Source organism: Massilia sp. GCM10023247 (assembly GCF_042653325.1).
GTDB lineage: Bacteria > Pseudomonadota > Gammaproteobacteria > Burkholderiales > Burkholderiaceae_D > Telluria.
This window is the reverse complement of record NZ_JBHSIB010000002.1, coordinates 113,381-168,000: the sequence shown is the minus strand read 5'-3', so window position 1 is coordinate 168,000 and position 54,620 is coordinate 113,381. Positions and strand designations below refer to the sequence as shown.

At 64.8% G+C, this 54,620-nt stretch carries 54 protein-coding genes and 2 tRNA genes (1 of these 56 cut by a window edge); 28 read left to right on the top strand and 28 right to left on the bottom strand.

Annotated features, from left to right (window positions below):
• The first annotated feature begins 101 nt into the window (after window positions 1–101).
• A complete protein-coding gene (gene gdhA, locus ACFPAH_RS00770; protein WP_379739149.1) occupies window positions 102–1,445 on the top strand; it encodes an NADP-specific glutamate dehydrogenase in 1,344 nt (447 codons plus the stop codon).
• Between the two features lie 58 nt (window positions 1,446–1,503).
• Here gdhA and ACFPAH_RS00765 read toward each other — a convergent pair whose 3' ends face one another.
• Both ACFPAH_RS00765 and ACFPAH_RS00760 read right to left on the bottom strand, forming a co-directional pair.
• Window positions 1,504–1,929, bottom strand: coding sequence for a YgiW/YdeI family stress tolerance OB fold protein (locus ACFPAH_RS00765; RefSeq protein ID WP_379739146.1), 426 nt, complete (start codon window positions 1,927–1,929; stop codon window positions 1,504–1,506).
• A 46-nt stretch (window positions 1,930–1,975) separates the two neighbouring features.
• Entirely contained in the window at window positions 1,976–2,185 is a 210-nt protein-coding gene (locus ACFPAH_RS00760) for a DUF2945 domain-containing protein (RefSeq protein WP_379739143.1), read from the bottom strand.
• Between the two features lie 149 nt (window positions 2,186–2,334).
• Between ACFPAH_RS00760 and ACFPAH_RS00755 the strand changes: the two genes are divergently transcribed.
• Entirely contained in the window at window positions 2,335–2,781 is a 447-nt protein-coding gene (locus tag ACFPAH_RS00755) for a nuclear transport factor 2 family protein (RefSeq protein ID WP_379739140.1), read from the top strand.
• Window positions 2,782–2,854: 73 nt separating this feature from the next.
• Here ACFPAH_RS00755 and ACFPAH_RS00750 read toward each other — a convergent pair whose 3' ends face one another.
• Window positions 2,855–3,391, bottom strand: coding sequence for a DUF2058 domain-containing protein (locus ACFPAH_RS00750; RefSeq protein WP_379739138.1), 537 nt, complete (start codon window positions 3,389–3,391; stop codon window positions 2,855–2,857).
• Between the two features lie 118 nt (window positions 3,392–3,509).
• Window positions 3,510–4,478 carry a MerR family transcriptional regulator gene (locus tag ACFPAH_RS00745; RefSeq protein ID WP_379739135.1) on the bottom strand — a complete coding sequence of 323 codons (969 nt, stop codon included), beginning with the start codon at window positions 4,476–4,478 and terminating at the stop codon, window positions 3,510–3,512.
• Between the two features lie 130 nt (window positions 4,479–4,608).
• On the opposite strand from ACFPAH_RS00745, the gene ACFPAH_RS00740 reads away from it, so the two are divergent.
• Together ACFPAH_RS00740 and ACFPAH_RS00735 are read left to right on the top strand one after the other, a co-directional pair.
• A complete protein-coding gene (locus ACFPAH_RS00740) occupies window positions 4,609–5,064 on the top strand; it encodes a fasciclin domain-containing protein (RefSeq protein WP_379739133.1) in 456 nt (151 codons plus the stop codon).
• A 196-nt stretch (window positions 5,065–5,260) separates the two neighbouring features.
• A complete protein-coding gene (locus ACFPAH_RS00735; protein ID WP_379739130.1) occupies window positions 5,261–6,157 on the top strand; it encodes a UV damage endonuclease UvsE in 897 nt (298 codons plus the stop codon).
• A 52-nt stretch (window positions 6,158–6,209) separates the two neighbouring features.
• On the opposite strand, the gene ACFPAH_RS00730 is transcribed toward ACFPAH_RS00735, so the two are convergent.
• On the bottom strand, window positions 6,210–7,070 hold the full coding sequence (locus tag ACFPAH_RS00730; protein ID WP_379739127.1) for a class I SAM-dependent methyltransferase: 861 nt from the start codon (window positions 7,068–7,070) through the stop codon (window positions 6,210–6,212).
• 101 nt (window positions 7,071–7,171) lie between these two features.
• On the opposite strand from ACFPAH_RS00730, the gene ACFPAH_RS00725 reads away from it, so the two are divergent.
• From ACFPAH_RS00725 to ACFPAH_RS00705, 5 genes are all read left to right on the top strand, one after another.
• Window positions 7,172–8,164: an AraC family transcriptional regulator gene (locus ACFPAH_RS00725; protein WP_379739124.1), complete on the top strand. Its 993-nt coding sequence runs from the start codon at window positions 7,172–7,174 to the stop codon at window positions 8,162–8,164.
• 62 nt (window positions 8,165–8,226) lie between these two features.
• A tRNA-Phe gene (locus ACFPAH_RS00720) sits at window positions 8,227–8,302 on the top strand.
• A 263-nt stretch (window positions 8,303–8,565) separates the two neighbouring features.
• The gene (locus ACFPAH_RS00715) at window positions 8,566–8,781 is read left to right on the top strand and encodes a PAS domain-containing protein (RefSeq protein ID WP_379739121.1); all 216 of its coding nucleotides are present in this window, start codon (window positions 8,566–8,568) and stop codon (window positions 8,779–8,781) included.
• On the top strand, window positions 8,757–9,911 hold the full coding sequence (locus ACFPAH_RS00710; RefSeq protein ID WP_379739210.1) for a diguanylate cyclase domain-containing protein: 1,155 nt from the start codon (window positions 8,757–8,759) through the stop codon (window positions 9,909–9,911). The genes ACFPAH_RS00715 and ACFPAH_RS00710 overlap by 25 nt, the downstream gene beginning before the upstream one ends.
• A tRNA-Phe gene (locus ACFPAH_RS00705) sits at window positions 9,878–9,952 on the top strand. The genes ACFPAH_RS00710 and ACFPAH_RS00705 overlap by 34 nt, the downstream gene beginning before the upstream one ends.
• A 76-nt stretch (window positions 9,953–10,028) precedes the next feature.
• Here the strand turns inward: ACFPAH_RS00705 and ACFPAH_RS00700 are convergent.
• The 3 genes from ACFPAH_RS00700 to ACFPAH_RS00690 all read right to left on the bottom strand — a co-directional run bounded on the left by ACFPAH_RS00700 (window position 10,029) and on the right by ACFPAH_RS00690 (window position 13,297).
• On the bottom strand, window positions 10,029–11,603 hold the full coding sequence (locus tag ACFPAH_RS00700; protein ID WP_379739118.1) for an AbgT family transporter: 1,575 nt from the start codon (window positions 11,601–11,603) through the stop codon (window positions 10,029–10,031).
• 362 nt (window positions 11,604–11,965) lie between these two features.
• Window positions 11,966–12,541 (bottom strand): hypothetical protein, encoded by a 576-nt coding sequence (locus ACFPAH_RS00695; RefSeq protein WP_379739116.1) that lies wholly within the window; start codon window positions 12,539–12,541, stop codon window positions 11,966–11,968.
• A 294-nt stretch (window positions 12,542–12,835) separates the two neighbouring features.
• A complete protein-coding gene (locus ACFPAH_RS00690) occupies window positions 12,836–13,297 on the bottom strand; it encodes a hypothetical protein (RefSeq protein ID WP_379739113.1) in 462 nt (153 codons plus the stop codon).
• 369 nt (window positions 13,298–13,666) lie between these two features.
• Between ACFPAH_RS00690 and ACFPAH_RS00685 the strand changes: the two genes are divergently transcribed.
• The gene (locus ACFPAH_RS00685; protein WP_379739110.1) at window positions 13,667–14,857 is read left to right on the top strand and encodes a sensor domain-containing diguanylate cyclase; all 1,191 of its coding nucleotides are present in this window, start codon (window positions 13,667–13,669) and stop codon (window positions 14,855–14,857) included.
• Window positions 14,858–14,861: 4 nt separating this feature from the next.
• On the opposite strand, the gene ACFPAH_RS00680 is transcribed toward ACFPAH_RS00685, so the two are convergent.
• The 6 genes from ACFPAH_RS00680 to ACFPAH_RS00655 form a co-directional block, all read right to left on the bottom strand.
• The gene (locus tag ACFPAH_RS00680) at window positions 14,862–15,575 is read right to left on the bottom strand and encodes an ABC transporter ATP-binding protein (RefSeq protein WP_379739107.1); all 714 of its coding nucleotides are present in this window, start codon (window positions 15,573–15,575) and stop codon (window positions 14,862–14,864) included.
• Entirely contained in the window at window positions 15,568–16,770 is a 1,203-nt protein-coding gene (locus ACFPAH_RS00675; RefSeq protein WP_379739104.1) for an ABC transporter permease, read from the bottom strand. The genes ACFPAH_RS00680 and ACFPAH_RS00675 overlap by 8 nt, the downstream gene beginning before the upstream one ends.
• A 5-nt stretch (window positions 16,771–16,775) precedes the next feature.
• Window positions 16,776–18,005 (bottom strand): efflux RND transporter periplasmic adaptor subunit, encoded by a 1,230-nt coding sequence (locus tag ACFPAH_RS00670; protein WP_379739101.1) that lies wholly within the window; start codon window positions 18,003–18,005, stop codon window positions 16,776–16,778.
• Between the two features lie 93 nt (window positions 18,006–18,098).
• Window positions 18,099–18,992, bottom strand: a complete 894-nt coding sequence (locus ACFPAH_RS00665) for a hypothetical protein (protein ID WP_379739098.1) — start codon at window positions 18,990–18,992, stop codon at window positions 18,099–18,101.
• A 52-nt stretch (window positions 18,993–19,044) separates the two neighbouring features.
• Entirely contained in the window at window positions 19,045–19,632 is a 588-nt protein-coding gene (locus tag ACFPAH_RS00660; protein ID WP_379739095.1) for a TerD family protein, read from the bottom strand.
• Window positions 19,633–19,693: 61 nt separating this feature from the next.
• Complete coding sequence (locus ACFPAH_RS00655; RefSeq protein ID WP_379739093.1) at window positions 19,694–20,842, bottom strand: toxic anion resistance protein; 1,149 nt, start codon at window positions 20,840–20,842, stop codon at window positions 19,694–19,696.
• A 245-nt stretch (window positions 20,843–21,087) separates the two neighbouring features.
• On the opposite strand from ACFPAH_RS00655, the gene ACFPAH_RS00650 reads away from it, so the two are divergent.
• Both ACFPAH_RS00650 and ACFPAH_RS00645 read left to right on the top strand, forming a co-directional pair.
• Complete coding sequence (locus tag ACFPAH_RS00650; protein WP_379739090.1) at window positions 21,088–22,542, top strand: amidohydrolase family protein; 1,455 nt, start codon at window positions 21,088–21,090, stop codon at window positions 22,540–22,542.
• 120 nt (window positions 22,543–22,662) lie between these two features.
• Window positions 22,663–23,913, top strand: a complete 1,251-nt coding sequence (locus ACFPAH_RS00645; RefSeq protein ID WP_379739087.1) for a DUF819 domain-containing protein — start codon at window positions 22,663–22,665, stop codon at window positions 23,911–23,913.
• Between the two features lie 140 nt (window positions 23,914–24,053).
• On the opposite strand, the gene ACFPAH_RS00640 is transcribed toward ACFPAH_RS00645, so the two are convergent.
• The 6 genes from ACFPAH_RS00640 to ACFPAH_RS00615 all read right to left on the bottom strand — a co-directional run bounded on the left by ACFPAH_RS00640 (window position 24,054) and on the right by ACFPAH_RS00615 (window position 27,962).
• Window positions 24,054–24,569: a TetR/AcrR family transcriptional regulator gene (locus tag ACFPAH_RS00640; RefSeq protein WP_379739084.1), complete on the bottom strand. Its 516-nt coding sequence runs from the start codon at window positions 24,567–24,569 to the stop codon at window positions 24,054–24,056.
• Between the two features lie 38 nt (window positions 24,570–24,607).
• Window positions 24,608–25,144, bottom strand: a complete 537-nt coding sequence (locus ACFPAH_RS00635; protein WP_379739081.1) for a dihydrofolate reductase family protein — start codon at window positions 25,142–25,144, stop codon at window positions 24,608–24,610.
• Between the two features lie 128 nt (window positions 25,145–25,272).
• Window positions 25,273–25,809, bottom strand: coding sequence for a hypothetical protein (locus ACFPAH_RS00630; protein ID WP_379739078.1), 537 nt, complete (start codon window positions 25,807–25,809; stop codon window positions 25,273–25,275).
• A gap of 117 nt (window positions 25,810–25,926) precedes the next feature.
• On the bottom strand, window positions 25,927–26,646 hold the full coding sequence (locus tag ACFPAH_RS00625) for a methyltransferase family protein (protein WP_379739075.1): 720 nt from the start codon (window positions 26,644–26,646) through the stop codon (window positions 25,927–25,929).
• 30 nt (window positions 26,647–26,676) lie between these two features.
• On the bottom strand, window positions 26,677–27,387 hold the full coding sequence (locus ACFPAH_RS00620) for a methyltransferase domain-containing protein (protein WP_379739072.1): 711 nt from the start codon (window positions 27,385–27,387) through the stop codon (window positions 26,677–26,679).
• Between the two features lie 143 nt (window positions 27,388–27,530).
• On the bottom strand, window positions 27,531–27,962 hold the full coding sequence (locus ACFPAH_RS00615; protein ID WP_379739068.1) for an EamA family transporter: 432 nt from the start codon (window positions 27,960–27,962) through the stop codon (window positions 27,531–27,533).
• Between the two features lie 157 nt (window positions 27,963–28,119).
• Between ACFPAH_RS00615 and ACFPAH_RS00610 the strand changes: the two genes are divergently transcribed.
• The 7 genes from ACFPAH_RS00610 (at window position 28,120) to ACFPAH_RS00580 (ending at window position 37,597) form a co-directional block, all read left to right on the top strand.
• The gene (locus ACFPAH_RS00610; protein ID WP_379739065.1) at window positions 28,120–30,117 is read left to right on the top strand and encodes an LTA synthase family protein; all 1,998 of its coding nucleotides are present in this window, start codon (window positions 28,120–28,122) and stop codon (window positions 30,115–30,117) included.
• 71 nt (window positions 30,118–30,188) lie between these two features.
• The gene (locus tag ACFPAH_RS00605) at window positions 30,189–30,872 is read left to right on the top strand and encodes a response regulator transcription factor (RefSeq protein ID WP_379739207.1); all 684 of its coding nucleotides are present in this window, start codon (window positions 30,189–30,191) and stop codon (window positions 30,870–30,872) included.
• A gap of 4 nt (window positions 30,873–30,876) precedes the next feature.
• Window positions 30,877–32,118: a sensor histidine kinase gene (locus ACFPAH_RS00600; protein WP_379739061.1), complete on the top strand. Its 1,242-nt coding sequence runs from the start codon at window positions 30,877–30,879 to the stop codon at window positions 32,116–32,118.
• Window positions 32,119–32,184: 66 nt separating this feature from the next.
• Window positions 32,185–33,825 (top strand): phosphoethanolamine transferase, encoded by a 1,641-nt coding sequence (locus ACFPAH_RS00595; RefSeq protein WP_379739058.1) that lies wholly within the window; start codon window positions 32,185–32,187, stop codon window positions 33,823–33,825.
• 316 nt (window positions 33,826–34,141) lie between these two features.
• Window positions 34,142–35,740, top strand: a complete 1,599-nt coding sequence (ggt, locus tag ACFPAH_RS00590) for a gamma-glutamyltransferase (protein WP_379739055.1) — start codon at window positions 34,142–34,144, stop codon at window positions 35,738–35,740.
• Between the two features lie 33 nt (window positions 35,741–35,773).
• A complete protein-coding gene (locus ACFPAH_RS00585) occupies window positions 35,774–37,408 on the top strand; it encodes an L-lactate permease (protein WP_379739052.1) in 1,635 nt (544 codons plus the stop codon).
• A 12-nt stretch (window positions 37,409–37,420) separates the two neighbouring features.
• Window positions 37,421–37,597, top strand: coding sequence for a hypothetical protein (locus ACFPAH_RS00580; RefSeq protein WP_379739050.1), 177 nt, complete (start codon window positions 37,421–37,423; stop codon window positions 37,595–37,597).
• A 41-nt stretch (window positions 37,598–37,638) separates the two neighbouring features.
• On the opposite strand, the gene ACFPAH_RS00575 is transcribed toward ACFPAH_RS00580, so the two are convergent.
• Both ACFPAH_RS00575 and ACFPAH_RS00570 read right to left on the bottom strand, forming a co-directional pair.
• Window positions 37,639–38,373 (bottom strand): GntR family transcriptional regulator, encoded by a 735-nt coding sequence (locus ACFPAH_RS00575; protein ID WP_379739047.1) that lies wholly within the window; start codon window positions 38,371–38,373, stop codon window positions 37,639–37,641.
• A gap of 127 nt (window positions 38,374–38,500) precedes the next feature.
• Entirely contained in the window at window positions 38,501–39,658 is a 1,158-nt protein-coding gene (locus ACFPAH_RS00570; protein WP_379739044.1) for a branched-chain amino acid ABC transporter substrate-binding protein, read from the bottom strand.
• 164 nt (window positions 39,659–39,822) lie between these two features.
• On the opposite strand from ACFPAH_RS00570, the gene ACFPAH_RS00565 reads away from it, so the two are divergent.
• Complete coding sequence (locus ACFPAH_RS00565; protein ID WP_379739041.1) at window positions 39,823–40,299, top strand: hypothetical protein; 477 nt, start codon at window positions 39,823–39,825, stop codon at window positions 40,297–40,299.
• A 104-nt stretch (window positions 40,300–40,403) separates the two neighbouring features.
• Here ACFPAH_RS00565 and ACFPAH_RS00560 read toward each other — a convergent pair whose 3' ends face one another.
• On the bottom strand, window positions 40,404–41,495 hold the full coding sequence (locus ACFPAH_RS00560; RefSeq protein ID WP_379739038.1) for an alkene reductase: 1,092 nt from the start codon (window positions 41,493–41,495) through the stop codon (window positions 40,404–40,406).
• A 154-nt stretch (window positions 41,496–41,649) separates the two neighbouring features.
• On the opposite strand from ACFPAH_RS00560, the gene ACFPAH_RS00555 reads away from it, so the two are divergent.
• Together ACFPAH_RS00555 and ACFPAH_RS00550 are read left to right on the top strand one after the other, a co-directional pair.
• Complete coding sequence (locus ACFPAH_RS00555) at window positions 41,650–42,615, top strand: LysR family transcriptional regulator (RefSeq protein ID WP_379739035.1); 966 nt, start codon at window positions 41,650–41,652, stop codon at window positions 42,613–42,615.
• Between the two features lie 74 nt (window positions 42,616–42,689).
• Window positions 42,690–43,553 (top strand): CAP domain-containing protein, encoded by an 864-nt coding sequence (locus ACFPAH_RS00550; RefSeq protein ID WP_379739032.1) that lies wholly within the window; start codon window positions 42,690–42,692, stop codon window positions 43,551–43,553.
• Window positions 43,554–43,618: 65 nt separating this feature from the next.
• Here the strand turns inward: ACFPAH_RS00550 and ACFPAH_RS00545 are convergent, their stop codons facing one another.
• Entirely contained in the window at window positions 43,619–45,697 is a 2,079-nt protein-coding gene (locus tag ACFPAH_RS00545) for a M13 family metallopeptidase (protein WP_379739030.1), read from the bottom strand.
• Window positions 45,698–45,953: 256 nt separating this feature from the next.
• Entirely contained in the window at window positions 45,954–46,154 is a 201-nt protein-coding gene (locus ACFPAH_RS00540) for a DUF2905 domain-containing protein (protein WP_379739028.1), read from the bottom strand.
• Between the two features lie 350 nt (window positions 46,155–46,504).
• On the opposite strand from ACFPAH_RS00540, the gene ACFPAH_RS00535 reads away from it, so the two are divergent.
• The 5 genes from ACFPAH_RS00535 (at window position 46,505) to ACFPAH_RS00515 (ending at window position 50,873) form a co-directional block, all read left to right on the top strand.
• Window positions 46,505–47,023, top strand: a complete 519-nt coding sequence (locus ACFPAH_RS00535) for a host attachment protein (protein WP_379739025.1) — start codon at window positions 46,505–46,507, stop codon at window positions 47,021–47,023.
• A 119-nt stretch (window positions 47,024–47,142) separates the two neighbouring features.
• Window positions 47,143–47,721: a lipocalin family protein gene (locus tag ACFPAH_RS00530; RefSeq protein WP_379739022.1), complete on the top strand. Its 579-nt coding sequence runs from the start codon at window positions 47,143–47,145 to the stop codon at window positions 47,719–47,721.
• Window positions 47,722–47,971: 250 nt separating this feature from the next.
• Window positions 47,972–48,898: a bestrophin family protein gene (locus ACFPAH_RS00525; protein ID WP_379739019.1), complete on the top strand. Its 927-nt coding sequence runs from the start codon at window positions 47,972–47,974 to the stop codon at window positions 48,896–48,898.
• 47 nt (window positions 48,899–48,945) lie between these two features.
• Window positions 48,946–50,457 carry an acetyl-CoA hydrolase/transferase family protein gene (locus ACFPAH_RS00520; RefSeq protein ID WP_379739016.1) on the top strand — a complete coding sequence of 504 codons (1,512 nt, stop codon included), beginning with the start codon at window positions 48,946–48,948 and terminating at the stop codon, window positions 50,455–50,457.
• A gap of 77 nt (window positions 50,458–50,534) precedes the next feature.
• Window positions 50,535–50,873, top strand: coding sequence for a zinc ribbon domain-containing protein YjdM (locus ACFPAH_RS00515; protein ID WP_379739013.1), 339 nt, complete (start codon window positions 50,535–50,537; stop codon window positions 50,871–50,873).
• A gap of 85 nt (window positions 50,874–50,958) precedes the next feature.
• Here ACFPAH_RS00515 and ACFPAH_RS00510 read toward each other — a convergent pair whose 3' ends face one another.
• Together ACFPAH_RS00510 and ACFPAH_RS00505 are read right to left on the bottom strand one after the other, a co-directional pair.
• Entirely contained in the window at window positions 50,959–51,657 is a 699-nt protein-coding gene (locus tag ACFPAH_RS00510; protein WP_379739010.1) for a hypothetical protein, read from the bottom strand.
• A gap of 127 nt (window positions 51,658–51,784) precedes the next feature.
• Window positions 51,785–53,062 carry a serine hydrolase domain-containing protein gene (locus ACFPAH_RS00505; protein WP_379739007.1) on the bottom strand — a complete coding sequence of 426 codons (1,278 nt, stop codon included), beginning with the start codon at window positions 53,060–53,062 and terminating at the stop codon, window positions 51,785–51,787.
• Window positions 53,063–53,249: 187 nt separating this feature from the next.
• Here ACFPAH_RS00505 and ACFPAH_RS00500 point away from each other — a divergent pair, with 187 nt between their 5' ends.
• Window positions 53,250–54,236, top strand: a complete 987-nt coding sequence (locus tag ACFPAH_RS00500) for an LLM class flavin-dependent oxidoreductase (RefSeq protein ID WP_379739004.1) — start codon at window positions 53,250–53,252, stop codon at window positions 54,234–54,236.
• Between the two features lie 45 nt (window positions 54,237–54,281).
• Here ACFPAH_RS00500 and ACFPAH_RS00495 read toward each other — a convergent pair whose 3' ends face one another.
• On the bottom strand, window positions 54,282–54,620 hold the 3' portion of the coding sequence (locus ACFPAH_RS00495) for an isochorismatase family protein (protein WP_379739001.1). 252 nt of this gene lie beyond the right edge of the window; the window shows 339 of its 591 coding nt (coding positions 253–591); the start codon falls outside the window, past its right edge; it ends in the stop codon at window positions 54,282–54,284.

The window sequence follows — 54,620 nt, the reverse complement described above, 5'->3', positions numbered from 1 at the left end:
ATGATCTCCCTGCCGGCCGTCGGCAAGGCAGTACCAGTGGTGCGACAGTGCATCAACCCATCGCGTCACGTCACGCGACGCTTTCCGCCCTGAGGACTCACATGAAATACGCTTCCGCGCACCAATTTCTGCAGCACGTCGCCGACCGGAATCCCGGCCAGCCCGAATTCCTGCAGGCAGTTACCGAAGTCATGGAAAGCCTCTGGCCTTTCATCGAGCAGCATCCCAGGTATGCCGAGCAGGGCCTGCTCGACCGCCTGGTCGAACCCGAGCGAGTGGTCATGTTCCGCGTCTCCTGGGTCGACGACCAGGGCCAGGTGCAAGTCAACCGCGGTTACCGTATCCAGCACAGCATGGCGATCGGCCCCTATAAGGGCGGCCTGCGCTTCCACCCCTCCGTCAACCTGTCGGTCCTCAAATTCCTGGCCTTCGAGCAGACCTTCAAGAATGCGCTGACGACGCTGCCCATGGGCGGCGGCAAGGGCGGCTCCGACTTCGATCCGAAAGGGAAAAGCCCGGGCGAGGTCATGCGCTTCTGCCAGGCCTTCATCAGCGAACTGTTCCGTCACGTCGGCTCGGATACCGATGTCCCGGCCGGCGATATCGGCGTCGGCGGGCGCGAAGTCGGCTACATGACCGGCATGATGAAAAAACTCAGCAATCGTGCCGACTGCGTCTTTACGGGCAAGGGCCTGAGTTTCGGCGGTTCGCTGATGCGTCCCGAGGCGACCGGCTACGGCACCGTCTACTTCGCACAAGAAATGCTCAAGACGCGCGGCCGCTCGCTCGACGGCCTGCGCGTGAGCGTGTCCGGTTCCGGCAACGTGGCCCAGTATGCAATCGAAAAAGCCATGGCGCTCGGCGCCAGGGTCATCACGGTATCGGATTCGAGCGGCACCGTGATCGACAACGACGGCTTCACGCCCGAGAAACTGGCGATCCTGATGGAAGTCAAAAACCATCTGTATGGCCGCGTCAACGACTATGCCGCGCGCACCGGCTGCCGCTTCGAAGCCGGCGTGCGCCCGTGGCATGTGCCGGTGGACGTCGCCCTCCCCTGCGCGACCCAGAACGAACTGGAAGCGAACGATGCCGCCACCCTGATCGCGAACGGCGTGCTGTGCGTGGCCGAAGGCGCGAACATGCCGTCGACCATCGAGGCCGCCAAGGCCTTCGAGGCGGCCGGCGTGCTGTACGCGCCGGGCAAGGCCAGCAACGCCGGCGGTGTTGCCACCTCCGGCCTGGAGATGAGCCAGAACGCCGAGCGCATGAGCTGGCCGGGCGAAGAGGTCGATGCCCGCCTGCTGCAGATCATGCAGGGCATCCACGCGGCCTGCCTGAAATACGGCACCCGCGCCGACGGCAGCCTCAGCTACGTGGACGGGGCGAATATCGCCGGCTTCGTCAAGGTGGCCGACGCCATGCTGGCCCAGGGCGTGATCTAAGTACTCGCCCAAGAACGACAACGCCACCTGCGGGTGGCGTTGTTCGTTGCCGGGACGGTCAGCGCTTTGCCGGCGCCGACGCGGTGAGTACCTTGAGCTGCTTCACATCGAGGCTGGGCTCGCCGATCATGTCCTTGTCGAATTCGCCGACCAGTTCGACCATCGTGTTCTGGTCGATGCGCACCCCTTGCGGGAAACGGTCGTCGTCGATCTCGACCGTCATCTTGCCGCTGGCATCCGTAAATTCGTATTCTTCCCCACTCTTGTGGCTGGTCAGCTTGCCCTGCAGGCGCGCGTACTGGTCGTCCTTGCCCTTGGCGAGCAAGTCCTTGGCCGTCATCAGCGGCGCGTTCGCCATGCCGGCATGGCCTTTGGCGGCTGACTTGCTCGACGAGGGGCCCGCATAACCGCTGGGTTGAGCGAGGGCCAGGGCCGGCACGGCAAGCGCGGCGGCGATCACGGACAGGGGGACAATGCGTTTCATAAGCGTTCCTTTTTCGTGGTCAATTGCGGTGGTCGGAAAGTGTTCGTCATAGTTTTTCGAGCGCGGCAGCCTTGTGCGCCGCCTCGGCCCCGGTCTTGTCGCTGACGACCAGGTACTCGGGATGGTCGGGCGAGGCCGCGACGTGATGGCCCTTGATGTCGGTGGGCGCGGTCAGTTTCTTGCGGATGGTTCCCGTGACCGTGCCCTGGGGCGAATGCCATCGCACCTTGTCGCCTGCCTTCAATGCATCCGTCATGATGCGTTTCCTGAAGTTGAAAAAAGTGTGCCCTGTGCCGCGGCCCGGCTTGCATTCCTCCCAGCGCGCACTAGGCTGAATGCACCGACTGCCCGCGGCGGTCGCATCCGCGATTGCCGGTGGACGGCCGCAAGCCGAGGGGAGCAATCATGGACGCGCAGGAAAACAAGCGGCTGGTGATGGAAGGCTACCAGATGTTCCAAAACGGTGACATTCCGCACCTGCTCGAGCGTTATCACGACGATGCGCTCTGGATGGAGCCCGAAGTGGAGAGCCTGCCTTTCTCCGGCAGGCACCAGGGCAAAGCCGAGATCGCGCGCTACTTCCAGGATCTGGATCAGTACGCGCAGGCCTTGCGCTTCGAGCCGAAGGAGTTCATTGCGGAGGGCGACAAGGTGGTCGTCTGCGGAGAAGCGACCTGGAGGTCGAGGAACACGGGGCGCAGTTACGACACCCCCTGGGTGCATGTCTTCACTATGCGTGACGGCAAGATCGCGCGCTTCGAGAATTACCACGATACCGCCGCGGGCGAGCGCGCCTTCAGGCAGGATCAGCCGGGGCAAGGATCGAGCACGGCGGCGCCCCTGCATCATTGAGGCAATACCTGTAGCCGACAGCAAAACGCCACCTTGCGGTGGCGTTTGTCGTCCGATGCCGCAGCGCGGCGGCTTACCACATCAGGTCGTCAGGAATTTTATAGGCTGCATACGGATCGTCTTCCTCGACTGCGGTCTCGGTCTTTTTCACCCGCACCACGAGCGAGGCGTCGCGTTCGGCGATCTTGTCGGCGATGACGCGCGGCACCAATTCGGTGTTCTCGCCCAGGCGCACGATCACCAGGCGCCCCGCCATCAGGTGCTCCTGCACCGCGTTCGAGACGTAGATGCGTTCGATCTTGGTGCCGTGGGTAAAGTGATAGGCGACGTCGCCGTTGCCCTTGCTCTGGCGGTTCTTCTGCACCATCTGCACGATCTGCGCCATGATCGCCTTCTGCTGCGCGGCCGCGTCGCGCTGGGCATTCAGTTCGCGCGCGCGCTCGGCGTTCTTGCGCTGCAATTCGGCCGCGGCCAGCTTGGCCTCGTCGACCGTCTGCGTGCCGGTGCGGCGTTCGATCTTTTGCTGCTTGGTCTTGTCCTGCTGAAGTTGTTTTGCCTTGTTCTTGTTGACCAGGCCGGCCTTCAAAAACTGATCTTGCAACGATGCCATGTCGGCGCTCCAATATTAAGGTCGCCGGCACAGGCCGGCGGAATTACCCGATAGGATAGCAAGGACGCCGGCGCCCGGCCAGCGCGAGGCCGGTTTTATGAGCGCTTAGTTGTAGCTCTTAGTTGCGCTGCCACGGCAGCGGCAATCCCTCGGCAATGGCCAGCGTCTCGAGCGCGCCTTCGAGCACCGTGCGCGCCTGCCCGGCCGCCAGCTCGAGTTGCGCATGCAGGCGCGCATCCTCGGGATTGCGGTGCGCGCACTGGGCGCTGTAGCGCTCGAAGCTGAACAGCATCATCAGGATGTCCGACAGGTGGCGCGGGCATTCGCAGGACAGGCGGTTGCTGGCGGCGGTCATGGCCGCCAGCGCCTCGTCGTCGAAGCGGGGCGGCGCGACTGCGGCCGGCGCTGCCGTGCTGTAGGGCGCGCGCAGCCGCTGCCCCGCCAATGCCGCGCGGCACAGCAGCGCCAGCTCGCCGAGGTCGGCCGGCACGCGGGCGACCAGGCATCCCTGGGCGCGCAGCGCGCGGATGGTGGCACTGGGACAGAAACGATACAACACGACCGTCGCCGCGACGCCGGATGCCGCCCGCGCCGCCGCCAGCAGCGGCAAGGCGCTGTCGTCGAGTTCGGAGAGTTCGGCCACCAGCACCTGCGCGCCGCTGGCGGCGCCGCCTGCGGCCACCTGCTCCAGGCCGGCGTAGCTGGCGCGCACATCGAGTCCGGCCGACCCGCGCTCGGCCGCCACGCGGCGCGCCAGCAGCGCGCCGGCCAGCATCACCGGCACCGGGCCGGCGGCCTCTTGCCCGCCTTCGGTGCCGGCGGCCAGCATGGCCTGCAACTGTTCACGCCCCAGGCTGGCCAGCATGCCGATCGCATGGCCCTGGTCGACCAGCTGCTTCAGCAGCCCGAGCCGGGCAACCTGCTCGGCCGAATACAGGCGCTGGCCGCGTTCTGAGCGCTCGGCGTCCGACAGGCTGTAGCGGCGCTCCCAGATGCGCAGCGTCTCCACCGGCAGGCCGGCCAGGCGGGCGGCTGCGCCACTGCGGTACATGATGCGGTCAGCTTCGTTTGCGATATGCGTATCCATGTGATCGTCCCATTATTGTCCCGTTAATGTTTCATTATACAGCGACAAAGCTTGGACAAGCTTAAACGAACGGCCTACATTGTGCACATGCCAGTTCACCACGGACTGCTGTCAACCCAAGGAGCCTCACATGAAGAAAATCCTGTTTGCCCTGCCGCTCGCCCTGGCGATCGGTTCCGCCCAGGCCGCCGATATCGTCGACACCGCCAAGTCGGCCGGCAGCTTCAACACCCTGGTCGCCGCCGTCCAGGCTGCCGGACTGGTCGATACCCTGAAAGGTCCGGGCCCGTTCACCGTGTTCGCGCCGACCGACGCCGCTTTCGCCAAGATTCCGAAAGCCAAGCTCGACGCGCTGCTGAAAGACAAGGCGGCCCTGACCAAGGTGCTGACCTATCACGTGGTGCCGGGCGCCGTGATGGCCGCCGACGTCAAGCCGGGCAATGTGAAAACCGTCGAGGGCAGCTCGCTGATGGTGGCCATGAAGGGCGGCAAGGTCATGGTGGACAAGGCGCAGGTCGTCAAGACCGACATCGCGGCCGACAACGGCGTGATCCACGTCATCGACTCGGTGATCATGCCGAAATAACGCTTTGCCGGGTCGCATGCATTGTGGGCAAACACAAGGCGGCAACCCCCACGCCACCGTTCGCCTCGCGGCGGGCGGTGGCGTGTCTGTTTGGGCCGGCATGGGTGAAACAGCGTTCGTGCCGCGCGTCAACTGAACCCGGGCATCAAACGCTTGGGCCTATACTTTTTCCACATCCTGTTTCGCGAGGGTCCTTATGCCGCAGCTTGGGCTGGTCTGCATCACCGCTTCCAAAGACATTCGTTACCGCACCATGACGCGCACGCGCCTGCATGCGCAGTCGCCTGACAGCCAGCGCAGCATCCTGGAAGACATTTTTCGGGACAACCTCCAGACCTTCGACGCGGCGATGCGCTATTGCGCGGATGCCGGCATCCGTTTATATCGCCTGCCCTCCTCGATCTTTCCCTTTGCCGACACGCCCGAGGGCCTGGCGGTATTGCGGACACTGGCGCCGGCGCTGGCGCGCTCGGGCCGGCGGGCGCTGGAGGCCGGCATCCGGCTGGTGATGCATCCTGACCAGTTCGTCGTGCTCAGTTCGGATTCGCCCGATGTCGTTGCCAACAGCATCAAGATCCTGCAAATGCACGCCGACATCATGGACTTGCTGGAACAGCCGCGCTCGCCATGGGCGCTGCTCGAAATCCACGGCGGCAAGGCGAACCGGGCCGACGCGCTGGTCGCCTGCATTGCCGGCCTGCCGGAGGCGATCCGCTGCCGCCTCGGGCTGGAAAACGACGAGTATGCCTACAGTGCCGAGGAAATTTATGCGATCTGCATGAGGAGCGGCCTGCCGATGGTGTTCGACGCCCACCACCACATCGTCCACGAAAAGCTCGACAGTTACGACGACCCGAGCGTGGCCGAGATGCTGGGCAAGGCGCGCGCCACCTGGGCCGTGCCGGAACACCAGCTGGTGCACATCTCGAACGGGCGCGCCGGCTTCAACGACCGCCAGCATGCCGACCTGATCGACACCATGCCGGCCGCGTACGCGCACGCGCCCTGGATCGAGATCGAGGCGAAATTGAAGGAGGAAGCGATCCAGGGGCTGCGGCCGTGGCTGGCCTCGCTGCCGGCGACGCCAGCCTGAATCCATCGGGCGGGCTTGTGCGGCGCACCGCCCGCCTCTGCGTGTCGGGGTCTTAGATGCTGCGCTTGACGATCACCGCCTCCAGGTATTCCGACGGCACCACCAGCGATGCCTTGCCGGCCGTATTGAACCGTTCGAGCAGGGTCACGATCTCGTGTTCGAGCGCGGCCTGGCCCTGGATGTCGAGCGCGCCGAAGGCCTTGTACACGGGCCCGTAAAAGTCGCGGAACACCTGCACCCAGTGCGCCGGGGAGGCATAGCGCATCAGGAAGTTGCGGCGCGTGGTGCGGATGTCGGCCGCGGCGTCGCCGAACAGTTCGCCGATATAGGCCTCCGTGCCCCACAGCAGCGGCGACATCACGCCCGCCGGGGGCGGCACGTACTTGCCGATCGTCTTGAACAACTGGCCGATGAAGGAGTCGGGCGTCCAGCTCGCCAGGCCGATGCGTCCGCCGTCGCGCACCACGCGCAGCAGTTCGCTCGACGAGCGGACATGATCGGGCGTAAACATCACGCCGTAGGTCGACAGGGCAACGTCGAAGGCGCCCGCCGGAAACGGCAGGTCTTCGGCATCGGCCACGCGAAATTCCACGTCCAGCCCTTCGGCGGCGGCACGCGCGCGGCCCTTGTCGAGCAGGGCCTGCACATAATCGGTCGAGGTGACGCGGGCGAAGCGGCGCGCCGCCGCCAGCGTCGCATTGCCGTTGCCGGCCGCAACGTCGAGCACGGTTTCGCCGGCGCGGATGTCGGCCGCCTCGGCCAGCTCTTCGCCGACGATCTGCAAGGTGACGCCGATGACGGCGAAGTCGCCGCTGGCCCAGGCCGCCTGCTGGCGCCCCTTGATCGCGGCATAGTCCGGCGCGGCCGAGGCACGCGCCGCCACCGAAGGCGGCGATTGCGTTGATTTGTCCATGGTGGCATCCTCCGTCTTCGCACTTCAAAATTCCAGTATCGTGCGTGCAGATGCCGGCGACTTGACCGCGCGTCGGCCTGGCTTGCCCGCGCGTCCTGACCATGCAGACCGACACCCTGTCCGATGTGCTGCGCTCGGTACGCCTGCGCGGCGCCGTCTTCTACCAGATCGGCCTCCCCGCGGTCTGGGCGGTGGAAGCGCCACCGATGCACGAGCTCGGCCGCATGCTGTTTCCCGACGCCGAACACGTGATGGAATACCACGTGCTGGCCAAGGGCACCGGCTGGGCCACGCTGACCGGCATGGCGCCGGTGCCGCTGCGCGCCGGCGATGTCATCATCCTGCCCCACGGCGACGGCCACGTGCTCTCGAGCGACCCGCAACAGCAGCCGGCGCGGATCGACCCCGAGTGGGTGAAGGCAACCCGCGACGCACCGAAACCGATCCCGGTCGTGTTCCACTCGCAATACGAATTTACCTGGGGCGAGCATGCCGCCCGGGCCGACAACGAACTCGTCTGCGGCTTCCTCAGCTGCGACCGGCATCCGTTCAATCCCCTGCTCGACGCCCTGCCGCGCCTGCTGCACCTGCCCGCATGCGGCGCCGGCGCCCACACCGACATCGGCGCGCTGGCGCTGCGCGCGGACCGCGGCCTGCCGGGCGCCGCCGCCCTGCTCGAGCGCGCCAGCGAAACCATGTTCATCGACGCCCTGCAGCGCTACCTGGAAAGCATGCCGGCCGGCAGCACCGGCTGGCTGGCCGGGCTGCGCGACCCGCAGGTCGGGCGCGCGCTGGGGCTGATCCACCGCGCCCCGGCCCGGCCCTGGACGATCGACGACCTGGCGCGCGCCGCCAGCCTGTCGCGCTCGGTCTTCTGCGCGCGCTTCCTGCGCCTGCTGGGCCTGCCGCCGATGCAATACCTGGCCCGCTGGCGCATGGAAGCGGCCGCCGGCCTGCTGCGCGGCAGCAAGTCTCCGGTGGCCGCGGTCGCATTGGAGGTCGGCTACGAATCGGAAGCCGCGTTCGCGCGCGCCTTCAAGCGCGAGGTCGGCACCTCGCCGGCGCGCTGGCGCCGCATGCAGCACGCCGCCTAGCCCGGCCGCGCACGCAAGAAATTATGGACGAGCCACAACTTCATGCTAAAATTCGCCGCCTTGGCCTGGTAGCTCAGTTGGTAGAGCAGAGGATTGAAAATCCTTGTGTCGGTGGTTCGATTCCGCCCCGGGCCACCAAGAATACCCTTTAAAAAAAACGCCCACTCATGCACGTGGGCGTTTTTTTTATTGGAGTTCGCAGTCCCCGGCTCCCGCCCATTTACGACGCTGACATCGGGCGCAATGCGGCAGCTGTTCAAGTTGCCTGCCAACATGCAGAGCCGCATGTCAGCCTGCCCTGATTCGACGCCGAAGGCCTGGCCGTTTTCCATGTCTCTTCGCACCGGAATCGACTGCATTCCCCCCAGCAAAAGTTTAATGGAATATGGCAAGATGTATCCATGGAACATAATATCTGCGCCCCGGTTGCCAGCGTCACGGACCTGCTGCTCGATGCGGTCTGCATGGTCGATGCTGACGGACGCTTTGTATTCGTCAGTGCCGCCAGCGAGCGCATCTTCGGCTATACCTCCGAGGAAATGATTGGCAAGCTCATGATCGATCTTGTCGCCCCGCCGACCGCGCGCGTACGCTGGCTGCGGCGCAGGACATCATGAATGGCAAATCCCATATCAACTTTGAAAACCGGTACCTGCGCAAGGACGGTAGCATCGTCCACATCATGTGGTCGGCTTGCTGGTCCGCGGCCGACCGGCTGCGCGTGGCGGTCGCGCGCGATGTCACGGCCCTGAAACAGGCCCAGGCCATGCAGGCGGTGCTCTACGCCATTTCCGAAGCAGCCCATGCAAGCGATGACCTGGCAGACCTGTTTCAGCGTAGCCACGCGATCATCGGCGAGCTGCTGCCTGCCTCCGGTTTTGGCGTCGCCTTGCTCGACACGCCGGATCGGCACTTGCAGTTCGCGTATTATCAGGACGACGGCGCGTCGCCCGATGCGTCCTTGCTGCGGCTACTGTGCGAGGAAGCAATGCAGCGCGCGGCGCCGCTGCTGCTCGAGCGTGACACCACCGACGTCCTCCCTGCTCCATTGCAGGCAATGACGCACACCATGGAAGGATGTGCGCTGGCGGTCCCGCTGACGACTTCCCAAGGCATCGCAGGCGCCATCGTGCTGCGCAGCAGAACCGACGTCGCCTGCTACACGCTTCGCGACCGCGAATTGCTGTCGTTCGTCGCGGAGCAGCTCGCCGCCGCCATCCAGCGCAAGCAGATGCATGCACAAATACGCTATATGGCCATGCACGACGAACTTACCCGCCTGCCCAACCGGCGCTTGTTCCATGACCGGCTCGACACCGCCCTGGTCCGCGCCCGGCGCCAGCAAAAGGGCTTGTCCTTGCTGTTCATCGACCTGAACCGGTTCAAACAGGTCAACGACCGATACGGCCACGCATGCGGCGACGTGTTGCTGCAGCAGCTTGCGTGCCGCATCGCCTCCTGCCTGCGCGACACCGATACGCTGGCGCGCCTGGGCGGTGACGAATTCGTTGTCCTGCTGGAAGGTGTCGCCCTGCCCTCGGATGCGGTGCTGGTCATGGAAAAGATCCATCTGGCGATGGCGCTGCCGGTAGACCTTGGCGAAGGCCGCCAACTGCAGGCGTCCGTCAGCATCGGCATCGCGCATTATCCCGAGCATGGCGACAGCCGGCAGGACCTCCTGTCGCATGCGGACCAGGCCATGTATGCCGTCAAGGCGCTCGCACCGGGCAAGCGAACAGAGGATTGAAAATCCTTGTGCCGGTGGTTCGATTCCGCCCCGGGCCACCAAAGTTTCCAAGAAAAACGCCAACCCTCGGGTTGGCGTTTTTCATTTCCACGCCTGTTTCTGCGCCTGCGGCCCCGGTCAGCCTGCCGCCGGGTAGGTGTAGGTCGAGCCGATACCCAGCGGAATATCCAGCGCCCAGAAACCGAGCAGGAACGAGGTCCAGACCACCAGCAAGGTGAGCGAGTACGGAAGCATCAGGGCGATCAGGGTGCCGATGCCGGTTGATTGCACATATTTCCGGCAGAAGACGATGATCAGCGGGAAATAAGGCAGCAAGGGCGTGATGATGTTGGTGGAGGAGTCGCCGACCCGGTACGCGGCCTGGGTGATGTCCGGCGACACGCCCAGTTCCATGAGCATCGGCACCATGACCGCGCCGATCAAGGCCCACTTGGCGGACGCCGACCCGATGAACAGGTTGACCGTGCCCGACAGCAGGACGATGCCCGCCAGCGTCACGCCCATCGGGAATGCCATTTCCTTGAGCCACAATGCGCCCTTGAGCGCGATCAGCGCGCCCAGGTTCGACTGGCCGAAGGCATAGATGAACAGCGCACAGAAGAAGGCCATGACGATGTAGTAACCCATGCCGCTCATGGCCTGGCTCATCCCCTTGACGATGTCGCGGTGGTTTTTTGCGGTGCCTGCAACGTAACCGTAGACCACGCCCGGGATCAGGAAGAAGATGAAGATGAGCGGGACGATCGACTGCATCAATGGCGCCGAGGAGTGCGTCAGTTCGCGTGTATCGGGCGAACGCCATGCCGAGGCTTCCGGCATCGCCGACAAGGCCAGCAGCGCCAGGCTGGCGATCATGGCGACACCGGCCCAGCGCAGTCCCTTGATCTCATTGGGGCGCAAGGCATCCATCGTCGGCAAGCCGGCAGGATCGCCGTCGATCGGCGTTTTTTTCAGGCGCGGCTCGATGACCTTGTCGGTCAGGAACCAGCCGACAAGAATCACAAGAAAGGTCGACGCCGTCGTGAAATAGTAATTGTTCAGTGGGTTGATCACGATCGACGCGGCGGTCGGGTCGGACGAGAGCCGTGCCGCGACCTGGGTCAGGCCGGCCAGGAGCGGATCCAGGCTGGACGGCACGAAGAAGGTGGCGGAAAAGCCGCCCGACACGCCGGCAAAGGCGGCCGCGATCCCGGCCAGCGGATGGCGTCCCGCCGCATAGAAGATCACGGCGCCCAGCGGAATGACCAGTACGTAGCCTGCATCGACGGCAACGTGGCTGAGCACCCCCACGCCGATCAGGACCGGGGTGAGCAGGAAGTTCGGCGTAATCGCCAGGATCTTGCGCAGGCCGGCGTTGATGAAACCCGTATGTTCCGCCACCCCCAGTCCGAGCATCGCCACCAGCACCACGCCCAGCGGCGGGAAGGTCACGAAGATGTTGACCATTTTTGCCATGAATTCCGTCAGGGCAGTCGGCGCCAGCAGGTTCTTGATCTGGATCGCCTGGCCCGTGCGCGGGTCGATCTCGGAAAAGACGAGGCCGGACATGGCCCAGGACAGCGCCCAGACCAGGGCCAGCAGCAGTGCGAACAACATCGCCGGATCGGGCAGCTTGTTGCCGGCGACCTCGATAAAATTCAGGATACGGTTCAATACGCCCGGTTTCTGTGCAGTCACTTGTGTAGTCATCATGCCCCTTGCATGACAGGCGAGCCCTGTCGACAGTTCGATCGATCGCAAGAGCAAGCCAGGCGACGCCAGAGCCCGACGGACCCGCTGTTGCATCCGAGACATATGTTACGCATAAGATGTACTAACGCAAAGCTTTCTTCTGCATAAGTGACCGACAGGGGACGTGGCCTTCCTGCCTGCGCGCTGCAGAGCAAGGCGTCGAGAGCGATGGGGCTAAATAAAGGTCCGGTCGCTCAGTGGCTTCGATTCCGACCGCGCCACCAGCAATTCGGTAGTCAAAGCAAAACGCCCACTCATGCAAGTGGGCGTTGTGGTTTTCGGGGTAGCCTGCGCCGCCCCCTTGCCGGAGCCGCATCGAACCTTCAGGGTCCGGGATGGGTATTGTCGGGCAAGGACGGAATCGCACGCAGGTATTCGTACATGGCAATCAGCTCCAGCTCGGTCTTTTTGCCGTATATCGGCCAGGGCATCACCTGGACGATCGACCCCGGCGGATCCTTGGGATTGTGCCCGGTGCGCATCATCTGGATGAACTCCCTTCGGGTCAGCCCCGCAGGCCTGCCTGCGCTGTCGGGCGTGATGTTGGCCGCCGTAATGTCCGGCCCAAACTGGCGCCCGCCGGACAGGTACTCCTCGGCATTGAGCCGTTCGGGCTCGCCCTTGAACGGGTCGCCGCCCGGCGAATACGTCGGATGACTGTGGCAGTCGACACAGGCGCTCGTGTTGACGACGTAGCTGCCCAAGCCGACCAGCTGGCGATCCTTGCCCTCCAAATTCAACACCACGCCAGGCGGCACCAGGACAAAGCCACGTTTGACGGGATTCTCGCTATTGATGAAATCCCTCAGACTGTCGGCTGCCGAAACCGAAACGGCGACCGATGCAATCAACGCCGCCGCGACCCAGACGCGACGTTCAGTTCTCAACGGTTTATTCATGTTCACCCCTCCGCCAAACTGGACAATTGCCCGGCAGGTGAGACTGCACGGACGATAATCAGTCTAGCCGCGGCGAATGGCATCGCCGGTCCTTTGGACGGGGATTTGAGATTTATCAAACCAGGTCGGCTGCTGTGCTCCCTTGCAACCGAACTCGTGAAAAACCTTCCGGAGCGTGATTTCGTGAACAGCGCTTGACGGCCAGGAATATCCCAAGCAAAACGCCAACCGATGCAGGTTGGCGTTTTCGTTTGAACATCCTTGCAAGCGCCCGGCAAACGCGAGCGTTCACATTCACTCTTTCCTTTCCCTGAATTCGCCCTCGATCACCGTATCGTCGGTGCTGTTACGGGGGTTGCGGCCACCTGTGAATGTGGAGACAGACGATACCATTCGATCGAATAGCGCTCTCCTCAGCCAGGGGAGGGTCAGAACGAAAGCCGTCGTGAAACCCGTAAACGATGCGGATACGTAATCGCCGCGCGACAGAAAGCTCAACAGACAAAGTGCGAGCAAACTCACGATGAGCGGCCGGCGGACCGGCTTGGGCAGCAGGCCAACAATGCGCAGCTTACCGTTGCGTACCCAAGGGAACCGGGCGAACAGGGCGCCAAGGAGAAAGCCTGTCATGACCCGGCCTGCGCCGAGATGATCGGCCAACACCCCGACGACAAGAAAACCTGTGTAGGTCATCGTGCTGGCCAAGACGGCCAGCACCATTAATGCAACAGCGATCGCCAGCTTTGGCTTGCCCACCGCCGCGCTGATTAAAAAACGTAGGATTTGTGTACTCCTGGAAATGGGTATCGGAAGGCTATCGCAAATTTTAACAGCACTCTCCCGTCTCAGGCTTTTCGATCATTCCCCCTGCGCCGTCTGCCGTGTTTGAATCGCCGCCGCCAGATACAGCGCGCCGCGCGTTCCGTATTACGCTGTATTGTTCTCGTCCGGCTCGGGCGTTATTCCAACGGATTTGCGCAATAGCACCGCGTTGAAGATACCCGGTTTTTGCGGTAAGCTCGCCCACTATTATTTAATTTCTTTTAGGATATATTTAATGCGCCGCGCCATTTTCCCACGCCGCTCGAAATACGGCACTGCGGAGCCGTATCGGCGCGAGGAGAAATGCGCGGCCGCAGCGTCCATTCCCGTGCCGTATCCGATCATATGGACGGCATGACTCCTCCTCTGCCTGTCAGCGAATCCGACCTGAGCGTTGCGCGAGCAACGGGTTTTTCGGAGTGTGTGCTTGCGCTGCGCCGCGCGCTGACCACGACCCCGATTGGCTGGATGCTGGCGGTGTGGTTTTGCTGGGGCATCGTCCCGCAAACCTCGATTGTGCCCTGGCTGGGTACGTCTGCTGTCGTGTGGGCGGCCAGCCTGTGGGTGTTGCAGGTCGTAATCGGCAACGGTTCGGGCTTCGAGCGCTATCGCACGCGCGTGCACTGGGTTGCTGGCCTGGATGGATTTGCCTGGGGCCTCATGACGTGGTTCCTGATGGGGCATGACCCTATCCTGGACGCGACGCTGATGGCGTTGATGTGCGGCGTCGTCGCAGTCAATGCCCAAGTATATGCCACCTACACGCTGGCCTATTATCTGCAAATCGGCACCATTCTCGCCGTTTCGGTACTCGGCTTGCTGCTGCACGTTACCGATCATAAAAGTGCGACGGATTATGCGGCCGGTTTGACCGTATTTATTGCGATCATGGCGTATTACACCCGTGAGATTTCCAAGCGCCTGCTCGAAGGCATTCGCTTGCAGCGCGCCAATGCTTCACTCGCCGAGCGACTGCATGTGGCACTGCAAAAGGTCGAACTGGACGCCGCCACCGACGCGTTAACCGGGCAGGGTAACCGCAGGGCGCTGGACGAACTGCTCAAGCAGCAAGTGGCGCTGTACGGTTCCAGTGGAAAATCGCTTTCCATCCTGATGCTGGACGTCGACTTCTTCAAAATGATCAACGATCGATTCGGTCACATGACGGGCGACGATGTCCTGCGTGCCTTCTCCCAACGGGTACGCGAGCACCTGCGCCCGGGCGATGCTTGTGCGCGTTTTGGCGGTGAGGAGTTTGTCGTCGTCCTGCCCGGGACCAGGCTGGAGGAAGCGCGGGAAGTGGCAGAGCGTTTGCGCCAGGGCGTGGCACGGTCTCCCCTTCTGCGGACCCCGATGGTACAGGTGACGGTATCGATTGGGGTTGCCACCCTGGCGCCCAACCAGACCGTGGGCGACCTGCTCGCCACGGCGGACGCGTCGGTGTATGCCGCCAAGAATGCCGGACGCAACCAGGTGCATGCGTCCTGCGGGTAAGCCGCTAGCCGGACGTCTCGTCGCGCTCGATCCTGCCGTCGAGCAGGCCGATCCGGCGATCGCATTGCTCGGACATGCGCGGATCGTGGGTGACCAGCAATACGGCGCAGCCGAACTCCCGATTAAATTTGCGAAACAGCTGGAACACCTCGGCCGCCGAGCGCGTGTCGAGGTTGCCGGTCGGTTCGTCCGCCAGCAGCAAGGCGGGACGGGTGATCAGTGCGCGGGCCACCGCCACGCGCTGCTGCTGGCCGCCGGAGAGCTGGTCGGGCTTGCGCTGCTCGAGGCCCTCGAGGCCGACCTGCGCCAGCAGGCTGCGGCCCCGTTCCACCTGCTCGCTGGTAGGCTTGCCGGTGGCCACCATCAAGGGCATGAGCACGTTTTCCAGTGCGGTGAAGGCCTGGATCAGGTGGTGGAACTGGAACACGAAGCCGACTGCGCTGCCGCGCAGCGCCGTGCGCCGCGCATCGTCCATCCGGCGCGTCGGTTCGCCCAGCAGGAACAGTTCGCCGGCGGTCGGCTGGTCGAGCAGGCCGATCAGGTTGAGCAGCGTGCTCTTGCCCGAGCCTGAGGCCCCGACGAGTGCGGCGAAGTCGCGCCGCCGCAAGCGCAGGTCAATGCCGTGCAGCACCTCGACCTCGGTCGGTTTTCCCACGTTATAACTTTTGCGCAGCCCGTCCAGGCGCAGCACTTCCTCATGGGCGTCGTGCTCAGACATGGCGGATCGCCTCCACCGGGTCGAGCGCAGCGGCGCGGCGCGCCGGCACGGCGGCGGCCAGGATGCCGGTCAGCGTCGCCAGGGCGGTCGCCGCCAGCGGCAGCCACGGCTTGACAGGGATATAGAACAGTTTCGGCCCGAAGGTGTTGAAGGCGGCGACCAGCCCATAGCCGGCCAGCGCGCCCAGGAAGGAGCCGGCCAGTCCCAGCAGCGCGCCCTGTACCAGGAACACGCGCAGCATCTGCTGGCGCCGGGTGCCCATCGCCCGCAGGATGCCGATCTCGCGCGTGCGCTGCACCACGCTGACCGTCAGCACGCTGGCAATCCCCAGCGCCACGCTCAGGGCGACGAAGGCACTGATCATGCGCGTGGACAGGCTCTGCGAACGCAGGGCGTTCATCAGCTGGCCGTTGGTTTCCATCCAGCTCTCCGCTTTCAGGCCGGTGAGGCGGGCGATGCGCGCTGCAATCTCCTGGGCGTCGAAGATGTCGTCCACGGTCAGGTCGATGACGGTCGCGGCGCCGGGCAGGTTGAGCAGGGACTGGGCCTGCTTCATGTCGAGGTACACATAGCGTGCGTCGAGCTCGCGCACGCCCAGTTCGAAGATGCCGGCGACGTTGACCACGCTCTCGCGGCCCTGGCCGCCATCGAGACGCAGCTTGTCGCCGACCCGCATGCCGAGGTCGGAGGCGAGCTGCTTGCCGATCACGGCCTCGCCGGCGCCGATGCGGAAGGCCCCGGCCACGATGTCGTCCTGGATCGGGATGATGCGCTGGTAGCGCGGCGCGTCGATGCCGACCAGCGCGACCGACTCGAGCGCCTCGCCACGCCGCGCAAAGGCCGGCCCGGAGATCAGCGGCGACACGGCCGTGACGCGCGGCAGGGTATCGAGCACGTCGCGCACCTGCTGCCAGTTGTTGATCGAGCGCAGGCGCTGGGCGCGCTTGTTCTCCAGTACCAGCTGCTCGATGCCCGCGGCGGGCGCCAGGATGCGGTTGCGCTCCTCGGGAGGCTGGACCTTGATGTGGGCCTGGGTGCCCAGGGTGCGCTGAATGATGTTGCCTTGCAGCCCAGTGATCAGCGCGGTCAGGAAGACGATCACGGCCACGCCGACGCCGATGCCGACCAGGATCAGCGTGCTTTGCACCTTGCCTTCACGCAGGAACCTGACGGCAATCGTCCATTCGATCCACATCGGCATCAGTCCAGCTTGACAGGCAACTCGTTGCGGGCGGCCGGGTCGACCGCCATGCCGGCGGGCCGCACCCGCACCCGCTCGCCCTCCGCCAGCGCGGCGCCGGCGTCGGCCAGGATCCAGTCGCCCGCGCGCAGGCCGGCCGTCACCTCGACCTGGGTCAGGCCGCGCAGGCCGAGCTCGACCTTGCGCCGCGTGGCGCGGCCGTTCGCCACTACCCACAGCTGGGCGTGCCTGCCGTCGCCGCCGGCCAGGGCGTCGTTAGGGACGACGATGGCGCGCTCGCGCCGGCCCGTTTCCACATTCACCGACACGGTCATGCCTTCGCGCAGGAAGCCGGGTGCCGGACGCACGTTCAGGCGAATGTCGACCGTGCCCCGTTGCGGATCGACGCTGGGAGCGATGAAGCCGACCCTGGCCGGAAAGACCTGGCGCGGATAGGCGTCGGCCACGCACATGGCAGCCTGGCCGAGCGCCAGCACCTCGAGGTTTTTTTCGTCGATGGGCACGACGATCTCGGTGTCGCCGGCGCGCGCGATCTCGAACAGGACGCGGCCGGGCTGGACCAGGTCCCCGGGTTCGGCGTTGCGGGTCAATACCGTGCCGGCGACTTCGGCGCGGATCGTGGTCTTGGCCAGCTGGGCGCGGGCGCTGGCGAGCCGCGCGCGCGCGGCTGCCTCGCCGGGGTTGCCGGCCTCGAGCGACCGGACAGTCAGGCGTGCCCGCTCGACGGCGGTGCGGGCCACCGTCTCGGCCTGGTTGGCCTGCTCCGCCGCTTCGCGAGTGATCATTTGCCGCTGCAACAAATCGCGCCGGCGCTCGGCTTCGCGCGTCGCCTGGGCCAGCCTCGCTTGCGCTTCGCGCAGGGCTGCCTGGGCCTGTGGCCGGGTCGACTGCAGCAACTCGGCCAGGGCCGCCTCGGCTTCGCGCACAGCCGCTTCCAGCTGATCGGCACGGAGCACCGCCAATACGTCGCCGGGCCGCACCGCATCGCCCTCGCGCACGCGGCGCTCGAGCACCACCCCGGTCACCTCGCTGCCGACCTGCGCGCTCGACACGGCGGCCACGCGGCCGGTGGCAACGACGGTCTGCACCAGCGGCCGCGCCGTCACTTCATAGCCCGGCATGACCGGTCCGCGCATCCGGTGCACGAGGACCCAGGCCAGGACGCCAACGACGAGGAAGGCGGCAAGCAAGAGCGTCCGGCGTTTCTTGATGGATTCGGGAATGCGCATGGTGGCTGTATGGTAGCTCAGATTTCACGTTGGCAACTCCTGCGGCGGCACTGGCCGCAGGCGCGCGCCAGCCCCGCCGGACTGGGTCCGCGACTAGCCGCTACCCTGCGCCTGCGCCATCTCGAGGGCGGGTAGCGTGACCGTCAGGAAAGAAGAGACTTGCGCGAGCAGGTCGGCGGCTTGCTGGCGCACCTGCCCCATCTGCAGCACCGACAGTTCGGCCTGGCGCACCGCCTGCTGGATCAGGGTGCGTCGCTGCAGGAGCGCATCGAGCAAGGCGGCATCCGCGGCGCCGCCGGCCAGTGTCGACACGACGGCCAGCACGGCCCCGTGCAAGCTCAGGTTCTGCGCCGACTCCTCGAGCTGGCGCATGGCGACCTCGCTGTCGGCCATGAGCTGCAGGAGCTGGGCGCGGGCCGAGCTCAGCGCCGGCTTGTATTCGGCAGGCGATGGCGGGCGGCGGAACAGCTTGCCGAACACGCCGCTGGGCGCCCTGGTGCTCTCGAGCGCGGCCTCGAGGAGCGCCGGCACGGCCATTTGGGCGAACTTCAGTACCAGCTCGGTCACCGGCTGGAGCAGCGCGGCCTGCTCCATCAACGGTCCCTCCGCCCACTGCGTGACCAGCGCCAGCCGGACCGGCAGGATGCGGCGGAACAAAGCGGCCAGGCGCGGCTCGGCGTGCGCGAACAAGGCCGGATAGTCGGCCCGGGCAACGGCCAGCGCATCGCGCACCGCTGGGTGGTCCTCGCTCTCGAACAGGGCCTTGGGTGCCGCGACCGGGGCCGGACCCGAGGGTGCCGGCGGCGCCGGAACCTCGTCGAACGAGAGCGCTTTCGGCGGGCTGCCGGAGGCGGGCCGCGCGCTGGCAGCGCCCTCCTCCGTGTCGCCGAAGTCGAACGCCCGCGGCACAGGAGGACGGCCGGCCGGATCCGGCGCAGGTTCCGGCTCCTCGCCGAAGTCGAAGGCCTTGGGCGTCTGCTCAGTCATCGGTCACGACGCGGCGGGAGCGGGCAAGCTGCGCGGCAGGAGCGCCTGGTTCTCAGACGGTGCCGCCGAGCTTGCGGATAAAGGTCGCCAGGTTCAGTTTGAAGCCGGCGCCCACGGCCTGGAAGCGCCACTCGCCATCCTTGCGGTACAGCGAGCCGAACTGCAGGGCGGTCTTGTCCGAGTAGTCTTCGTCCAGGTCATATTCCGCGAGCGTTTCGCCGGTCTCGTCGTTGTACACCTTGACGTAGGCGTCGTTGACACTGCCGAAGGTCTGCTTGCGCGCCTCGGCCTCGTGGATGGTGACCACGATCGGCATCTCGACGACCTCCGCTTCGACCTTGTCCAGGTCGACGGTGATGACTTCGTCGTCGCCGTCCTTGTCGCCCGTGCGGTTGTCGCCGGAGTGGACGACGGCGCCGTCGGGCGAGGTGGTGTGGTTGTAATAGACGAAGTGGGCGTTGCTGAGCATGACCGGGTCGTCGTTCGCGTTCTTCTTGCACAGGAACACCGACGAGTCGAGGTCGAAGGCGTGGCCTGCGGCCGCGTTGACCTTCCATCCGAGGCCGATACGGACACGCTTCAAGCCTGGGGCGGTTTTTGCGAGATTGATGCGATGGCCAGTTTGTAGCGTCGTCGACATGACTTTCCTTTGATCGTGAATAGGTGTGTTGGCTGGAATGCGCGCCCGGGCGTGTCCGCGCCTATGCCGAAGCGGGCGAGCCGGTTGCGGAAAACCGCGCGATCAGCTCGCGCTCGAGTTCCTGCAGTTTCGGCAGCTCGTCCTTGCGGCGCTGCCGGCCTTCCTGCGAGATGTGCTCGAGCTTGTCGAAGGCGGTGATCAGCTGGGCCTGGACGTGCTGGGCGGTTTCCAGGCTGACCAGGGAACGCTGTTTGGCGCGCGCCACGGTCTCGGTATTTTCCAGCAGCATGTCCGCCTGGGCCCGGAATGCGGCGTCGGTCGCGTCGTAGGCAGCGTTGGCGACCGCCGCGCTCTGCTTGGCCTCCAGTTGCAGCAGGTAGAGCGAGAACACGTTGCGCCAGGCGGGGATCGACACGTTGACGATATCGGTGAAGGTGTCCGTCAGCGCCCGCGCATTGTCCTGCGACAGGCGGATCTGCGGCACCATCTGCGTGGCCATCAGCATGGCGCGGCGCAGATCGTCGATGCGTTTTTCGAGACGCTCGAGGCGGCGCTTGAGCTCGGTGGCCTGCTGCGCCTCGAAGGCGTTCGCGGGTGCGGCCTGCTGCGCGACCGCCTGCCTGAGCTGGGCCGCCCAATGTTCGCCCTTCTTCACGTCGGCATCGAGGCCCTGGTAATAGGTTTCCAGGCCCTTGTACATCTCGTCGAAATCCTGGATGCGCCCCCTGTGCACGTTGGCGTGGCGCGTCATTTCCGCGACCAGGGTGTCCATGCGCGATTCGACCACCTGGTATTGCGACAGCATCTTTTCCTTGACCGAGCCGAACATGTTCGTCACGCGCGACAACAGCCCGCCCGAACGGAGCTTGGCCGGGTCCAGTCCCTTGGAGGTGGCGATCAATTCGTTCAGCTGCGTGCCGAACACATCCGCATCGGACGCGCGCACCGTGCCGAGCAGCTTGGCCGACACTTTCGCCACGCCCGCGCCGGTGGCGCTGCCCAGGGCCTCGATGGCCTTGTCGTCGATGCCGGAGACATCGATGCCGGCCACTGGCGCCGGGTTCGCCTCCGCAAGCGATGCAGGCAGCAGGTCCGGCGTACGGGCAGGATCGAACAGCGGCGCCAGCGCGGGCGCCGCTGCTGGGGCTGGCGCCGGGGGCGTCGTGGATGCTGCGTTCGCTTCTTCGTCGGAGGAGAACAGCGGTTTCATGGGATTCCTTCAGGGTGAAGTGACAACATGAATAGCTTACCACTGGAGAACCTGGCTGAGCGAGTATCGGTTGCGGCGCCCCCTGGCGTCAAAGGCGGTCGTGCGATGCCGTCCTGTGCCAGCGGATGCGGCAAGTGAGCTCTGGAAACGCAAGTAGCGAATCTTTGCATACAAAGAGAAAACAGACGCGAACAGGCTTTTAGCTTAGCATTGCTTTTCGTTTCGAATTACCCGAAAGAAAAAATATGCAACTTAAGCAAATCAGTGTCGCCCTCCTTGCCGCCTTCCTTGCGCAACACGCCTGGGCGGCGAAGCCGATTGCCGCCGATCTCGCGCTGACCTCCGCCACCATCGTCGACGTCCAGGGTGGTGCCCTGGTCAAAGGAAAGACGGTCCTGCTCAAGGGCGATTCCATCATCGCCGTGGTCGACGACAAAGCCCTGAAGAACTATGCCCCCAGGAAGACCGTGCGCCTGCCCGGCAAATACCTGATGCCGGGCCTGTGGGACTCGCACGTGCACTTCGGCACCGGCGAGGCCGACCAGGCCAGCGCCCGGCAGATCGAAGAAAACAAGCGCCTGCTGCCCTTGTACCTGGCGCATGGCATCACCGCCGTGCGCGACTGCGCGGGCGATATGGCCCACACCGTGCTGGACTGGCGCGCCCAGGTCGCTGCCGGCACCTTGGAAGGGCCGACCATTTTCACCTCGGGCCCCAAGCTCGAAGGTCCGAAGCCGATCTGGAAGGGCGTGATCGAAGTGGCCACGGTGGACGAGGTCGGCCCGGCACTCGACAAGTTGCAGGCGCAGAAGGTGGACTTCGTCAAGATCACGGAAAGCACGATGCTCCCGCCCGTCTACCTGGAAGTGCTGAAACAGGCCAAGGCACGCGGCATGCGCACCTCGGCCCACATCCCTGCGCAATTGACCCTGGACGAAGTTGCCAGTCACGGCCTGGGCACCATCGAACACCAGGGCTACCTGCTGCGCGCGGCGAGCCCGCGCGAACGCGAGCTCACTGCCCAGGTCGCCGCAGGCAAGCTGACCGGCCGCCAGGCCGCGGTCCTGAGCCTGGCGAGCTACGACGAGGCGAGCGCGCGCGCCGCATTTCGCCGGCTGGCCGCGGCCGGCACCGCAGTGGTACCCACGCTCAACGGCTCCTTCGTCACCAGTTACCTGGACCAGGACGACCATCGCCACGACAGCTACCTGCAATACATCGGCAAGAGCCTGCGCGCGACCTACGACTGGCGCGTGCAGCGCGCGGCGAAGGACGACGCGGCGGCGATTGCACTGCGCCACGCGACCATCGAAAAGGCGGCCGGCTTGCTGCCGATCCTGGCCCAGGAAGGCGTGCGCATCATTGCCGGCACCGACGCGGGCTTCCTCAATTCCTTCAACTATCCGGGCGTGGCGCTGCACGACGAGCTCGCGATTTTCGTCAAGTACGGGCTGACGCCAACCCAGGCACTGCAAAGCGCGGTGGTGGAAGGGCCGCGCTTCCTCGGCAAGCTCGACCGCTATGGAAGCGTCGAGCAGGGCAAGCTGGCCGACCTGATCGTCCTGGACGCCGATCCCCTGCAGGACATCGGGGCCCTGCGCAAGCTGCGCCTGGTGGTCAGCCGCGGCAAGGTCTACGACCGGGCACAACTGGACAAGCTGCTGGCCGATACCAAAGCCTGGGTCGCCGCCGAGCAGTGACGGCCAGGGCTGCCATTCCGTTGACGATACGGATGAGCCCGGCCATACTCGCGGATTCTCGACTGTCGAGCTGCACAGTGCCGGGCCCGCAAGGGCTGCGGCACGCAACCCGGAGCCTGCATGCCCCCTGTATCGTCCCCCCTGATCACCAATGATGCCGTCATCTTCGGCATGCTGTTCGCCATCCTCGGCGCCGTCCTCTGGACCGCCGCGCGCGAGGATGGTTTCTGGAAAAAATTCTATAGCTATGTGCCGGCCCTGCTGCTGTGCTACCTGCTGCCGTCGCTGCTCAACACGCTCGGCGTGATCGACGGCACCGCCTCGAAGCTGTATCCGATGGCGCGCGACTACCTGCTGCCGGCTTCCCTGGTGCTGCTGTGCGTGGCGATCGACTTCAAGTCGATCGTCCGTCTGGGGCCGAAAGCGATCATCATGTTCCTGACCGGCACCGCCGGCATCATGCTGGGCGGCCTGTTCGCGTTCGAAGCGATGCGGGTGATCCACCCCGAGACCGTGACCGGCGAAACCTGGCGCGGCATGACGACGATCGCCGGCTCCTGGATCGGGGGCGGCGCCAACCAGGTGGCCATGCGCGAGGTGTTCAATGTGGACGCCACCATGTTCGGCCAATTCGTCGCCGTCGACGTGCTGATCGGTAACCTGTGGATGGCGATCCTGCTGCTCATGGCCAGCCGCGCCGCCGCCTTCGACCGCTGGACCGGCGCCGACCTGACGGCGCTGAACCGCCTGCGCGACAGCATCGAGCAATACCAGGCGCAACATGCGCGCATCCCCAGCACCACCGACATCATGGTGATCCTGGGGATCGGCTTCGCCGCGACCGGCCTGTCGCATTTCCTGTCGCAACTGATGGTCGGCTGGGTCTCGACCCTGCCCGCCGAGTGGCGCCTGCAGGACTACAGCCTGACCTCGGGCTTCTTCTGGATCGTCGTGATCGCCACGACCGCAGGCCTGCTGCTCAGTTTTACCAGGGCGCGCACCTATGAAGGCGCGGGCGCTTCGCGCATCGGCACCGTGATGCTCTACGTGCTGGTTGCCACGATCGGCATGCAGATGGACCTGAGCGCCCTGCTCGACCGCCCGTGGCTGTTCCTGCTGGGCCTGATCTGGATCGCGTTCCACGGCGGCCTGATGATCCTGATGGCCAAGCTGATCCGCGCACCGCTGTTCATGATGGCGGTCGGCTCGCAGGCGAACGTCGGCGCGGCGGCCTCGGCACCGGTGGTGGCGAGCGCCTTCCACCCGGCGCTGGCTCCGGTGGGCGTCTTGCTGGCCGTGCTCGGGTATGCGCTCGGCACCTACTGCGCCTACATTACCGGGGTGGCCCTGCGCGGGCTGGCCGGCGCCTGACCGGCAGCAGGACCTCACCAACAAGCATGCCACCCTCGGGTGGCATGCTTGTTGGGCGAAGCGTTTTCAGGGGCGATTCGGCGCTACCTGGAGCGGCTGTGCATACGCTTGCGCACTCGCTGCCTCCGCAATAGCGGGGCTCAATCCTGGAGCCGCGCCAACAGGCACGCCAAGGCTTGCCGGTACTGTTCCCGTAGCAAAACCGCGTGCTCCTGGTTTGCTCCGGCAGAGATGAGCGCCAGGCCACTGCCGTGCGCATGATCGACGAGGATATCGCGCCAAAGAAGGTGATCCGCCGAGAGGGCCGCAAGCAGCGAGGTCAGCCGGTCAGTGATGAGCCGGACCGCGCCGGCGAACGCTTTAGGTTCGGCAAAAATTTCGAGCGTGAGCTGAGGATGCCGGCTTACCGCATCGTGATAACGGGTCAGTAGCGTCTGGATTTCGAGGCGCGGGTTTGCCGGTACGGGGTTCACGTCCAGCACGTCGCCGTAGACCCGCTCTGCCAACGCCAGCAACAGCCCCGCACGATCGACGACGTGGTGGTAAAGACTCATCGGGGTCACATTCAAACGCGCGGCGAGCGCCCGCATCGTCAAACCTTTTCCTCCGCCTTCATCCAGCAGTTGCAGCGCCGCCTCCACGATGTCGTCGCGCATCACGCCCTTGCCCTGCGCGGGACGGCCGCGTGCTCGCGTCACCGGGATACCCGATAGGTCGATTGCACCAATCCTGACGGAAAGCTGCGGCTCGAAACGAGGGTCAGGCCGATATCGTGCGGGAGCGTGCCAAACAAGGATTTGCCGGTGCCGATCATGACCGGCACCGTGGTGATCACCATATCCTCGATCAGCCCATGTTGCAGGAACGAGTGCACCACCTGCCCGCCATCCACATACACTTTGCGCATGTTTTGGTGCGCCAGTTCCGCCATCGTCTGCGCCGGGCTCAGGCTGGAGAAGCGCACCTTTCCTTGTAGCGAATCCGGTACTGGCGTGCCGCTCAGCTGCTTCGACAGGACGACGACCGGCAGATCATAGGGCCAGGTGTCGGACGCCACTGCTTTCTCATAGCTTCCTCGACCCATCACAATCGCATCCATGTCCATGATGAAATCCGCATAGCCGTGATCTTCGGTCGGGTCGTCGCGTTCCAGCAGCCAGCCGATATCGCCGTCCGCCCGCGCAATAAAGCCATCGACGCTCGTCGCAATGAACACATGCCCTGTAATCATGTCGGCCTCCGCTTTAAATATACGCTGTATATTTTATACGATACAGACCGTCACGCAACATTTTCAGGATGGTGGCGCCGCGGCCTGGCGCGGATTGCTGCGATGGCGAGCCAGCGCTTTCGACGCGCTTAACCGGGAATACGCCGCATGACGAACTCCGCGCGCGGCTTGGCATGCCGTTCCAGGCGGTAGGTCAGCACCTGCCCGTCCTCGCTCAGACTGACGGTCCAGAGGTTGGTGTCGGCGCCGGGAACCAGTTTCGCCGTATAGGCGTCGGCCAGGAAGGCCTGCGAGCGTGCCGTGCCGCCCGGCTGCGCCATGCCGCCGTACATGGTGACCGCGTCCGGCGTGCCGTCCGGGTGGCGGTGGTCGTGGCGCAGTTCCAGTCCGGCCGCGTGGCGGGTGAAGATCCAGGTGCGGGAACGGTCCTCGCCGACCTGCACCGGCATGCGCACGCCGGCCGGGTTGCAGTCGACCCGGGTCGAGATCTTCTTGCCGGCGAACTCGCTTTTCGGATCGATCGCATAGGCCAGGCCCCCCTCGAAGCGCTGGCCGCACATGCCTTGCAGCGTCGCCATGAACTGGTCGCGCGTATCGGCAGGAGCCGGGGTGGCGGCACAGCCGGCGAGCAGGCCGGCGGCGAAGACGGGAAGGAAGCGTTGCATGGCGGTGGCGTATCCTGAAGTAAATGCCGAGCATAGCACGCTGGCCCGGCAGCAATGCCTGGACGCGGTCGCCCACCCTCTCCCATTTTCCGACCGTATTTGCAAAGCCATGCCATGCTAGGGCGTGATCACTCCCGACTTTTTGAGGGAGCGTACGAAAACATATGCCGCCAGCCAGAGACCAAATGCGGCAGAAAGCGCGCTGGTTGACGGCAACACCGCCGCGCCTTGCACGTGATAGTCGGACCAGATCTTGACCACTGCCAGAGCCAGTGCCGAGACGAACAAGGTGTTGTATTCCTTGACGAGCACGCGGCGCCAATTGAATTCCATGTTTTCAATCGAATGCCGCCAGCCCTTCCAGCGCGGAATCCAGCGATGGACGCGCCGGCAGTATTGCGCGTACTCGTCACCAAACTGCTCGCTCAAAAAACGCTCTTCAGCCGCAACAATCGACCGATATGCCAGTATCACCAGGGGCAGTACCGTCAGATAGAAAACAAGCGAGTGGACCACCATCGACATACCAATGGCCAGCAGGATATTGCCGACGTACAGGGGGTTGCGGCAATGCGCAAAGACTCCGCCCTGCACCAGCTTGCTGGCATACACCTGCCGATTCCTGCCGCCTCGCTCGATGTAGTCGTAGCCAATCGTCATAATCCTGAGAATCTGCCCGAGCAGGGCGACGAAAACGCCCACCAGATCGAGCATCAGGTTCAGATCGGGACGGTTGAGCGGATAGGTTGGCGTGCCCGCACTGATCGCGACCAGGAAAACGACCGGACCAATACCGTTCCGATAGCGAAAGAAAAAGTTTCCCAAGCTGGCGTTCATTCTTGCTCCCGAAGGTGGCCTTCCGCTTTCTTATTTAATCGCGAGGAATCCTTCGAAACAGACGTATTTTTGCAAGGTGACGATGTCGGTGAAGCCTGCCCGGTTCAACATATCGATATTCCCCTGGGTCGAAAACGGCTCCATCACGCCTTTGATGCTCCTTGCCTTGTTGATGATTTCTGCTTCGCTGAAGCCGTTTTCAAGCTTGAACTCGACATACACCTGGCTGGCATAGTCCTGGAAGCGGCTGTCCGGCGCACGCACTTTCTCGAACATGAAAAACGCCCCGCCCCAGTTCAGCGTTTGATAGATCGCATCGACGAGCGTTTGCCGCACACGCGGCGGAAGGAACTGGATCGTGTAATTGGCAACGACCATATCGCAATTGTCGAACTGCACATCGAGCGCATTGCCAAGAACAAATGACAGACGATGGTCCTCGGCTGACAGCTTTTTTGCAAAGCCGATCATGTCCTCGACGGTATCGATGCCGACCAGGCGCAGATTGGCCTTCTGTGGATGGCGCCGGACGAGCTTGGCCAAGAACTGGCCTGTGGAGCAGCCGATGTCATAGACAACACTATCGGGCTTGAGGAAAAAATCACTGTATTGGCATATCAAGTCGTGGCCCTGTTCGTAGAGCGGAATCGACTTCTGGATGTGGTCGTCGAAGTCTTCGCTGATATTCGAAAATGACCACCCAGCATTATGCTGATTGATGTTCTTATCCACGTTAGCCATGTGCCTGTCTCCCACGATAAGTGAACAGTGACGGCGTATGTTGTAAGCAAGACAATGTGTAAAGCGTTATGGTTTCGTTAGCGTGAGGTTAAGTTCCGAACTGATCTGCAGAATATGGTGGAGCGAAACCAGGCCCCGGGTCGTCAGAAGGCAATGATGACGATCGTTCCCAGGATGATCAGTCCTGCCCCGGTCGCCACCTGCCACGTCAGGGCCTCGCCAAGGATGAATACGCCGAGCAATATGGCAATGGCGACACTCAGTTTGTCGACCGGTGCCACCACACTGATGGGGCCGAGCTGGAGCGCCCGGTAGTAGCACAGCCACGACAAGCCGCTGACAACGCCGGACAAGACGAGCCATAGCCAGCTGCGCTGCGGTATGGACCCGAGCGGCTGCCATTCCGAACGGGACAACACGATGGAAAGCGTGACGGCGGCGATCACCGCCGTTCGGATCAGGGTCGCCATATTCGAATTCACGCCGGCGACACCGAGCTTGCCGAAGAACGCCGTCAGCGCGGCAAAGAATGCTGAACCGAGGGCAAATGGGATCCATGATGGAATGGTCGACATGTGAAATCCTTGTTGAGAAGGAAAATAGCCACACCGGGAAAGCAGCCGTTCTTAACGTAGAATTAACCTGAACTTAACGGCTCGGAGACGCGCACTTCTCTACAATGCGCCGGTTCGGCGGCCCGAACTGGCCGCTTCCCCACCGTACATCGAGCACATGAAGAACGCAACCGTCCGTCCAGCAGGAGCGCCTCTGTTTTCCGTACCAGACCGGCCGCGCTGGTGGCACCGGACCGGCCCCTACCTCCACCTCTGCTACCTGTTGGCGGGGGGGCTGCTGATGCTGTCCATCTCGCGCGTGGCGCTCGTGGCATGGCAGCGCGAGCGGGTGCAAGCGGCCGGCGTCCTGGACCAGATCTTCGTGCAGGGCATCCGCGCCGACCTGATCCTGCTCGGCTATTTTCTGGTGATCCCCCTGCTGCTCGCGCCCTTCCTCGCGCACCGGAGGAGCGCGCGCCTGTGGGCCAGGCTGAGCGCGTGGTGGGCGACCTTTGCCCTGGTCCTGATCGGCTTCATGGAACTGGCCTCGCCCCAGTTCATCCTGCAATACGACGTGCGGCCGAACCGCCTGTTCGTCGAATACCTGTCGTATCCGGTCGAAGTATTCGGCACCCTGTGGAACGGCTACCGCCTGGTGCTGGTGCTGACGCTGGCCGCCACCGTGCTGCTCGCCCTGGGCCTGCATCGCCTGCTCCAGCGCGCCTCGAACGGCATGACCATGTGGCCGGCCAAGAAGCTGCTGCTCACCTGGCCGCTGCTGGTGCTGGTGGTGGTGATGCAGATCCGCTCGACCACGGCGCACCGGCCCGCCAACCCTGCCCTGTTCGCGCTCTCCGGCGACGCCCTGGTCAATTCGCTGGTCATCAATTCGGCCTGGTCGGTCCTCGATGCGATCGGTTCGCTGCGCAAGGAAGCGAGTTCCTCGGAAATCTACGGCACCATGCCGCGCGAGCACATCCTGGCCGAGGTGAGGTCGGCGCCCTGGCTGAGCGGCTACCAGTTCACGTCTCCCGAGCTTCCGACCCTGCACCACCAGCCGGCAGCGCTGCCGCGCAACAAGCCGCTGAACCTGGTCATCGTGCTCGAGGAAAGCCTGGGCGCGACCTTCGTGCAGTCGCTGGGCGGCTTGCCCGTCACGCCCGAACTCGAAAAGCTCAAGCACGAGGGCTGGTGGTTCGAGCAGCTGTATGCGACCGGCACGCGCTCGGTGCGCGGCATCGAAGCGGTCGTCGCCGGCTACGCCCCGACCCCGGCGCGCAGCGTCGTCAAACTGTCGCTGGCGCAGCAGAATTTTTATACGCTGGCGCTCGGCCTGGGCAAGCAGGGCTACCAGACTGAATTCGTGTATGGCGGCGAAGCCCACTTCGACAACATGCGCCGCTTCTTCACCGGCAACGGCTTCCAGAACGTGGTCGACCGCCAAAGCATGCAGCCGCGCTTCGAGGGCAGCTGGGGCGCCTCGGACGAAGACCTGTTCGATACGGCCCTGCAACGCCTGAGCCAGCTGCACGCCCAGGACAAGCCCTTCTTCAGCTTGATTTTTACCTCGTCCAACCACGACCCGTTTGAGTTCCCGGACGGAAAAATCGACTTGCACGACCCGGTCAAGCAAAGCGTCAACAACGCCGTCAAATACGCGGACTTCGCGCTCGGCAAATTCATCCGCGCCGCCAAACAGCAGGCCTACTGGCGCGACACCGTGTTCCTGATCGTGGCCGACCACGACAACCGGGTCTACGGCGACAGCCTGGTGCCGATCAAGAAGTTTCACATTCCCGGCCTGATCCTCGGCGCCGGCATCGAGCCGAAGCGCATCCAGACCGTCGCCAGCCAGGTCGACCTGGGGCCGACGCTGCTGTCGCTGCTCGGGGTGTCCAGCACGCACCCGATGATCGGCCGCGACCTCGCCCGCGACAGCAGCGGGCCGGGACGGGCCATGCTCCAGTTCAATAATTATTTTGCGTGGCTGGAAGGCTCGTCGGCCACCATCCTGCGGCCCCAGCAGCCGCCCCTGCAGGGCCGCTACGATGCGGCCAGCGGCGAGCTGGCGCTGGACGGCGGCGTGCCCGACCAGGCCCTCGTCGACCGCGCCATGGCCCACGTCATGCTGCCTTCGCTGCTCTACCGCGAGCAGCGTTACCGGTTGCCGAAATGAGCATGCCGCCCGCCCCGCCCGAGCGCCGCCAAGGTAGCGCCGCGCCCGACGCCACGCTCTATAATGGCCCGATGCGCATACTCATCATCGAAGACAACGCCGACATCGTCGCCAACCTGTATGGCTTCCTCGAACCGAAGGGCTATGTGCTCGATTCGGCGCCGAACGGCTATGGCGGGCTGGCCCTCGCCAGCGAGCACGACTACGATGCGATCGTGCTCGACGTGATGCTGCCGGGCCTGAACGGGCTCGAGATGTGCCAGAAACTGCGCGGCGAACTGCGCAAGAACACGCCGGTGCTGATGCTGACCGCGCGCGATACGCTGGCAGACAAGGTGGCCGGCTTCGACAGCGGCGCCGACGATTACCTGGTCAAGCCGTTCTCGCTGGTCGAACTCGAGGTGCGCCTGAAGGCCCTGGTGCGCCGCGCGCGCGGCACCGGCGCCGCCAGTGCCGTGCTGACGGTGGGCGAGCTCAGCTTCGACACCGAAACCTTCCAGGCCCGGCGCGCCGGCATGCCGCTGACGCTGACCCGGACCGGCTACACCATCCTCAAGCTCCTGATGCGGGAAACCCCGAAAGTGGTGCCGCGCGACCGCATCGAACGCGAGCTGTGGGGCGACAACCCGCCCGACACCGATGCCTTGCGCGTGCACATCCACGCCCTGCGCCAGGCGCTCGACAAACCGTTCGCGCAGCCGATGCTGCAAACGATTGCCAAGATCGGCTACAAGCTCGTGGCGCCGGGCGAATGAGACGATGAGCAAGTCCGATTCGCTGCGGCGGCGCATCACCGTCGCCTACCTGGCATTTGCCGCCGTCTCGTCCGTCTTCTTCGCCATCATCGCTGCGCTCGCCGTCGAAGGGATCGAAGTGCGGCTGGTCGACGAGCGCCTCGAGGAAGTGGCCGCCTGGGCCGGTCCGCGCCATGCCGGCGGCCTGCCGGTCGACATGCCTGCCGGACTCAGCTTTCACCACGGCGCCGGCATCCCGCAATCGCTGCGCGCGCTGCAGCAGGGCGTGCATGAAGTGACGGTCGACGGCGTCGACCTGCACGTGCTGCGCGGGCGCGATACGGCCGGCGAATTCGCCGTCGTCGACCATGCCAGCGCCTACGAACGGATCGAGCTGGTCGTGTATTCGATGTTCGCGGTCGCCTTCCTGGGCTTCATGGGCTTTGCCGTCACCCTCGGCCGCTTCCTCGGGAACCGCATCGTCAACCCGATCGAGGAACTGGCCGAAGCGGTGCAGGCGCGCAAGGCGCAGCTGCCGCTGCAGGAACGCCCCGACGAACTCGGGCTGCTGGCGCGCACGATCGCCGGCCACACGGCGGAGCTGACCCAGTTCCTCGACCGCGAACGCTTTTTTACCGGCGACGTCAGCCATGAGCTGCGCACGCCGCTGACCGTCATCACCGGCGCGGCCGAGCTGCTGCTGGAACAGACGCGGCACGATCCGGCGCTGCACGCGCCGGCCGAGCGGATCTACCGCGCCGCGTGCGACGCCAGCGAGGTCACCGCGATGCTGCTGCGCCTGGCGCGCTCGCCGGAGCGGCTGGAGTGGAGCGCGATGTCGGCGGCCGAGCTGGCCGGCGCCGAGGTCGCCCGCTACCAAAACCTGGTGGCGAACCGGCCGGTCGTGCTGCGCTATGCCGGCGGCCCCGACTTCACCGTGCATGGCGTGCGCGAACTGGTGCTCGCCGCCATCGGCAACCTGGTCCGCAACGCCTGCCAGTACACCGAGCAAGGCCAGGTGGCGGTGCGGCTCGAAGACCATAGCGTGATCGTCGAGGATACCGGACCGGGGCTGCCGCCGGCTGCCCGTGCCCGCCTGCGCAACGAGCCGCTGCCGGCCGAGGCGCGCGGCTCGTCCGGCACCGGACTCGGCCTGGGCCTGGTGCAGCGCATCTGCGCCCACCTCGGCGCCGAGCTGATCCTGCACGAGCGGACCTTGGGCAGCTGCATCGAAATCCGCTTTCCCGAAGCGTTAACAAGGACTTAACGGGCTGCTGACGGGGGTTTTACGGTGCAGCGGTTAGTGTCGAGGCTTCGACACGGAACGTTGCCTGTGAAACTACCTGCCCTACCGCGCCTGAGTGCGCCGCTACTGACACTGCTGGCCTCCACCTTCCTGGTGCTGGCCTATAACCTGAGCTTCTGGAAAACGTTTTTCGTCGCGACCGGCGGTGCCCGCATCGCGAACCTGCCCGTCTGGCTGGGCGCCTTTGCCGCGCTGGTGCTGTTTTTTAACGCATTCCTTACCCTGGTCAATTTCCGGTTCCTGATCAAGCCGGTGCTGGTGCTGCTGTTCCTGGGCGCGTCCTTCGCTTCGCACTTCATGAATCACTACGGGGTCGTGATCGATGCCTCGATGGTGCAGAACGTGGTCGAGACCGACGTCGGCGAAGCCCATGAGCTGCTGAACTGGCAGATGCTGCAGACCGTGACGCTGCTCGGCATCCTGCCCTCGCTGCTGGTGTGGCGGCTGCCGCTGCGCTTTCCCTCCACCTGGCGTGGCCTGCTGCTCCAGCTCGGCACCGTGGCCGTATCGCTGCTGGCCGTGGCCGGCCTGCTCCTGCTGCTGTTCAAGACCCTGGCGCCGGCCGTGCGCGAGCACCGCGAACTGCGCTTCCTGCTGACCCCGACCAACATGTTCCAGGCCACCCATGGCTACCTGAAACGCAAATGGGCCACGCCCACTGTCATCGCCGCGCTCGGCACCGACGCCGCCAAGGGCGTCAAATGGACGGCCGGCCCGCAGCGCAAGACCGTCACCGTGATCGTCGTCGGCGAAACCGCGCGCGCCATGAATTTCTCCCTGAACGGTTACCGCCGCGAGACCAACCCGCTGCTGGCGCGCCAGGCCGGGCTGATCAATTTCCGCAACGTGAGTTCGTGCGGGACGGCGACGGCGGTCTCGGTCCCCTGCGTGTTCTCGCATTTCACCCGCAGCGACTACACGGCGGACAAGGCCGGCAGCCACGAAGGCTTGCTCGACGTGCTCAAGCATGCGGGCTTCGACGTGCTATGGCGCGACAACAATTCCGGCTGCAAGGGGGTGTGCGACCGCGTGCGCTTCGAGGACCTGGCGCGTCCCCGCCCCGACGACCCGCTCTGCAATACCGAGGAATGCTACGACGAGCGGCTGCTGCGTGACCTGCCCCAGATGATCCGCAATGCGAAACAGGACATGGTGATCGTGCTGCACCAGAAAGGCAGCCACGGGCCGGCCTACTGGAAGCGCTACCCGCCGGGCTTCGGCAAGTTCGGCCCCGTATGCCAGACCAACGAGCTCGAAAATTGTTCGCAGGAGTCCATCGTGGCAGCCTACGACAACACGATCCTGTACACCGATTACTTCCTGAGCAAGACGCTCGACCTGCTGCGCGCCGAGGCGGGAGAAGGCGTCGACACGGCCATGCTGTACTTCTCGGATCACGGCGAGTCGCTGGGCGAGCACAACATGTACCTGCACGGCGCGCCCTATATCCTCTCCCCGGCCGAGCAGCGCCAGGTACCGATGATGCTGTGGCTGTCGGACGGCTTCCGCTCCCGCTTCAGCATCGACCCCAACTGCCTCGCCGCCCGCGCCACCCAGCAGTTCTCGCACGACAACGTGTTCCACTCGGTGCTCGGCCTGCTGAACGTGAGTACCGCCGTCTACAACCCGAAACTGGACATGCTCCAGCCCTGCTCGCGCGATTACTGAGCTTGTAATCCGCGGTGGGCCAGCCTGGCGCAGACCCTGCAAGGGCGCCTCTGCGCCGTCTTGCGCCGCCGGGACGGCGCTTTCGTCTTTTGGCATTGCCCAGGCGACGATCCAGGTCTTTGGCCGCTTCTGTCCGCCCGTCTCCCTCCTCGCCGCCACCCGCACGGCAGCGGCATCGCCTCCGCCGCATCTGCACGAGCACTGTCGTATTTACGCATCGTAAAACTATTTGATTGACCTGCGAAAATTAGCCGCCTAAACTGACATGTCAGAATTTATATCTGATATATCAATAATGAATAAAGGAGACAGGTTCATGAAGACATCGCGCTCGATTGCCATGGCTACCGAAGGAATGGTTGCCTCTCCGCACTACTTTGCTTCGCTAGCCGGACTGCGTGTCTTGCAGGACGGCGGCAGCGCCGTCGATGCTGCCATCGCCGTCAACGCGACCCTGGGTATCGTCTACCCACACATGAGCGGTATGGGCGGCGATTCTTTTTGGTTGATCAACGACGCTGAAAACAACAAGGTGCATGCCTTGAACGGCTCGGGCCGGGCGGTAAAAAGCGCCACACGCGAGCGCTACAAGAAACTCGGTTTGTCGGTCATTCCCCAGCGTGGCCCGCATGCGGCCTTAACGGTGCCAGGCACCGTCGATGCATGGTGCATGGCGCATGAGCGTTTCGGCAAACTGCCGATGGCCAAATGCCTGGAGCAAGCGATCAAATATGCGCGCGACGGCTACCCGGTATCGGCAGGACAAGCGATATTCACGCGCAATACGGCGAAAATACTGGGGCGTTACGCGACCGCGAGCGAGGTGTTCATGCCGAACGGCAGGCCGCCCGAAGCGGGCGACATCATGCGTTTTCCGGGAATGGCCAACGTGATGGAAGCCATTGCCCGCGAGGGCCGCGCTGGTTTTTACGAGGGCGAAGTACGGGACGAAATCGTCGCCTCGCTCGCCGCCGCCGGCGGCGAGTGGGAAGCGTCGGACCTGACCGATCATCGCGGCGCGTGGAGCGAGCCGGTGTCGACGACTTATCGCGGCTACACCTGCTACCAGCATCCGCCCAACAGCCAGGGCTTCGCCCATTTGATGGTGCTGAACATACTCGAGCGGTTCGATGTGGCAGCGCTGAAAAACGACCGTGCTGCGTATATCCACCTGCTGGTCGAAGCCACCAAACTGGCGTTCCGCGACCGCGATCGCTACCTGACCTGTGCGGATGCCGGTCACATTCCGCTCGATCGCTTGCTGTCGAAAGAATACGCAGCAGAACTGGCCAAGCAAATCAGTTTCGATACCACGATCGAAAACCAGCCGGAGCCCATGGGCCAGGACACGACGTGCACGGTCGTCGTCGACCGGCATGGCAACGCGGCATCGGTCATCCAGAGTCTTTATCACGAATTCGGCTCCGCTTTCGTTGCCGGAAAAACCGGCATCCTGCTGCAAAACCGTGGTTCGTTCTTCTCGCTCGACGAGCAGCACGTGAATACGCTGATGCCGGGAAAACGCTGCTTCCACACCCTGATGCCGGGCATGCTGTTCCGCAACGGCAAGCCTGAACTGGTGTATGGCACGATGGGTGGCGAAGGCCAGCCACAAACGAGCACTGCGCTGGTGACGCGCTACGTCGATTTCAATCACGACGTGCAAACGGCGATCGATAATCCGCGCTGGCTGTATGGCCGTACCTGGGGGGATGCAACCCAGACCCTGCGCATCGAGAACCGTTTTGCGGAAGAGGTGTATGCAGGACTGCGCGCGCGCGGCCACCAGATAGAAATCACGGAGGCGTGGAGCGACTTCATGGGTCACGCTGCCGCGATTCGCATTGATCCTCAAACAGGTCTGTTGTCAGGCGCGGCCGATCCGCGCGGCGAAGGTATTGCCGTCGGCTGGTAAAGCACTGCATCAACCACCTGAAAGGATCACATCATGAAAATGACAGTCTCTGCAATAAACTGGTTGATCGCTTTTTCCCCGCTGCTGTTTTTACTGGTACTCATGCTGTGGCGTAAATGGGGAGCCGCCGAAGCGGGCTCCCTGTCCTGGCTGGCGGCTGTGGCAATGGGGTGGTTTTTCTTCGATACGTCTGCCGCCGTCATCGGTTATGAGAGCATCAAGGGGACATGGAGCGCGGTGACGGTGTTGTATGTGGTCTGGGCATCCATCCTGATCTATGAGGTCACACACGAAGGTGGCGCGTTCGAACCTTTACGCAAGGGAATCACCCGGATTCTTCCTGATCCGCTGATCCAGGTGCTGGCCTTCGGTTGGGCTTTTGCCTCCTTCCTGCAAGGCGTGACGGGATTTGGCGTTCCGATTGCGGTTTGCGCTCCGCTGCTGGTTGGCATAGGCGTGCGGCCGCTCTACGCGGTCATCATCCCCTTGATCGGGCACGCATGGAACAACACCTTCGGCACCCTGGCCGTCGCATGGCTGGGACTGAAGGAAGTCACCAACATGAGCGCTGCACTGGCTCTGGAAACCGCCCTGTATGCTTCGGTCTTTATCTGGGTGTTGAATCTGCTGGGCGGCTTCCTGGTCTGCTGGCTGTATGGCCGTTGGCGCGGCATTCGCAACGGCTTGCCGGTCATCCTCGTGATGTCCGGCCTGCAAGGCGGACTCACACTGCTGCTGTCGCAATGGAACGATACGCTGAACGGGTTTATCGCCTCCACCGTCGCGTTTATCTCCCTGTTTGTGATTGCCCGCTTGCCACGCTACAGGAAGGCAAAACCGGCAGACAGTCCCATCTTCGAAGATGCGGTGCGCGCAGGCCGGGGCGTCACGGCCGGGACGGCGCGGGCCGATGGGGAAGAGGAAGCGCAAGGTTTGCCAGGCAGGCCGATGACGCTGAACCAGGCCTTCATTCCTTACTACGCCCTGCTCCTGGTGACCTTCGGGGTCCTGTTGATTGCGCCTGTAAAACAGCTTCTGAACCGGGTCTCGATCGGACTCGATTTCCCTGCAACCGTGACCAGCCTGGGTTTCGAGCGTGCCGCAAGCTTCTTGTCCTTCACACCGCTGACGCACGCCGGGACCTTCCTGATGGCTGCCGCCCTGGTAGGGTATGTCGCATTTGCCGGCATGGGGCAGATGCGCCGGGGTGCATTCGGGCGTATCTTGCACAACACGGTCGACAAGGCGATTCCCTCCACCGTTGCCGTGATCGCGCTCATCGCCATGTCCAACGTCATGGCGGGCTCCGGCGCAGTCAATGTGCTGGCCCAGGGTGTGGCAGCGGTGGCCGGCACCGGCTACGGCTTCCTGGCCCCCCTGGTCGGTGGTCTCGGTTCGCTGATGACGACTTCCAACCTGGCCTCCAATCTGCTGTTCGGTACTTTCCAAGACTCTACAGCGGCCGCGACCGGACTGAAGAGTTCTGCCATTCTTGGTGCGCAGACGGCCGGTGCGGCTGCCGGCAATATGGTTGCACCAGGTAACGTACTGCTGGGGACGACCACGGCAGGCATCCTCGGACGCGAGGGTGAAGTGTTACGGGTGACGATTCCACTATTCGTGATGGTTGCGCTGATTGTCGGTGTCGTCGTGCTACTGGTTGCATAACGGAGAAATGACATGTCTAAACAAATGATGTGGTTAATCTTTGCGGGTGTCACAGCGCTCATCGCGGTACCGCTGATGTATATCGGCCTGCAGGACGGGAATGAAGGCCTGGCTACCGCCGGATTCGGCTTGTTTACGCTGGGGATGATGGTGCCCCCTGCCATGAAACTGATGAGCGCGCGACGGTAGGTCCGTTTGGTGTGATGCAGGCTGGGATCGCTGTCCGGACCTCACCTGCTTTTGCCACCCCGCCAGAGTTCCGGCGGGGTGTTTTTCAATGCAGTGATGGTTTGATAGGTATAGTCTTCAACGTAGTCGAGCAGCGCATCCGACGTCTGGCGCGCCTGCTCTTCGTTTTTATTGGCAATCGCCCTTGCGATGTCGGCATGCAGCGTCGATACCTTGGCCACGTCTCCGAACTCCCTGTAGTGCAAATACCAGAGGCGCCTGGTTTGCGCCTGCAAGGGCGCCATTGCCGCCGTCGCATACGCATTGTCAGCGGTCTGTGCGAGCAGGGCATTGAACTCGCCGTCCGCGCTGATGAACAGCGCCGCATCGTTATCGGCATTTGCTCTCGAAAAACGCTCGCTTAAATCGAGGAATTTCCTAATCGAAATAGGGTCCGCCAATCGCGCGGCACGCCTGACGAGGATGCGTTCGATTTCCCTGCGTAATTCGATCAGCTTGAAGTGCTCGGTAAAATCGATTTCCGACACGACGGCGCCCGAACGCGGCTGAATCCGGATCGTGCGTTCATAGGCCAGGCGCTGCAGCGCCTCGCGTACCGGTGTGCGGCCGATGCCCAGTTCCGCGCTCAAGGATTGTTCGGAGATGCGGCTACCTGGCGGCAACTCCAGCGTGATGATCATTTCCTCGATCACGCGATGGGCGAATTTGGACTGGCTTTCACCTTCCTGGATACGTCGTTCGATGTCGTTTTTCTTGGAACCGGAGGCGTCCGCCATGCTGGGTCTTTCTATATTTCAGTGAAACGATGCCTGATTTTTATACCGATCTGCAGTGTAAGGGAATCGGCCGGGGCATGCCAGGATCTGCCCGGGCCGGCATTCCAGGGCCATCGGCCCAGTTTATTCAGCGCAGCACCTGCAGCTTGGTCTTCTTGCCCTGCCGATAGGTGTACAAGGTCAGCGCCGCATTGCGCAGGTCGCCCTTGGGGTCGAAGGCGATGGCGCCGGTGATGCCCTCATACCGGATCTGGGCCAGGGCCGGCAGGAAACGCGCCGGCTCGACGGAATCTGCCTTTTGCATCGCGGCCGCGAACACCATCACGGCATCGTAGGCATACGGCGCATAGGTCTGGACCGGCATCTTGTAGCGCTGGCGGTAGCGCTCGTTGAAAGCATTCAGGCCCGCTTCCTGTGCAGCGCCGACGCCGCCGGCCACCACACAGAATACCTTGTCGTCGCCCAGTGCATCGCCCGCCAGCAGCGGCAGCTTTTCCGAGCAGATGCCGTCGCCGGCGACGAGTTTGGCGCGCAGCCCGAGCGCCTTCATCTGCTTGAGCATGGGGCCGGCCACGGCATCCATGCCGCCATAAAAAATCACGTCCGGGTCGCGCGCCCGGATCTGGGTCAGGATGGCGTTGAAATCGGTGGCCTTGTCGTTGGTGAACTGACGGCTGACGATGGCCGCGCCCGCAGGCCCGGCGCGCTTGACGTTCTTGACGAATTCGTCGGCGAGGCCCTGGCCGAAGGCCGTGCGGTCGTCGATCACCGCGATCTTTTTTGCCTTCAGGGTGCCGATCGCATACTTGGCCAGCGTGCTGCCGACCAGGTTATCGTTGGCCACGACCCGGAACGCGGTCTTGAAACCCTGGTTCGTGTAGAGCGGCGTGGTGGCGGCCGGCGAAATCTGGGGAATGCCGGCGTTGGCATAGATTTTCGAAGCCGGTACCGTCGGCCCCGAGTTCAGGTGGCCCACCACGGCCGCCACCTTCGCATCGACCAGCTTTTGCGCCACCGCCGTGCCCGTCCTCGGATCGCTGGCGTCGTCCTCGGGCTGCAAGACCCATTTTATTTTCTGCCCGCCGATGGCGATGCCCTTGGCGTTGAGGTCGTCGATCGCCATGCGGGCGCCGTTTTCGATGTCCTTGCCCTGGTGCGCGCCCGGACCGGAAAGCGGCGACGCCGTGCCGATCTTGACGAGCTGCTCGGCATGGGCGGCCGGCACGATGGCCAGGGAAAGCAGGCAGGACACGAGGGTGGTGCGGAAGGTGGCGCGAAGTCGCATGGCAGTGTCCCCTGAAGAGTTGCACCAATTGTAATGCGCCGGAGCGCGATGTTCGGGAGGGAATCGTGCACGCCAAGCGGGTGCGGCCTTGTGCGCGATTTCTGATATATTTTAGACAATTAATCTAATGCAATAGTCTTCCGGTTTCCAGACAAGGATAAATCATGAGCACCAAGAACATCACCCGCGCCCTCCTCGCCCTGGGCGGCCTGCTGGCGCTGGCAGGCCTGACCGGCTGTGCCACCGTGGTACAGGGCGAGTACCAGGTCGTCTCGGTGGGCACCCGCACCCCGGCCGGCGCCGTCAGCGGCGTCACCTGCCAGTTGATGAATAAAAAGGGCATTCATTACGTCACCACGCCCGGCACCCTGTCGGTGTACCGCGACGCCAGCGACATGCGGGTCACTTGCGACAAACCGGGCTTGCCGACGACGACCACGATATTCAAGGCGCGACCCAAACCCCTGGTCGCCGGCAACATCCTGCTCCCGATCGGCGTCCTGGTCGACCACGTCACCGGCGCCGGCTATGGTTACCCTGCCGCGATGGAAGTCGCGATGACCGGCGAGGTGACCGATGCCACCACGACCGGCCAGCAGCAGCCGTGGTGGCGCCGCTGGAGCGGCCGCGAATCGAAGTAACAAGTAACAGAAGAAGTCAGCGCGGGCCGAGCGCTCTACAAAAACAACGAAAAACGCCAACCCGAGGGTTGGCGTTTTGTCCTTGGTCGGCCAGCCTGCTGCGCTTAGGCCGCCTGGTCCAGCGTCGGGTAATCGATGTAGCCCACTTCGCCCGGCGTATAGAAGGTCTGCGGGTTCGGCACGTTCAGCGGCGCGTTTTGCTGCAGGCGCTGCACCAGGTCGGGGTTGGCGATGTACAGGCGGCCAAAGGCGACCGCATCGGCGCGGCCGGATTCGACCGCGTCGATCGCCATCTCGCGGGTGTAGCCGTTGTTGGCGATATACGTCCCTCGATAGGCCTGGCGCGCCCAGGCGAAATCGAAGCCCGGCACGTCGCGCGGGCCGCCGGTGGCGCCTTCGATGAAGTGGATGAAGGCGATGCCGCGCTTGTTCAGTTCTTCGATCAGGTAGGCGAACAGGGCTTGCGGGTTGCTGTCCGACAGGTCGTTGGCCGGGGTCACGGGCGACAGGCGGATGCCCACGCGGCCGGCGCCGATCTCGGCCACCACCGCGTCGACCACCTCAAGCGCGAAGCGGCAGCGGTTCGGGATCGAGCCGCCGTATTCGTCGGTGCGCAAGTTGGCGCCGTCGCGCAGGAACTGGTCGATCAGGTAGCCGTTCGCGCCGTGCAGTTCGATGCCGTCGAAACCGGCGCGGATGGCGTTGGCAGCACCGCGGCGGTATTCGTCGACGATGTCCTTGATTTCCTCCAGCGCGAGTGCGCGCGGCTCGAGCACGTCGACCTTGCCGGCGCGGGTGTAAGCGACCACTTTCGGCGCCACCGGCGACGGCGCGATCGGCTGCACGCCGCCGGTCAGGTTCGGGTGGGTCACGCGGCCGACGTGCCAGATCTGGGCGACGATCTTCGAGCCGGCTTCGTGCACGGCGGCGGTGATCGGCTTCCAGCCCTCGACCTGGGCGTCGGAATAAATGCCGGGCGTGGCCATGTAGCCCTTGCCGACCGGCGACACTTGCGTGCCTTCGCTGATGATCAGGCCGGCGTTGCTGCGCTGGCGATAGTATTCGATGTTCATGGCGCTGCCCGGCACGTCGCCGGCCGGCTCGTCGGCACGGCTGCGGGTCAGGGGGGCCATCACGACACGGTTGGCAACCTCGATGTCGCCGATGCGGGTGGGTTGAAACAGTTTTTCGTTCATGTGCGTTTCCAGGCAAGTTAATCGAGTGCTCCGGGCCGCCGGTCGCTGTGAAATGCCGGCAGCCCTACATTTCATAGTATGAGTATTCCTAGCCACGCTGGGTAGGCCGCACCAATGATATGATCTATTCCTGACGGGAATAGATGGAGCCAGGATGGACCGCTTGAAACTGATGGAAACCTTTGTCCGGGTCGTCGAGACAGGCAATTTTTCGGCCGTCGCGCGCGAGGAACGCAGCACGCAGTCCAGCATCAGCAAGCAGGTGCAGGCCCTCGAAACCCTGCTCGGCGCCAAACTGCTGGTGCGTTCCACGCGCAGCCATGCGCTGACCGAAGCGGGCAAGCGCTATTACGAGCGCTGCCGCCAGGTGCTCGACACGCTCGAGGAAGCGCGGGTCGAGATCCAGCGTACCGAAAACGAGATCTCGGGCGTGCTGCGCGTGGCCGCGCCGGTCTCGTTCGGGCGCCTGCACATCGTGCCGCGCCTGGGTGCATTTTTCGCACGCTACCCGAAGCTCAAGATCGACCTGCAGCTCGACGACGGTTTCGTCGACCTGGTGGTGGGCGGGATCGATGTCGCCTTCCGCGTGGGCGAACTCAAGGACAGCCGCCTGATCGCGCGCCGCATCGGCACCGCGCACCGCGCCGTGCTCGCCGCGCCCGCCTACCTCGAGCGGCACGGCGAGCCGCAGCATCCGGATGCGCTGCGCGCTCACCAGTGCATCGTCTACACGGGCCTGGCCAACCTCAACGAATGGCAGTTCGAGGACGAAAGCGGCGTCCGGCACGCGGTGCACGTCAACGGCCACCTGCAGTCGAACAGTTCGGAGGCAATCCGCCAGGCCGTGGTGGAGGGACTCGGCATCTGCTACACGCCGCAGTGGGTGTATGGCGACGACATCCGCGCCGGACGCGTGAAAGCGATCCTGACCCGCTACCGGCCGCCGCCGCTGCCGCTGAACGTCGTGTTCCAGCCGGCGCGCCGGCCCTCGCTCAAGATCGGCCATTTCGTTTCCTTCTTCGCCGAAGCGTTCTCGCGCGATCCGGACATTTCGCCGATGCTCGCCGGCCAGGACGGCGACGCGCTCGGCAGCTTCGGGGCGGGCGCAGGCGTCCGCTAGCCGGGCACGCCATACAAGTCCGGGCTGGGGTATGCTGCCTGGCAGACCACCCTGCCTGACCGAATCCGATGCCGATGCTCCCTTCCATTTCCGCCAGCGCGATCGTGCTGGCCGCCGCCACCGGCGCCCTGCTGCCGGGCGCGGCCCATGCCCAGGGCGACCCGGGCCTGGTTGCCCTGATCAACGCCTACCGCGCCGCACCGGCCGCCTGCGAAGGTCGCCGCATGGCGCCGGCGCCGGCCCTGCGCGCGAACGCGGTGCTGGCGCGGGTGCGCATCGGCACCGGCACCTTCCCCGAGTCGGCACTCGAACAAGTGGGCTACCATGCCGCCGATTCCGGGGTCATTCACATTCGGGGCGCGCCGGATGCCGCGGCGGTGATGGAGACGATCCGCCAGCCTTATTGCCGCACGCTGCTCGATGCCCGCCTCACCGACATCGGCGCGAGCCGCCGCGGCGACGATTGGACGATCGTGCTGGCGCGGCCCCTGGCGCCGCTGGTCCTGCCCGGACAGCAAGAGGCCGGGCGCCAGATGCTCGACGCGGTGAATGCGGCGCGCGCCACGGGACGCCAGTGCGGCACACGCGCGTTCGGCCCGGCCGCGCCGGTCGCCTGGAACGGCGCGCTGGCCGCCGCCGCGCAGGCGCACAGCCGCGACATGGCGGCGCACCGTCATTTCGCGCACGAGGGAACCGACGGCAGCGAGGTCGGCACGCGCGCCGGGCGCGCCGGCTACCGCTGGCGCATGATCGGAGAAAATATCGCGGCGGGACAGGCCTCGGCCCAGCAGGCGGTGGCCAGCTGGATCGAAAGTCCCGGCCATTGCGCGAATCTGATGAACCCGGCGTTCACCGAGATGGGGGCCGGTTATGACATCAGCCGGGCGAGGATGCCCGGCTTTGCCTACTGGACGCAGGTGTTCGCGGTGCCGAAGTGATGAAAACGCCGACGCCTGCAGCAGGACGTAGGGTGGACGGCTCTGCCGTCCACCCTACACGATCCTCACCAGAAAATGACGCGCTCTTCCGGCTTCAGGTACATCTTGTCGCCTTCCTTGACGCCATAGGCATCGTAGAAGCCCGGGTGGTTGCGCAGGCTGCCGTTGACGCGGAATTCCGATGGCGAGTGCGGGTCGGATTTCACCTGCGAGATCAGGGCGGCGTCGCGTGCCTTGCCGCGCCGGGCCTGGGCCAGGCCCATGAACAGGCGCTGCTCGGCGCTGAAGCCGTCGATCACCGGCGCCGGCTTGCCGGCCAGGTAGATCTGGTAAGCGCGGCTGGCCATGATGGCGCCGGCGTTGTCGGCGATGTTTTCGCCCAGCGTCAGTTCGCCGTTGACGTTAAAACCCGGCAGCGGGCTGTAGGCGCCGTACTGGGCCACCAGCACCTTGCCGCGCGCGGCGAATTTCTCGGCATCTTCCTTGGTCCACCAGTTGCGCAGGTTGCCGTCGCCGTCGAACTGCGAGCCCTTGTCGTCGAACGCGTGGCTGATCTCGTGGCCGATCGAAATGCCGACCGAGCCGTAGTTGACGGCCGGTTCGGCATCGGCGTCGTACAGCGGATACTGCAGGCGCGCGGCCGGGAACACGACTTCGTTCAGGGTCGGGCTGTAATAGGCGTTGACGGTCTGCGGCGACATGCTCCAGGCGGCGCGGTCGACCGGCTTGCCCAGCTTGGCGATGCCGTATGCGTGACCGAATTCGCGCGCGCGCATCACGTTGCCGACCAGGTCGCCCTTTGCGATGGTGAGCTTCGAATAATCGCGCCATTTTTCCGGATAGCCGATCTTCGCGTTCATCTTCGACAGTTTCAGCTGCGCCTGCTTCTTGGTGTCCTCGCTCATCCAGTCGAGGGTCTGGATGCCTTCGCGGAAGGCGATCACGAAGTTCTTCACCATCGCCTCCACCTGCTGCTTGCGCTCGGCCGGGAAGTGTTTTTCGACATACACCTTGCCGACGAGCTCGCTCAGGTCGCGGTTGACCTGGGCAATGGCCAGCTTTTCGATCGCGCGGTTTTCCTTGGCGCCCGAGAGCACGCTGCCGCGGAAGGCGAAGCTTTCGTCCACGAACGGCTGCGACAGGTAAGGCGCGTAGCTGCTGAGCAGGCGGAACTCGAAATACGGTTTCCACACCTCGACCGGGGTGGCGGCGATCAGCTTGTCCAGGCCGGCCAGGTAGCTCGGCTGGCTGACGATGAGCGAATCGACCTTGCCGGCCACGCCGGTGCCCTTCATCCAGGCATTCCAGTCGAAGCCCGGCATCAGGTCCTTGAGCTGGGCAAACGAGAGCTTGTTGTAGCGCTTGACCGGGTCGCGGTTCTCGACCGCGCTCCACTGTACGCGCGCGATCCCGGTTTCCAGCGCCACGATCTGCGCGGCCTTGCCGGCTGCGTCCGCGTGGCCGGCCAGCGCCAGCATCTTCTCGATATGGGACTGGTACTTGGTGCGGATCTCCGTCAGGCGCGCCTCGTCGGAGAGGTAGTAGTCGCGGTTCGGCAGGCCCAGGCCGGACTGGCCGACCGAGACCACCAGGCGGGTCGAATCGCGGTTGTCCTGGCCGACGTACATGTCGAGCGGGGCGCCGGCGCCGATGCGCGAGAAGTGCGCGGCCAGGGCGGCGATGCCCTGTTTGTTTTTCAATGCTGCTACGCGCGCCAGTTCCGCCTTGAGCGGTTTCAGGCCGAGCGCATCGCGGCGCGCCTGGTCGACGTAGCTGCTGTAGTAGTCGCCCATCTTCTGCGCCTGCGAGCCGGCCTTCGCGCCCTTGTCAAGCGCGGCGCCTTCGATGATGGCGCGGATCTGCTCCTCGACCTTCTCCTGGGCGACGTTGAAGGCGCCCCAGCTCGAGCGGTCCGACGGGATCTCGACATCCTTGAGCCATTTGCCCTGGCTGTAACGGAAGAAGTCGTCCTGTGCGCGCACGCCGGCATCGATCGCCGCAAGCTCGACGCCGGAGGATGCGGCGGCCGGCTTGGCGGCAGTGGCGGCAGTGGTGGCAGATGCCGGGGCAGCTTCATGCGCGCCGGCGTGGGAGGCGACGGCAAACAGCCCCGCGATCAGACTGCTGCACAAGGTACGCTTCATGGATTCTCCGTATTGGAATTGTTGTAGGTGTGTTGTCGAACCGGGCGATGCTAATGCAAAAGGCCGGGCCTGCCAAGGGACGGCGGCCCGATTTGCGTATGCATGTCGTTTTTGCAGAACGCCCGTATGTACGGGCTGTATCGCGTTCTGCCGCGCGTAGGGTGGGCGGCTCTACCCGAGGGCTGGCGGGCAGGCGGCATGTGCGCCGCCGACGCGTTCAACCAGCAGAAAAGGACCCGGCCGTGTTCGAAAGCCGCTAACGCCGGAACAGCCAGAGCAGGATGCTGACCACGATCGAGATGACGATGCAGGTGACGATCGGGAAGCTGAAGCTGAAGCCTTCGCGCACGATGTGGATGTCGCCGGGCAGGCGCCCGAACGGCAGGCGGCGCAGCCAGGGCCAGGCGACGCCGACGGCGGCAATCGCGAGGCCCAGGACGATCAGCGTGCGCTGCATGGCGGCACCGGCGCGCAGCTGGACAGGAACGCGCGCAAGGCGGCCGGCCTTGAGACGGGCTGATGCATATCTCCTTGTTGATTGGCCATGAGCGATCTCCTGTTCGTGATGGACGGCTGCCGGGTGATTGTGCCCAAGCCGCGCGGCGGGCGGCGCGCCGCTGGCCACGGCAGCGGTGCGTCGCCCATGCAGACCCCGGTGCTACACTGGCCTCGACGCAAGGGCGACGGCCTCATCTGTATGCGGTCGCCGCTTGTTCGCTCTTTCACGCTCGTTCCCACGCCCGGGCCAGCCTTGCCGGGCGCTGGAGACCGAACTCATTCACGACCAATAAATTGACAGGGGGTAGCATGCCAACAACCTGGATCATTACGGCCAATGCGGGCCGGGCACGATTCTTTTGCGAGAACGACCCAGCAGAGCCATTGCAGGAACTGGAAGACATGGTGAACAACGGCGCGCGCCTGCGCACGCAGGAGTCCGAGACCGACCGGCTCGGGCCGAAGGCGGCCGGAAAGAGCAGCCACAGCATCGGTACCGGCCAGAGCGGTATCGCGGCCCACAACAATGCCCCGTCCGCCGGATCGGGAGCCCCGACCTCGATGTACGAGCCGAACCAGACCCCCGCCGAGCACGCCACCGAGCTGTTTGCGAAAGACATTTCGCAATTCCTGATGAAAGCCCACCAGGAAGGCCGGTATGACCGGATCGTGCTGTCGGCCTCGCCGCAATTCCTGGGCAGCCTGCGCAACAACTTCGATCCGCACCTGAAACCGCTGATCAAGACGGAAATCAACAAGGATTACACCAACGTCGCGGTCAGCCAGCTGCGCGAAACCCTGGCGGCGCAACAGGCCAAGGCGGAGTAAGCAGCAAGCCGCCTATTTTTCCATCACGCCAACCTCGACCGGTTGGCGTTTTTGTTGATGGACTGCCCGCTTTGCCGGCGCGCCGCCATGGCGTCACGATCAAACAAGAAAGAGTCAAGATGAAACGACCCACCACCTCCACGCTGATCAAAGGCACCCTGCTCGCTTCCGTGGTCCTGATCGGCATGAAAGCCTGGGCGGCCAGCGCGCCCCAGGCGGCAAGCGGCGAACTGCGCACGATCCCGGCAGTCGACCTGCCGCGCTACCTGGGCACCTGGTACGAAATCGCCAAGTTTCCCAACAGTTTCCAGCGCAAGTGCACCGGTTTCACCACCGCCACCTATTCCGCCCTGCCCAACGGCCGGGTGCAGGTCGAGAACCGCTGCCGCCTGGAAGACGGCAGCACCAACCTGGCCACCGCGGTAGCGCGCCAGGTCGGCGGCGACACCTCGCCGAAACTGAAGGTGCGCTTCGCACCGGCCATCTTCTCCTTCATCCCGCTGGTCTGGGGCGACTACTGGATCATCGACCTCGACCCCGGCTACCAGCTGGCCGCGGTGAGCGAACCGGGACGCGACTACCTGTGGATCCTGTCGCGCACTCCGACGGTCGATCCTGCAGCCTACGACGCGCTGGTGGCGCGCCTGGCCGGCCAGGGACTCGACGTCGGCAAGCTGGTACCGACACGCCAGCAGTAAGGCCGGACGGCCTGCTGCGATATTTACGCTGGTGTTGAAGCGAAATTAAGTATTCACGCGATGAATGACGGCAATCGGTACTGTGAATTGGGCAAGCGCCGGCTCAGCCGCCACAATGGGCTTTTCGTCCACAGCGCGCCGGACGTGCCACGCCGTGGGCGCGTGCGCCCGGCAGTTCCACCCCTGATGCACTGTCCAGCATGAGCGCCCCGATCCGCCTTCCGTTCCGCCGCCTGCCGGGAGCGGCGCCATGATCGTCCGCGAACGCCCCAACGGCCTGCGCCTGTTCCTGACGATGCGCGGCTCGATCCTGGCGAGCATCTGGAAAAGCCTGGCCGTCACCACCCTGCTGGCGATCTTCGTGACCTGGAACCACGGCAGGCTGTGGGACCACAAGATCCACCTGACGGTGGTGCCGTTTACCCTGATGGGATTGCCGCTGGCGATCTTCCTCGGCTTTCGCAACAACTCCGCCTACGACCGCTATTGGGAAGGCCGCAAGCTGTGGGGCGAACTGGTGCTGCGCAGCCGCAACCTCGCGCGCCAGTGCCTGAGCCTGATCGACGGCGACGCCCAGGCGGCCGGCGAACTGCGCACCCGGATGATCCGGCGCACGATCGCCTTTGCCCACGCGCTGCGCGGCGCCTTGCGCGGCTGCGATGCGGGCACCGACGTCGCTGCCCACATCGAGCCCGGCGAGTGGAGCGCCTTGCACGGACGCGCCAGCCTGCACCAGGCGCTGATGCTGGAGATGGGCCAGGACCTGGCGCGCTGCCGCCGCGCCGGCCTGGTCGACAGCATGCGCGCGGCCACGCTCGACGCGACCATCTCGGCGATGGTCGCCACCGCCGCCTCCTGCGAGCGCATCAAGAACACCCCGGTGCCGTTCTCGTACACGCTGCTGCTGCACCGTACCTCTTACCTGTACTGCATCCTGCTGCCCTTCGGGCTGGTCGATTCGATCGGCTTCATGACGCCGCTCGTGGTGGCGATCGTCGCCTACACGTTTTTCGGCCTGGACGCCCTGGGCGACGAGATCGAGGAGCCGTTCGGCCTGTCGCCCAACGACCTGCCGCTCGACGCCATCTGCCGCGCCATCGAGATCGACATGCGCGATGCGCTTGGCGAGACCGACCTGCCGCCCCCGCTCACCCCTGTCAACTACTGGCTGCGCTGACGCCGCTTTCGCTGCCCTGCCGCCGCCCATGAGGTAAACACCGCACCATGAACATCGAAGCATCCCAAGAGCGCATCGGCTGCCCGCTGCTGCGCGAACGCGTCACGAGCGCCGCGCAGGCCGCCTCCCTGATCCGCGACGGCATGACCGTCGGCATGAGCGGCTTTACCCGCGCCGGCGACGTCAAGCTGGTGCCGGCCGCGCTGGCCGAACGGGCACGGCGCGAACCGCTGCGCATCACCCTGCTGACCGGCGCCTCGCTCGGCAACGACACCGATAAACTGCTGACCGAGGCGCACGCGCTGGCGCGGCGCATGCCCTTCCAGGTCGACCCGGTGCTGCGCGCGGCAATCAACCGCGGCGAGGTGATGTACATCGACCAGCACCTGTCGGAAACCGTCGAAGTGCTGCGCGCCGGCCACATGAAGCCGGTCGACATCGCCGTCATCGAAGCGGTGCGCATCCTCGACTCGGGCGCCATCGTGCCCACCACCTCGGTCGGCAACAGCGCCAGTTTCGCGATCCTGGCCGACAAGGTGATCGTCGAAATCAACCTGGCGCAGCCGCGCGCGCTCGAAGGCCTGCACGACATCTGGATCCCGAAGAAGCGCCCGATGCGCGAGCCGATTCCACTGATGTCGGCCGACGGCCGGGTCGGCACGCCCGCCATCGAGATCCCGCCCGAGAAGATCGCCGCCATCGTCTTCACCGACCAGCCCGACAGCACCTCCTCGATCCTGCCGCCGGACGCCGAGACGGCCGCCATCGCGCGCCACCTGGTGCACTTTTTCGAGAACGAGATCGAGGCCGGACGCCTGACGCGCAGCCTGCTGCCGCTGCAGGCCGGCATCGGCACGATCGCCAACGCCGTCATGGCCGGCTTCTGCGACAGCCCGTTCGAGCACCTGACGATGTATTCGGAAGTGCTGCAGGACTCGACCTTCGACCTGTTCGACGCCGGCAAGCTCGATTTCGCCTCGGGCTCCTCGATCACGCTGTCGCCGGAAAAGAGCGCCCAGGTGTTCGGCGAACTCGAACGCTACAAGGAGCGCCTGGTGCTGCGTCCGCAGGAAGTGTCGAACCACCCGGAGGTGATCCGCCGCCTGGGGATCATCGCCATCAATACCGCGCTCGAGGCCGACATCTACGGCAACGTGAACTCGACCCACGTCGGCGGCACCCACATGATGAACGGGATCGGCGGCTCGGGCGACTTCGCGCGCAACGCCTACCTGTCGATCTTCGCCACCAAGTCGACGGCGAAGGGCGGCAAGGTCTCGTCGATCGTGCCGATGGTGCCGCACGTCGACCATACCGAACACGACGTCGACATCATCGTCACCGAACACGGCCTGGCCGACCTGCGCGCCCTCGCGCCGCGCGAACGCGCCACGGCGATCATCGCCCAGTGCGTGGCCCCGCCCTACCGGGAGATGCTGCGTGCCTACGTGACCGAGGCCCAGGGCCGGGGCGGCCAGACGCCGCACGTGCTGGAGAAGGCGTTCGCCTGGCACGAGCGCTACAGGCGCACCGGGTCGATGCTGGACCAGGCCGGCTGACGGCGCGCCAGGCCAGGCTACCGGGTGCGGCGCGCCCGGTGGCGTATACTCTCGATTTTCCCTTCTCACGATCAGCCATGTCCCTGCCACCCTGCCCCCTCTGCCAGTCCACCTATACCTATGAGGACGGCAGCAACCTGGTCTGCCCCGAATGCGGCCACGAGTGGTCGGCGCAAGCCGGCGCCGGCGCTGCCGAAACGGCGCGGGTCTACCGCGACGCGGCCGGCAACCTGCTCCAGGACGGCGATACCGTGACCGTCATCAAGGACCTGAAACCGAAGGGTTCCGGCGGCGTCATCAAGCAGGGAACCAAGGTCAAGAACATCCGCCTGGTCGACAGCGACCACGACATAGACTGCAAGATCGACGGCTTCGGCGCGATGAGCCTGAAATCGGAATTCGTCCGCAAGGTGTAGAAGACAGCCCCGCAAACGCAAACACCAGCCCTTGGGCTGGTGTTTTTTTTGCCCGCGCCATGCGCGGGCTTGAAGAGGCACAAGATCAGTAGCCGCGACCGGTGGTGCCGCCGCCGGTACCGGTGCTGGTGCCCGAGGTGCCGGTGCCCGTGGTGCCGCTGGTGCCGGAGGTGCCGGTGCCCATCGAGCCACTGGTGCCACTGGTGCCGCTGGTGCCGCTGGTGCCGCTGGTGCCGGTGCCCATCGAGCCGCTGGTGCCGCTGGTGCCACTATCCATCGAACCACTGGTGCCGCTGGTGCCACTGGTACCGGTGCCCATCGAGCCGCTGGTGCCACTGGTGCCGCTGGTGCCGCTGGTACCGGTGCCCATCGAGCCGCTGGTGCCACTGGTGCCGCTCGTGCCGGTGCCCATCGAACCACTGGTGCCGCTGGTGCCGCTGGTGCCGGTGCCCATCGAACCACTGGTGCCGCTGGTGCCGGTGCCCATCGAGCCGCTGGTGCTGCTATCGCTGGTGCCGGTGGTGCCGGTGGTGCCAGTGGTGCCGGTGGTGCCGGTGCTCGAGCCGGTCGTGCCGCTGCTACTCGAGCCGCTCTGGCCCGATGCGTGGCTCGCGTGCTTCTTCTGCTTCTTGTGCTTTTTCTTGGCGTGGGTGGTATCGCCGGAGGTCTGGCTGCCGGCCTGCGAACCCGAGGTGCTCGTTTGCGCGCTGGCGGGAACCGACATCGTCAGCGCCGCCGCCACCGAGGCACCTAGCATTGCTTTTAACAATTTATGCATTGTCATGATTATCTCCTTATTTTCCTGGGGGCTAAAAACTCAACAATATCAGTGACATAGTTGAGGGCCAGAGTGTAAAGAGGCGAATCGGAGAGCAGCGCACGTTAGCCCGATGGAAATTAACAATTCCTTTTCAGGGGACCGGCCTTGAGCTCCCGGCGGTCCCTGGCGCACGCTGCGCCGCCAGTGCCGACAGGGTCCCCAACTGGGTGTACAGCGGCAACACATTCGCCGTGCCATCCGGGTAGACGCGGTTCGACAGGAACACATAGAAGCTGCGCGTTGCGGGGTCGATCCAGAGCACGCAGCCGGTGAATCCGGTGTGGCCGTAGCTGCCCACCGGGAACAGCGTGCCGCGCGGACGCTGCGCATACGGCGAATCGATATCCATCCCCATGCCACGCAGTGCGTCGATGCCGGGCGGAGTCTGCACCGTGCTCAGCAGGCGCACGCTCGTGCGCGACAGCACCCGCACGCCATCGAGTTCGCCCTCGCCCAGCAGCATGCGCGCATAGCGGGCGATGTCGTGCACCGTGCTGAACACGCCGGCGGAACCGGCCACGCCGCCCATCCGCCGCACCGTCGGGTCATGCACGACGCCCTGCAGGGTAGCGCCCGCCGCCAGGTCGCCGTGCGGCGCCGGGGCGCCCGCCTGCGGCGCCTGCTGGGTCGGGGCGATGGCGTGCGGCGGCATGCGGCGCAGGGGCAGGTAGCCCGTGTCCTTCATCCCCAGCGGCGCGAAGATGCGCTGCTGCGCGAACGCGTCGATGCGCATGCCCGATACGCGCTCGACCAGTTGCCCCAGCAGGATGTAATTGATGTCCGAATAGCGGAACAAGGTACCGGGCGCGTGCGTCACTGCCTGGCTGCAGGCCAGTGCATGGGCGCCGGCGTCGCCGCTCCACTCTGGCGCAGCCGGCAAGCCGGCGCGCAGGCCCGAGGTGTGCGTCAGCAGGTGGCGGATCGTGATCGCGTCCTTGCCGCCGCCTGCGCACTCGGGGAAATAATCGACCAGCTTCGCTTCCAGGTCCAGCTTGCCGTCTTCGGCCAGCAGCAGGATGGCTGGCGCCGTTGCCAGGACCTTGGTCAGCGAGGCGGCATCGAACACGGTGCCGGGCGCGACGGCGGCAGCGCCGGGCTCGTAGCCGAAGCGGCCGTAGGCGCGCTGGTGGCTGCTGGCGCCCCGTTCGAGGTGGAATACGGCGCCCGGCATGCGGCGTTCGGCCAGCGCGGTGCCGATCGCGGCATCGATCCGCGCCAACTGCATGCTGTCGAGTTGCTGCGGCGCCGGCGCGGCGCTGCCTTGGCCGAGGTCGGGCGCGCCGGCGCAGCCGGCAAGGACCACGGCCAGGCAAGCAGTGGCAATGGTGGCCTGGCGCTGGATCAGCGCACGGAGGGAATGACGACGCATGGAAAACTCCGGAACGAGCAGGTGACGCGCGGCAGGCGGACGCAGACGCGGACGCGGGCGCAGGGAAGCAACCCGGCCATGATAGGTTTGCAATTTCCGGCGGTCAATATTTACGGCGGCCGTATGGCACAGGCCCATTTTACGACCCGGGCAGCGCGAAAAAACCCTTCGGCGTATCATGCGGCTCATGATTCCCTTATCCATACTCGACCTCTCGCCGATCGCCGAAGGCAGCGATGCGCGCGCTTCTTTCCACCATTCGCTCGACCTCGCGCAGCATGGCGAACGCTGGGGCTACAACCGTTTCTGGCTGGCCGAACACCATGGCATGCCGGGCATTGCCAGCGCCGCCACCTCGGTGCTGATCGGCTACGTGGCGGCCGGCACCTCGCGCATTCGCGTCGGCGCCGGCGGCATCATGCTGCCGAACCACTCGCCGCTCGTGATCGCCGAGCAGTTCGGCACGCTCGAATCGCTGTTCCCGGGCCGGATCGACCTGGGCCTGGGCCGCGCGCCGGGTTCCGACCACGTCACCGCGCGCGCCCTGCGCCGCAACCTGGCATCCGACGCCGACGAATTCCCGCAGGACGTCCTCGAACTGATGGATTATTTTGCCGATGCGCCGCACCGCTCCGTCAAGGCCGTGCCGGGCGCGGGCCTGGACGTGCCGCTGTGGATCCTCGGCTCCAGCCTGTTCGGCGCCCAGCTCGCCGCCCACCTCGGCCTGCCGTATGCCTTTGCCTCGCACTTCGCGCCGCAAATGATGATGCAGGCGATCGACATGTACCGCGCCAACTTCAAGCCCTCGAAGCAGCTCGACAAGCCGTATGTGATGCTCGGCTTTAACGTGTTCGCCGCCGACAGCGACGAGGAAGCGCACTACCGCGCCACCTCGATGCAGCAGGCCTTCGTCAACCTGCGCAGCGGCCGCCCGACCCGCCTGCAGCCGCCGGTGCGCGGCTACCTCGAGGCGCTCGGCCCGCAGGAACGCGCCATGCTCGACAGCGTCCTGTCGTGCTCGGCCATCGGTGCGCCGGAAACGGTAGCGGCCCAGATGAAAGCCTTCATTACCCATACCCGCGCCGACGAGCTGATGATCACCTCGCAAATCTTCGACCACGCGGCGCGCCTGCGCTCGTACGAGATCACGGCGCAGATCCGCGAGGCGGCGTAGGGATGTGCGCGGGGTGGGCACGCCCACCCCGCGCTGCCGGAGCGTTCATGCGTCGCCGGTGCCCGCTTGCAACATATCGATCAACTCGCGTGTCGTGCGCACCCGTCCCATGACGCGGAATGTGTTGCGGCACGCAAACTCGTGCGCTTCGGCGGTAATGCCGCTCATCGCATCTTCGGCGAACACGAGCGCATAGCCCCGGTCATGGGCGGCGCGCGCCGTCGACTCGACCCCGAAATTCGTGACGATGCCGCCCAGTACCAGCGTCTTGATGTGGCGCCGCCGCAGCAATTGGTCGAGCTCGGTTCCGTAGAAGGCGCCCCATTGGCGCTTGACGATCACGATGTCGGTCGCCTCGACCCCGGCGTCCGGCGCCAGGTGCGA

Excerpts from the sequence above, each read along its gene's own strand:
- gdhA (WP_379739149.1), top strand. The coding sequence starts at position 102 with ATGAAATACGCTTCCGCGCACCAATTTCTGCAGCACGTCGCCGACCGG.
- ACFPAH_RS00765 (WP_379739146.1), bottom strand. The coding sequence starts at position 1,929 with ATGAAACGCATTGTCCCCCTGTCCGTGATCGCCGCCGCGCTTGCCGTG.
- ACFPAH_RS00760 (WP_379739143.1), bottom strand. The coding sequence starts at position 2,185 with ATGACGGATGCATTGAAGGCAGGCGACAAGGTGCGATGGCATTCGCCC.
- ACFPAH_RS00755 (WP_379739140.1), top strand. The coding sequence starts at position 2,335 with ATGGACGCGCAGGAAAACAAGCGGCTGGTGATGGAAGGCTACCAGATG.
- ACFPAH_RS00750 (WP_379739138.1), bottom strand. The coding sequence starts at position 3,391 with ATGGCATCGTTGCAAGATCAGTTTTTGAAGGCCGGCCTGGTCAACAAG.
- ACFPAH_RS00745 (WP_379739135.1), bottom strand. The coding sequence starts at position 4,478 with ATGGATACGCATATCGCAAACGAAGCTGACCGCATCATGTACCGCAGT.
- ACFPAH_RS00740 (WP_379739133.1), top strand. The coding sequence starts at position 4,609 with ATGAAGAAAATCCTGTTTGCCCTGCCGCTCGCCCTGGCGATCGGTTCC.
- ACFPAH_RS00735 (WP_379739130.1), top strand. The coding sequence starts at position 5,261 with ATGCCGCAGCTTGGGCTGGTCTGCATCACCGCTTCCAAAGACATTCGT.
- ACFPAH_RS00730 (WP_379739127.1), bottom strand. The coding sequence starts at position 7,070 with ATGGACAAATCAACGCAATCGCCGCCTTCGGTGGCGGCGCGTGCCTCG.
- ACFPAH_RS00725 (WP_379739124.1), top strand. The coding sequence starts at position 7,172 with ATGCAGACCGACACCCTGTCCGATGTGCTGCGCTCGGTACGCCTGCGC.
- ACFPAH_RS00715 (WP_379739121.1), top strand. The coding sequence starts at position 8,566 with ATGGAACATAATATCTGCGCCCCGGTTGCCAGCGTCACGGACCTGCTG.
- ACFPAH_RS00700 (WP_379739118.1), bottom strand. The coding sequence starts at position 11,603 with ATGATGACTACACAAGTGACTGCACAGAAACCGGGCGTATTGAACCGT.
- ACFPAH_RS00695 (WP_379739116.1), bottom strand. The coding sequence starts at position 12,541 with ATGAATAAACCGTTGAGAACTGAACGTCGCGTCTGGGTCGCGGCGGCG.
- ACFPAH_RS00685 (WP_379739110.1), top strand. The coding sequence starts at position 13,667 with ATGCGCGGCCGCAGCGTCCATTCCCGTGCCGTATCCGATCATATGGAC.
- ACFPAH_RS00680 (WP_379739107.1), bottom strand. The coding sequence starts at position 15,575 with ATGTCTGAGCACGACGCCCATGAGGAAGTGCTGCGCCTGGACGGGCTG.
- ACFPAH_RS00675 (WP_379739104.1), bottom strand. The coding sequence starts at position 16,770 with ATGTGGATCGAATGGACGATTGCCGTCAGGTTCCTGCGTGAAGGCAAG.
- ACFPAH_RS00670 (WP_379739101.1), bottom strand. The coding sequence starts at position 18,005 with ATGCGCATTCCCGAATCCATCAAGAAACGCCGGACGCTCTTGCTTGCC.
- ACFPAH_RS00665 (WP_379739098.1), bottom strand. The coding sequence starts at position 18,992 with ATGACTGAGCAGACGCCCAAGGCCTTCGACTTCGGCGAGGAGCCGGAA.
- ACFPAH_RS00660 (WP_379739095.1), bottom strand. The coding sequence starts at position 19,632 with ATGTCGACGACGCTACAAACTGGCCATCGCATCAATCTCGCAAAAACC.
- ACFPAH_RS00655 (WP_379739093.1), bottom strand. The coding sequence starts at position 20,842 with ATGAAACCGCTGTTCTCCTCCGACGAAGAAGCGAACGCAGCATCCACG.
- ACFPAH_RS00650 (WP_379739090.1), top strand. The coding sequence starts at position 21,088 with ATGCAACTTAAGCAAATCAGTGTCGCCCTCCTTGCCGCCTTCCTTGCG.
- ACFPAH_RS00645 (WP_379739087.1), top strand. The coding sequence starts at position 22,663 with ATGCCCCCTGTATCGTCCCCCCTGATCACCAATGATGCCGTCATCTTC.
- ACFPAH_RS00640 (WP_379739084.1), bottom strand. The coding sequence starts at position 24,569 with ATGCGCGACGACATCGTGGAGGCGGCGCTGCAACTGCTGGATGAAGGC.
- ACFPAH_RS00635 (WP_379739081.1), bottom strand. The coding sequence starts at position 25,144 with ATGATTACAGGGCATGTGTTCATTGCGACGAGCGTCGATGGCTTTATT.
- ACFPAH_RS00630 (WP_379739078.1), bottom strand. The coding sequence starts at position 25,809 with ATGCAACGCTTCCTTCCCGTCTTCGCCGCCGGCCTGCTCGCCGGCTGT.
- ACFPAH_RS00625 (WP_379739075.1), bottom strand. The coding sequence starts at position 26,646 with ATGAACGCCAGCTTGGGAAACTTTTTCTTTCGCTATCGGAACGGTATT.
- ACFPAH_RS00620 (WP_379739072.1), bottom strand. The coding sequence starts at position 27,387 with ATGGCTAACGTGGATAAGAACATCAATCAGCATAATGCTGGGTGGTCA.
- ACFPAH_RS00615 (WP_379739068.1), bottom strand. The coding sequence starts at position 27,962 with ATGTCGACCATTCCATCATGGATCCCATTTGCCCTCGGTTCAGCATTC.
- ACFPAH_RS00610 (WP_379739065.1), top strand. The coding sequence starts at position 28,120 with ATGAAGAACGCAACCGTCCGTCCAGCAGGAGCGCCTCTGTTTTCCGTA.
- ACFPAH_RS00605 (WP_379739207.1), top strand. The coding sequence starts at position 30,189 with ATGCGCATACTCATCATCGAAGACAACGCCGACATCGTCGCCAACCTG.
- ACFPAH_RS00600 (WP_379739061.1), top strand. The coding sequence starts at position 30,877 with ATGAGCAAGTCCGATTCGCTGCGGCGGCGCATCACCGTCGCCTACCTG.
- ggt (WP_379739055.1), top strand. The coding sequence starts at position 34,142 with ATGAAGACATCGCGCTCGATTGCCATGGCTACCGAAGGAATGGTTGCC.
- ACFPAH_RS00585 (WP_379739052.1), top strand. The coding sequence starts at position 35,774 with ATGAAAATGACAGTCTCTGCAATAAACTGGTTGATCGCTTTTTCCCCG.
- ACFPAH_RS00580 (WP_379739050.1), top strand. The coding sequence starts at position 37,421 with ATGTCTAAACAAATGATGTGGTTAATCTTTGCGGGTGTCACAGCGCTC.
- ACFPAH_RS00575 (WP_379739047.1), bottom strand. The coding sequence starts at position 38,373 with ATGGCGGACGCCTCCGGTTCCAAGAAAAACGACATCGAACGACGTATC.
- ACFPAH_RS00570 (WP_379739044.1), bottom strand. The coding sequence starts at position 39,658 with ATGCGACTTCGCGCCACCTTCCGCACCACCCTCGTGTCCTGCCTGCTT.
- ACFPAH_RS00565 (WP_379739041.1), top strand. The coding sequence starts at position 39,823 with ATGAGCACCAAGAACATCACCCGCGCCCTCCTCGCCCTGGGCGGCCTG.
- ACFPAH_RS00560 (WP_379739038.1), bottom strand. The coding sequence starts at position 41,495 with ATGAACGAAAAACTGTTTCAACCCACCCGCATCGGCGACATCGAGGTT.
- ACFPAH_RS00555 (WP_379739035.1), top strand. The coding sequence starts at position 41,650 with ATGGACCGCTTGAAACTGATGGAAACCTTTGTCCGGGTCGTCGAGACA.
- ACFPAH_RS00550 (WP_379739032.1), top strand. The coding sequence starts at position 42,690 with ATGCTCCCTTCCATTTCCGCCAGCGCGATCGTGCTGGCCGCCGCCACC.
- ACFPAH_RS00545 (WP_379739030.1), bottom strand. The coding sequence starts at position 45,697 with ATGAAGCGTACCTTGTGCAGCAGTCTGATCGCGGGGCTGTTTGCCGTC.
- ACFPAH_RS00540 (WP_379739028.1), bottom strand. The coding sequence starts at position 46,154 with ATGCAGCGCACGCTGATCGTCCTGGGCCTCGCGATTGCCGCCGTCGGC.
- ACFPAH_RS00535 (WP_379739025.1), top strand. The coding sequence starts at position 46,505 with ATGCCAACAACCTGGATCATTACGGCCAATGCGGGCCGGGCACGATTC.
- ACFPAH_RS00530 (WP_379739022.1), top strand. The coding sequence starts at position 47,143 with ATGAAACGACCCACCACCTCCACGCTGATCAAAGGCACCCTGCTCGCT.
- ACFPAH_RS00525 (WP_379739019.1), top strand. The coding sequence starts at position 47,972 with ATGATCGTCCGCGAACGCCCCAACGGCCTGCGCCTGTTCCTGACGATG.
- ACFPAH_RS00520 (WP_379739016.1), top strand. The coding sequence starts at position 48,946 with ATGAACATCGAAGCATCCCAAGAGCGCATCGGCTGCCCGCTGCTGCGC.
- ACFPAH_RS00515 (WP_379739013.1), top strand. The coding sequence starts at position 50,535 with ATGTCCCTGCCACCCTGCCCCCTCTGCCAGTCCACCTATACCTATGAG.
- ACFPAH_RS00510 (WP_379739010.1), bottom strand. The coding sequence starts at position 51,657 with ATGACAATGCATAAATTGTTAAAAGCAATGCTAGGTGCCTCGGTGGCG.
- ACFPAH_RS00505 (WP_379739007.1), bottom strand. The coding sequence starts at position 53,062 with ATGCGTCGTCATTCCCTCCGTGCGCTGATCCAGCGCCAGGCCACCATT.
- ACFPAH_RS00500 (WP_379739004.1), top strand. The coding sequence starts at position 53,250 with ATGATTCCCTTATCCATACTCGACCTCTCGCCGATCGCCGAAGGCAGC.